Source organism: Palleronia abyssalis, from assembly GCF_900302445.1.
Lineage (GTDB): Bacteria > Pseudomonadota > Alphaproteobacteria > Rhodobacterales > Rhodobacteraceae > Palleronia > Palleronia abyssalis.
In genome coordinates, this window is sequence record NZ_ONZF01000011.1 from 1 (window position 1) to 55,441 (window position 55,441).

Annotated in this window: 53 protein-coding genes and 3 pseudogenes (1 of these 56 cut by a window edge); 17 read left to right on the forward strand and 39 right to left on the reverse strand. The window is 64.8% G+C overall.

Annotation, left to right across the window (positions count from 1 at the left end; all coding sequences use genetic code 11):
- Positions 1-462 precede the first annotated feature (462 nt).
- From PAA8504_RS21880 to PAA8504_RS17570, 12 genes and pseudogenes are all read right to left on the reverse strand, one after another.
- Positions 463-747, reverse strand: a complete 285-nt coding sequence (locus PAA8504_RS21880) for a hypothetical protein (protein WP_146190523.1) — start codon at positions 745-747, stop codon at positions 463-465.
- A 9-nt stretch (positions 748-756) separates the two neighbouring features.
- Entirely contained in the window at positions 757-3,048 is a 2,292-nt protein-coding gene (locus PAA8504_RS17520) for an AAA family ATPase (protein WP_181375854.1), read from the reverse strand.
- Between the two features lie 17 nt (positions 3,049-3,065).
- Positions 3,066-3,452, reverse strand: a complete 387-nt coding sequence (locus PAA8504_RS17525; RefSeq protein WP_108895448.1) for a hypothetical protein — start codon at positions 3,450-3,452, stop codon at positions 3,066-3,068.
- Positions 3,453-3,487: 35 nt separating this feature from the next.
- Positions 3,488-4,360, reverse strand: a complete 873-nt coding sequence (locus PAA8504_RS17530; RefSeq protein ID WP_108895449.1) for a metallophosphoesterase — start codon at positions 4,358-4,360, stop codon at positions 3,488-3,490.
- Positions 4,361-4,409: 49 nt separating this feature from the next.
- On the reverse strand, positions 4,410-5,312 hold the full coding sequence (locus tag PAA8504_RS17535; protein ID WP_108895450.1) for a metallophosphoesterase: 903 nt from the start codon (positions 5,310-5,312) through the stop codon (positions 4,410-4,412).
- A complete protein-coding gene (locus PAA8504_RS17540; RefSeq protein ID WP_108895451.1) occupies positions 5,309-5,557 on the reverse strand; it encodes a hypothetical protein in 249 nt (82 codons plus the stop codon). The genes PAA8504_RS17535 and PAA8504_RS17540 overlap by 4 nt, the downstream gene beginning before the upstream one ends.
- On the reverse strand, positions 5,554-6,462 hold the full coding sequence (locus PAA8504_RS17545) for a hypothetical protein (RefSeq protein ID WP_108895452.1): 909 nt from the start codon (positions 6,460-6,462) through the stop codon (positions 5,554-5,556). The genes PAA8504_RS17540 and PAA8504_RS17545 overlap by 4 nt, the downstream gene beginning before the upstream one ends.
- Before the next feature lie 443 nt (positions 6,463-6,905).
- Positions 6,906-7,508 (reverse strand): HAD family hydrolase, encoded by a 603-nt coding sequence (locus PAA8504_RS17550; RefSeq protein WP_181375855.1) that lies wholly within the window; start codon positions 7,506-7,508, stop codon positions 6,906-6,908.
- Between the two features lie 601 nt (positions 7,509-8,109).
- Positions 8,110-8,535, reverse strand: a complete 426-nt coding sequence (locus tag PAA8504_RS17555) for a type II toxin-antitoxin system VapC family toxin (protein ID WP_108895454.1) — start codon at positions 8,533-8,535, stop codon at positions 8,110-8,112.
- Positions 8,536-9,615 (reverse strand): hypothetical protein, encoded by a 1,080-nt coding sequence (locus PAA8504_RS17560; RefSeq protein WP_108895455.1) that lies wholly within the window; start codon positions 9,613-9,615, stop codon positions 8,536-8,538.
- A 379-nt stretch (positions 9,616-9,994) separates the two neighbouring features.
- Positions 9,995-10,976: pseudogene (locus PAA8504_RS17565) on the reverse strand (MFS transporter).
- 7 nt (positions 10,977-10,983) lie between these two features.
- Complete coding sequence (locus PAA8504_RS17570) at positions 10,984-11,244, reverse strand: metal-sensing transcriptional repressor (protein ID WP_108895456.1); 261 nt, start codon at positions 11,242-11,244, stop codon at positions 10,984-10,986.
- An 81-nt stretch (positions 11,245-11,325) separates the two neighbouring features.
- On the opposite strand from PAA8504_RS17570, the gene PAA8504_RS17575 reads away from it, so the two are divergent.
- The 3 genes from PAA8504_RS17575 (at position 11,326) to PAA8504_RS17585 (ending at position 13,109) form a co-directional block, all read left to right on the forward strand.
- Entirely contained in the window at positions 11,326-11,679 is a 354-nt protein-coding gene (locus tag PAA8504_RS17575; RefSeq protein ID WP_108895457.1) for a hypothetical protein, read from the forward strand.
- A gap of 61 nt (positions 11,680-11,740) precedes the next feature.
- Positions 11,741-12,469: a HupE/UreJ family protein gene (locus PAA8504_RS17580; RefSeq protein ID WP_108895458.1), complete on the forward strand. Its 729-nt coding sequence runs from the start codon at positions 11,741-11,743 to the stop codon at positions 12,467-12,469.
- Positions 12,470-12,485: 16 nt separating this feature from the next.
- Positions 12,486-13,109: a transmembrane anchor protein gene (locus PAA8504_RS17585; RefSeq protein ID WP_108895459.1), complete on the forward strand. Its 624-nt coding sequence runs from the start codon at positions 12,486-12,488 to the stop codon at positions 13,107-13,109.
- A 121-nt stretch (positions 13,110-13,230) separates the two neighbouring features.
- On the opposite strand, the pseudogene PAA8504_RS22305 reads toward PAA8504_RS17585, so the two are convergent.
- Together PAA8504_RS22305 and PAA8504_RS17595 are read right to left on the reverse strand one after the other, a co-directional pair.
- Positions 13,231-13,451: pseudogene (locus tag PAA8504_RS22305) on the reverse strand (IS5/IS1182 family transposase); the annotation flags it as partial.
- Positions 13,452-13,825: 374 nt separating this feature from the next.
- Positions 13,826-14,137 carry an ETC complex I subunit gene (locus tag PAA8504_RS17595; RefSeq protein WP_108895460.1) on the reverse strand — a complete coding sequence of 104 codons (312 nt, stop codon included), beginning with the start codon at positions 14,135-14,137 and terminating at the stop codon, positions 13,826-13,828.
- 270 nt (positions 14,138-14,407) lie between these two features.
- On the opposite strand from PAA8504_RS17595, the gene uvrB reads away from it, so the two are divergent.
- Both uvrB and PAA8504_RS17605 read left to right on the forward strand, forming a co-directional pair.
- Positions 14,408-16,612 carry an excinuclease ABC subunit UvrB gene (gene uvrB, locus PAA8504_RS17600; RefSeq protein WP_108895461.1) on the forward strand — a complete coding sequence of 735 codons (2,205 nt, stop codon included), beginning with the start codon at positions 14,408-14,410 and terminating at the stop codon, positions 16,610-16,612.
- Positions 16,613-16,657: 45 nt separating this feature from the next.
- The gene (locus PAA8504_RS17605) at positions 16,658-17,344 is read left to right on the forward strand and encodes a hypothetical protein (RefSeq protein WP_108895462.1); all 687 of its coding nucleotides are present in this window, start codon (positions 16,658-16,660) and stop codon (positions 17,342-17,344) included.
- A gap of 9 nt (positions 17,345-17,353) precedes the next feature.
- Here PAA8504_RS17605 and PAA8504_RS17610 read toward each other — a convergent pair whose 3' ends face one another.
- Both PAA8504_RS17610 and PAA8504_RS17615 read right to left on the reverse strand, forming a co-directional pair.
- A complete protein-coding gene (locus PAA8504_RS17610) occupies positions 17,354-17,752 on the reverse strand; it encodes a DUF4864 domain-containing protein (protein ID WP_108895463.1) in 399 nt (132 codons plus the stop codon).
- A 74-nt stretch (positions 17,753-17,826) separates the two neighbouring features.
- A complete protein-coding gene (locus PAA8504_RS17615; protein ID WP_108895464.1) occupies positions 17,827-19,410 on the reverse strand; it encodes a lysine--tRNA ligase in 1,584 nt (527 codons plus the stop codon).
- Between the two features lie 105 nt (positions 19,411-19,515).
- Here PAA8504_RS17615 and PAA8504_RS17620 point away from each other — a divergent pair, with 105 nt between their 5' ends.
- A complete protein-coding gene (locus PAA8504_RS17620) occupies positions 19,516-19,938 on the forward strand; it encodes a tellurite resistance TerB family protein (protein WP_108895465.1) in 423 nt (140 codons plus the stop codon).
- A gap of 3 nt (positions 19,939-19,941) precedes the next feature.
- Here the strand turns inward: PAA8504_RS17620 and dacB are convergent, their stop codons facing one another.
- Complete coding sequence (dacB, locus tag PAA8504_RS17625; RefSeq protein WP_108895466.1) at positions 19,942-21,399, reverse strand: D-alanyl-D-alanine carboxypeptidase/D-alanyl-D-alanine endopeptidase; 1,458 nt, start codon at positions 21,397-21,399, stop codon at positions 19,942-19,944.
- Between the two features lie 78 nt (positions 21,400-21,477).
- Positions 21,478-22,074 (reverse strand): nicotinate-nucleotide adenylyltransferase, encoded by a 597-nt coding sequence (locus PAA8504_RS17630; RefSeq protein WP_108895467.1) that lies wholly within the window; start codon positions 22,072-22,074, stop codon positions 21,478-21,480.
- A 245-nt stretch (positions 22,075-22,319) separates the two neighbouring features.
- Between PAA8504_RS17630 and ctaD the strand changes: the two genes are divergently transcribed.
- Together ctaD and PAA8504_RS17640 are read left to right on the forward strand one after the other, a co-directional pair.
- A complete protein-coding gene (gene ctaD / locus PAA8504_RS17635) occupies positions 22,320-23,999 on the forward strand; it encodes a cytochrome c oxidase subunit I (RefSeq protein ID WP_108895468.1) in 1,680 nt (559 codons plus the stop codon).
- Between the two features lie 11 nt (positions 24,000-24,010).
- Positions 24,011-24,544, forward strand: coding sequence for a DUF2244 domain-containing protein (locus PAA8504_RS17640; protein ID WP_108895469.1), 534 nt, complete (start codon positions 24,011-24,013; stop codon positions 24,542-24,544).
- A 15-nt stretch (positions 24,545-24,559) separates the two neighbouring features.
- Here the strand turns inward: PAA8504_RS17640 and PAA8504_RS17645 are convergent, their stop codons facing one another.
- On the reverse strand, positions 24,560-25,021 hold the full coding sequence (locus PAA8504_RS17645) for a GatB/YqeY domain-containing protein (RefSeq protein ID WP_108895470.1): 462 nt from the start codon (positions 25,019-25,021) through the stop codon (positions 24,560-24,562).
- Positions 25,022-25,152: 131 nt separating this feature from the next.
- Between PAA8504_RS17645 and carA the strand changes: the two genes are divergently transcribed.
- The 3 genes and pseudogenes from carA (at position 25,153) to PAA8504_RS17655 (ending at position 28,049) form a co-directional block, all read left to right on the forward strand.
- The gene (gene carA / locus PAA8504_RS17650; protein ID WP_108895471.1) at positions 25,153-26,301 is read left to right on the forward strand and encodes a glutamine-hydrolyzing carbamoyl-phosphate synthase small subunit; all 1,149 of its coding nucleotides are present in this window, start codon (positions 25,153-25,155) and stop codon (positions 26,299-26,301) included.
- Positions 26,302-26,366: 65 nt separating this feature from the next.
- A pseudogene (locus PAA8504_RS22825) lies at positions 26,367-26,636 on the forward strand (GspE/PulE/PilB domain-containing protein); the annotation flags it as partial.
- Between the two features lie 12 nt (positions 26,637-26,648).
- Positions 26,649-28,049, forward strand: a complete 1,401-nt coding sequence (locus PAA8504_RS17655; protein ID WP_245897682.1) for a glycosyltransferase — start codon at positions 26,649-26,651, stop codon at positions 28,047-28,049.
- Here PAA8504_RS17655 and PAA8504_RS17660 read toward each other — a convergent pair.
- Positions 28,015-28,665 (reverse strand): GntR family transcriptional regulator, encoded by a 651-nt coding sequence (locus tag PAA8504_RS17660; RefSeq protein WP_108895473.1) that lies wholly within the window; start codon positions 28,663-28,665, stop codon positions 28,015-28,017. The genes PAA8504_RS17655 and PAA8504_RS17660 overlap by 35 nt on opposite strands.
- 145 nt (positions 28,666-28,810) lie before the next feature.
- Here PAA8504_RS17660 and PAA8504_RS17665 point away from each other — a divergent pair, with 145 nt between their 5' ends.
- The gene (locus PAA8504_RS17665) at positions 28,811-29,995 is read left to right on the forward strand and encodes an FAD-dependent monooxygenase (protein WP_108895562.1); all 1,185 of its coding nucleotides are present in this window, start codon (positions 28,811-28,813) and stop codon (positions 29,993-29,995) included.
- A 3-nt stretch (positions 29,996-29,998) separates the two neighbouring features.
- Here PAA8504_RS17665 and PAA8504_RS17670 read toward each other — a convergent pair whose 3' ends face one another.
- Together PAA8504_RS17670 and PAA8504_RS17675 are read right to left on the reverse strand one after the other, a co-directional pair.
- The gene (locus PAA8504_RS17670; protein WP_108895474.1) at positions 29,999-30,451 is read right to left on the reverse strand and encodes an Lrp/AsnC family transcriptional regulator; all 453 of its coding nucleotides are present in this window, start codon (positions 30,449-30,451) and stop codon (positions 29,999-30,001) included.
- Positions 30,448-30,903, reverse strand: coding sequence for an Lrp/AsnC family transcriptional regulator (locus tag PAA8504_RS17675; RefSeq protein ID WP_108895475.1), 456 nt, complete (start codon positions 30,901-30,903; stop codon positions 30,448-30,450). The genes PAA8504_RS17670 and PAA8504_RS17675 overlap by 4 nt, the downstream gene beginning before the upstream one ends.
- 132 nt (positions 30,904-31,035) lie before the next feature.
- On the opposite strand from PAA8504_RS17675, the gene ilvC reads away from it, so the two are divergent.
- Positions 31,036-32,058 (forward strand): ketol-acid reductoisomerase, encoded by a 1,023-nt coding sequence (gene ilvC / locus PAA8504_RS17680; RefSeq protein WP_108895476.1) that lies wholly within the window; start codon positions 31,036-31,038, stop codon positions 32,056-32,058.
- 123 nt (positions 32,059-32,181) lie between these two features.
- The gene (locus tag PAA8504_RS17685; protein WP_108895477.1) at positions 32,182-33,090 is read left to right on the forward strand and encodes a DMT family transporter; all 909 of its coding nucleotides are present in this window, start codon (positions 32,182-32,184) and stop codon (positions 33,088-33,090) included.
- Here the strand turns inward: PAA8504_RS17685 and PAA8504_RS17690 are convergent.
- From PAA8504_RS17690 to PAA8504_RS17730, 9 genes are all read right to left on the reverse strand, one after another.
- Positions 33,041-33,466 (reverse strand): GtrA family protein, encoded by a 426-nt coding sequence (locus PAA8504_RS17690; RefSeq protein ID WP_108895478.1) that lies wholly within the window; start codon positions 33,464-33,466, stop codon positions 33,041-33,043. The two genes, PAA8504_RS17685 and PAA8504_RS17690, sit on opposite strands and share 50 nt — an antisense overlap.
- Positions 33,466-34,812: a phosphoglucosamine mutase gene (gene glmM / locus PAA8504_RS17695; protein WP_108895479.1), complete on the reverse strand. Its 1,347-nt coding sequence runs from the start codon at positions 34,810-34,812 to the stop codon at positions 33,466-33,468. The genes PAA8504_RS17690 and glmM overlap by 1 nt, the downstream gene beginning before the upstream one ends.
- Entirely contained in the window at positions 34,809-35,828 is a 1,020-nt protein-coding gene (gene folP, locus PAA8504_RS17700) for a dihydropteroate synthase (RefSeq protein WP_108895480.1), read from the reverse strand. The genes glmM and folP overlap by 4 nt, the downstream gene beginning before the upstream one ends.
- Entirely contained in the window at positions 35,816-36,715 is a 900-nt protein-coding gene (locus PAA8504_RS17705) for a dihydroneopterin aldolase (RefSeq protein ID WP_108895481.1), read from the reverse strand. Before PAA8504_RS17705 ends, folP begins: the two co-directional genes overlap by 13 nt.
- 58 nt (positions 36,716-36,773) lie before the next feature.
- Positions 36,774-37,496 (reverse strand): cell wall hydrolase, encoded by a 723-nt coding sequence (locus tag PAA8504_RS17710; RefSeq protein ID WP_245897683.1) that lies wholly within the window; start codon positions 37,494-37,496, stop codon positions 36,774-36,776.
- 171 nt (positions 37,497-37,667) lie between these two features.
- A complete protein-coding gene (locus PAA8504_RS17715; RefSeq protein ID WP_370739705.1) occupies positions 37,668-40,220 on the reverse strand; it encodes a putative PEP-binding protein in 2,553 nt (850 codons plus the stop codon).
- Between the two features lie 63 nt (positions 40,221-40,283).
- Positions 40,284-42,488, reverse strand: coding sequence for a glycine--tRNA ligase subunit beta (glyS, locus tag PAA8504_RS17720; protein WP_108895483.1), 2,205 nt, complete (start codon positions 42,486-42,488; stop codon positions 40,284-40,286).
- Complete coding sequence (locus tag PAA8504_RS17725; RefSeq protein WP_108895564.1) at positions 42,488-42,988, reverse strand: DUF6446 family protein; 501 nt, start codon at positions 42,986-42,988, stop codon at positions 42,488-42,490. Before PAA8504_RS17725 ends, glyS begins: the two co-directional genes overlap by 1 nt.
- On the reverse strand, positions 42,985-43,908 hold the full coding sequence (locus PAA8504_RS17730; protein ID WP_108895484.1) for a glycine--tRNA ligase subunit alpha: 924 nt from the start codon (positions 43,906-43,908) through the stop codon (positions 42,985-42,987). The genes PAA8504_RS17725 and PAA8504_RS17730 overlap by 4 nt, the downstream gene beginning before the upstream one ends.
- A 167-nt stretch (positions 43,909-44,075) precedes the next feature.
- Between PAA8504_RS17730 and PAA8504_RS17735 the strand changes: the two genes are divergently transcribed.
- Positions 44,076-45,821 (forward strand): serine protease, encoded by a 1,746-nt coding sequence (locus tag PAA8504_RS17735; RefSeq protein ID WP_146190525.1) that lies wholly within the window; start codon positions 44,076-44,078, stop codon positions 45,819-45,821.
- A gap of 16 nt (positions 45,822-45,837) precedes the next feature.
- Here PAA8504_RS17735 and PAA8504_RS17740 read toward each other — a convergent pair whose 3' ends face one another.
- The gene (locus tag PAA8504_RS17740) at positions 45,838-46,644 is read right to left on the reverse strand and encodes a hormone-sensitive lipase (RefSeq protein ID WP_108895486.1); all 807 of its coding nucleotides are present in this window, start codon (positions 46,642-46,644) and stop codon (positions 45,838-45,840) included.
- A gap of 135 nt (positions 46,645-46,779) precedes the next feature.
- Between PAA8504_RS17740 and PAA8504_RS17745 the strand changes: the two genes are divergently transcribed.
- The gene (locus PAA8504_RS17745) at positions 46,780-48,252 is read left to right on the forward strand and encodes an NAD-dependent succinate-semialdehyde dehydrogenase (RefSeq protein ID WP_108895487.1); all 1,473 of its coding nucleotides are present in this window, start codon (positions 46,780-46,782) and stop codon (positions 48,250-48,252) included.
- Positions 48,253-48,435: 183 nt separating this feature from the next.
- On the opposite strand, the gene PAA8504_RS17750 is transcribed toward PAA8504_RS17745, so the two are convergent.
- The 5 genes from PAA8504_RS17750 to PAA8504_RS17770 all read right to left on the reverse strand — a co-directional run bounded on the left by PAA8504_RS17750 (position 48,436) and on the right by PAA8504_RS17770 (position 53,974).
- Positions 48,436-48,894, reverse strand: a complete 459-nt coding sequence (locus PAA8504_RS17750; protein ID WP_108895488.1) for an Hsp20 family protein — start codon at positions 48,892-48,894, stop codon at positions 48,436-48,438.
- Positions 48,895-49,050: 156 nt separating this feature from the next.
- On the reverse strand, positions 49,051-49,863 hold the full coding sequence (locus tag PAA8504_RS17755; protein WP_108895489.1) for a trypsin-like serine peptidase: 813 nt from the start codon (positions 49,861-49,863) through the stop codon (positions 49,051-49,053).
- A 71-nt stretch (positions 49,864-49,934) separates the two neighbouring features.
- Positions 49,935-51,305: a glycolate oxidase subunit GlcF gene (gene glcF, locus PAA8504_RS17760; protein ID WP_108895490.1), complete on the reverse strand. Its 1,371-nt coding sequence runs from the start codon at positions 51,303-51,305 to the stop codon at positions 49,935-49,937.
- Positions 51,306-51,408: 103 nt separating this feature from the next.
- Positions 51,409-52,494 carry an FAD-binding protein gene (locus PAA8504_RS17765; RefSeq protein WP_108895491.1) on the reverse strand — a complete coding sequence of 362 codons (1,086 nt, stop codon included), beginning with the start codon at positions 52,492-52,494 and terminating at the stop codon, positions 51,409-51,411.
- Between the two features lie 37 nt (positions 52,495-52,531).
- The gene (locus tag PAA8504_RS17770) at positions 52,532-53,974 is read right to left on the reverse strand and encodes an FAD-linked oxidase C-terminal domain-containing protein (RefSeq protein WP_108895492.1); all 1,443 of its coding nucleotides are present in this window, start codon (positions 53,972-53,974) and stop codon (positions 52,532-52,534) included.
- 107 nt (positions 53,975-54,081) lie between these two features.
- Here PAA8504_RS17770 and PAA8504_RS17775 point away from each other — a divergent pair, with 107 nt between their 5' ends.
- Positions 54,082-54,429 (forward strand): hypothetical protein, encoded by a 348-nt coding sequence (locus tag PAA8504_RS17775; protein WP_108895493.1) that lies wholly within the window; start codon positions 54,082-54,084, stop codon positions 54,427-54,429.
- Here PAA8504_RS17775 and PAA8504_RS17780 read toward each other — a convergent pair.
- Together PAA8504_RS17780 and proC are read right to left on the reverse strand one after the other, a co-directional pair.
- Complete coding sequence (locus PAA8504_RS17780) at positions 54,426-54,761, reverse strand: tRNA-binding protein (protein ID WP_108895494.1); 336 nt, start codon at positions 54,759-54,761, stop codon at positions 54,426-54,428. The two genes, PAA8504_RS17775 and PAA8504_RS17780, sit on opposite strands and share 4 nt — an antisense overlap.
- Positions 54,758-55,441, reverse strand: the 3' portion of a protein-coding gene (gene proC / locus PAA8504_RS17785) for a pyrroline-5-carboxylate reductase (protein WP_108895495.1). 117 nt of this gene lie beyond the right edge of the window; only the last 684 of its 801 coding nucleotides appear in the window; its start codon lies beyond the right edge, outside the window; it ends in the stop codon at positions 54,758-54,760. Before proC ends, PAA8504_RS17780 begins: the two co-directional genes overlap by 4 nt.

The window sequence follows — 55,441 nt, forward strand, 5'->3', positions numbered from 1 at the left end:
CGACATTGGAGACGATCCGCCACCGAACGCCATCGTGAGGCGCGACACCCGCGACCTCGGAGAGAACCATGACCCCTGACGGACACACCGCTCACCCGCTTGACATGGCCGCAATCAGAGAACCGTTTTTGACACCGGCGGAATCCACCGGTTCCGAGCAAACCTCCATTGACTAGCAGCGTGGAACACCAAGTCCGAAGCACGATGCACGCCAAGGGAAGCGGCCCGCCATGGAAGACAGGACATCGGCGAGGACATCCCGCTCGCGTTGTATCGCGGCCGCTTTGGCAGGCCGCGCGGCGCTGCTATCGACCCATGCCTCGAACGGGGCAAAGATGAGCAGCTTCGATCCGTCGACCTTGAATATGGCGCAATGAACCAGGAGGGCCGGGACTGAGTGGAGCCGGACCGGCTGTCTTCCCCCTTGGCTATCCGTTGTCGCTCCTCGTCGTTTTCATCTGATCACGGCGCCGGCCACGGCCAAACCGCCTGTGGCATACCCGGTCGAGGATTCGTGACATGCGCCCGGCTGGGAACAACGGATGATCGGGATTTCTGCGATCCGCGGCACGGCGACGATTTGCTCTCCCGATCAAGGCGCAGACTCCGCAGGGTTTCGCCAAGTCCGGCAAAGCTGTTGCGGGCGGCCTCCGCCTCTATGCTATGGAAACTCCGGCGCCCGATCACGCTCAAGACGATCGCCGCTACAGCAACCATGCCGCAATAGACGTAGAGAAATTCCAACATCCCGACCTCCTACGGATCCGGTCCTGTCGCATCTCCAATGAGCGGCATAACGGGTGGCGAGGCATGAGCATCTATCCGGGGATGACATCCATCGCGTGTCTTTTCCTCGATCGTCCTGTCATCCTCTTCCGCTTCCAGGTCGATCTCCCGCTCATCGACCAGTCGGTCAGCCAGGGCTTCGACTTCTCTCCGGCGGTCTTTCAGGATCCTGTTGGCCTGCGCCGCGGCGCCCTGGAGGAGGTCATCGATCTCGCATCGGTCCTGGGCGGGGAGCCGCAGGATGTCCTCAACAGCGCTGTCCGGGATGCGAATGAGGCTCTTCGAGAACCCCCACTGGTAGTGCATTTGCGCCGCGAGAGTCGTCGCGTTCGCGAGATCGCTGCCGGAACTCGTTCCGCTGCCCGAGCTCACATCGCCAAGGATCAGTTCCTCGGCGGCCCGTCCCGACATGATCACCGTGAGCCGATCCCTGGCGCTGTCCGGGGTCATGTAGGGCAAGCCCCGGGTCGGCGTCTCGCCGCCCGACATCCCGATGGTCACGCGCTCGACCGCCATGCCGAGTGCCCGGGCGACGACCGCGTGGCCCGCTTCGTGGACGGCGATGCGTCGGAGCCGGGCTGCGTCCTCGGGCTGCGCCACCTGGTCGGCAGCGGCACGAAGATGGGTTTCGGACAGGCTGGTTTCAGACATGCGCGCCAGGGATCGGGCGCGCTTCACCACGGTCTCGGCATCGGCGCCCGTCAGACCCAACAGTTGGGCTGCGATGCTCTCGATGACCGTTTTCGGAATTTCGGCCCCCCGAAGGTAGAAGGTCAGGATGTCCGCAAGCCCCGCCCGATCCGGCGGCGCCACACAGATCGTGGTGTCGAGCCGCCCGGATCGCAGGATCGCAGGATCGACGGCGGCCGGTTCGTTGGTGGCGCCGATGAAGATCACGCCTTCCATTCCCGGCAAGCGGTTCATTTCGGCCAGCAAGCCGTTGACGATCTTCGTGTCGTACCGGTCGTTGTGATGGTCCGACCGGCGCACGGGAAAGCTGTCCAGCTCGTCGATAAACAGGATACACGGCGCTGAATTCCGCGCCGCATCGAAGCTGGCGCGCATCGCCGCGAGCATTGTCCCGAGGTGTCCGGCCCCTTCGGATTGCCAACCGGCATAGGATGTCGCGATCACGGGACAGCCGAGCTCCCCGGCCACCGCGTGGGCGAGGCGGGTTTTGCCGGTGCCGGGGCGTCCGTGGAGCAGGACACTCGGCGGCACGTCACGCCAGGCGACCTCGCCTCGCAGCCAGGCGCGCCCGTCGGCAACGAGGCGATCGAGCGGCGCGCGCGTTTCGGCCGGCAGACCCACCACGTCATCGAGGGTGATCCGCGTGGCGGAACCCGGAGAGGCAGGGAGGCGGGCGGCGAACCTGGCAAGGCTGTCGGCTACCGAGAGTGTCGTCGGCGCCCGGAAGGCTGCGATGATCGCGAGATGGGGCAATCGGGCGAGGTCGGCATCCGGAGGGAGGCGGTCGCGGATCGCATCGTCTGCCACCAGCCCGGTCAGGGAGTGGCTTGCCCTCAGCATCGCGAGGACGATCTCGGCATCGATCGGGGGCAAGCGAGTCCGCGCAGCGACGAACATCTCGGCCTCGGGAGGCAGATGATCCAGCGATCCCAGAACGATGCAGGTCTCGAGCCTGCCAAGTGCGGCGAAGGTTGCTTCGGGATACAGACGCTTCCGGGAGCGGTTTTCCGGCGCGCGTGCGTGGTCAATGGCGGGGATGCGATCAGCGAGCCGCGGGTCAGCATCTCTCAAGGCGGGGAGGACGTAGTCCCAGACGATTTTCCTCGTTGTTGCGAACAAGGCTTCGTCGATCCCCTCGATCAGGATGATCCCGCCCTGATCGGCAAGAGCATCTCGAATGGCGGGGGCAGCGAGACCGGCTGCGGCGCGGGTCAGCCGCGGAAAGCGCTGGTCGAGCGGAGCCGGACCCGGACCGGCGGCCTCGTCATGCGCATCAGCCCATGGATCTTCGCCCCGCTCAATGCAGCCCATGATCTCGGCCGCAGTCAGTTGATTGGCGCGCGGAGCTCTGAGCTCGGTCCGCGCAGATCCCGGAGACGAACCGCTGCGATCCGTGTCTGCCACGGCATCGTCCTGTCGTTCAGCCTCCGCAAGCGCAGCGACGATCTCGTCAGGCGTGGCGCTCCGCGTCGGCAGAACCGGCTCGTCATCGCCGATGTCCGGAAGATCGCCATGGAGATAGGCACGCACGGCCGCCGTGATGATCGTCTGGAGACTGATCTCGTTGGACATGATCATCTCCACACCACTCACTCAGGTCCGGGCGTCTCAGCCAGGTCGTTCCCGAGATCGGCGAGGCGGGCGCGTATCCCGGCAAGCCCGACCCCGATCTCGGCCGCAAGGATCGCCAGGCGGTCCGCTGGCATCGCGGTGAAGGCCAGCTCAAGCTGAGCCAGATCATCGCCGTCCGGGTCGAGATGCCCCGTGAGGATGTCCCTCAGCCGACCGGGGGTCAGGTCTCTGTCTTTGGCGACGGCATCGAGCAGATGCCACGTGGCAGCTGTACCGCCCCCTTGGCGCTCGACGGAGCGCAGCCGGGCGAGTTCGATGGATGCCCACCTCAGACGACCATCCCGCTCGTCCAACGCATCGCGAAGCTGCGCGACCTCCGCCTGCAGATGTTCCAGATCTTTCATGCCGTTCCCTTCCTCCGCTCGGTGTCCGGTTCGCCTCATGTTTCCGCTTCGGGGTCCACGCTCCGACCGTCTGTGGATGTCAGGGCAAACCGCCCATTCTCGACCTCCGCCAGACCCTGCAGCAGCTGTGTCGCAATCTCCGCATCGGGGACCTGGTAGGGATATCCGAGGGAGACGTTCCTGAGCCGGGTCTGCCCGACCGAGAACGCCCTCGGCGTGTGCGTATGCCCGTAGATCCAGGCTGCGGGTGCATGGGCCATGATCAGGTCAGAGAGATCGGAGGCGTAGGCTGCGTCGACGCGGGACAGCGGTGGCACCAGGCAATCCGCATGGGGCGCATGATGCGTAGCGACGATCGTCGGGCCGTCGAACGGCTGCGCCAGCCTGTCCTCGAGCCACGCCCGATGATCGGCATGGACGCGCGCGGTGTCGGCTGGCGTGGCGCGCCGGAAGTCCTCGTTGCCGATGCGGATGTAGCGGTAGTCGTTCATCTGCGCCCCCGCCTCGGACATGGCCATGCCCCTGGCGGTCTCGCGCTCGCCGGTCAGGGCGAAGTCGGTCCAAAGGGTGCAGCACAAGATCCGACATCCCCCGAGCAGGATCTCGGCCTTCTGGGCGAAGGTCACTCCCGCTTCGGTCGCGATAGCGGCGAGCCGGTCGTCACCGTCGAGGCAAAACTTGTAATAATCGTGGTTGCCCGGGGTGACGGTGACGCGGTCGAGTGGGACATACCGGCCGACATGATTGAAAACTCGCGGCCAGCCCACCTCCGGGGCGTTGGTGAGATCACCGACGATGAAGAGAGCCTCGACCTGATCCCAGGTCGATTGCGGTACGGCCGCCAGGGGATCGAGTCCGGCGTCGGCCCAGTGATCCAGGTGCAGGTCGCTGACGAACAGGATCTTCATGCTCTGGCCTCCAGCAGCCCCGAAGAATGCGCGTTGAACGGAGGGATGGTCATTCGGAAGCCCCTCCGTCGCCAGCTGCAGCCGGGGCCGCTACGGCCGGTGCTCCATTGCGGCCCAAGGTGACCAATCCCCTGGTCATGAAGGCGGCCGCGCCCTCGACGGGGACCTCGCTTGGATAGCCGACCGAAAAGTTGATCACCTCCGTCCGTCCGACGCGGCCACGGAACGGCCAGTGGGTATGGCCGAAGTACCAGGCACGCGGCTGGTGCGCTTCGATCAGCTCGCGGAGGTCAGAGCCGAAGGCAGGCCCCAGTTCGTCGACAGGCTGCCTGACCCCATCCGGCACAGGCGCGTGATGCGTCACGACGATCGTCTCGCCGTCGAAAGCTTCGGCCAGGGAACTCTCCAGCCAGGCGCGGTGATCGCGATGCACGGCCAGCGTGTGGTCCGGGCGCAGGACGCGGAAGTCGCCCATCGTCATGAAGATGCTTCGGTAGTCGGTCATGCCCCTGTACGCGGCCGCTTTGGCCGCAACCGGATCGCCGAGGAGCTCAAAATCCGTCCAGAGCGTACAACACAGAAAGCGCGTGCGCCCGACCACGATCTGCGCCTTCTGGGCGAAGTTGGCCCCCACCCGCACGGCGGCACGCCCCATGATCGCTTCGTCGTCGAGTGCGTGTGAAAAATAATCGTGGTTGCCCGGGAACAGGTGGACCCGATCGAGCGGCATATGCGCGCCGATCTTCCGCAGGTCGACCGGCCATGACCCGAGGGGATTGTTCGACAGGTCGCCGGCAATGATCAGGGCGTCGAGGGACGACCAGGTCTCTGCAGGAATGAGGGCAAGCGGATCAAGCCCGGAGCGAACCCAGATGTCGAGATGCAGATCGGCGAGCACAAGAACGCGCCCCTGCTCGATATCCGTCTCGGTGCGATCGCGCTGATCGGTCATCCGGGGGAGGCCTCCTGCTTCGTCCTGCTTATGGAGCCCAGGACGAGCCTGTCGGTTACGGCGACTGCCGCCCCGTCATGCGTTTCGACCCGGATGGGCACGCCCATTCCGCCTTTGGCCGCGGCGAGGCCTTGGAGATCGAGCAGCGCGCCTGGCAGCGCAGGCGTGCGCAGAAGCATCTTTGGCTGGCAAACGCTGGCCGCCGCCGGGTCAGCGGGCGGGGTATCTGGAATGCAACCGGTCATCGGGGCTTCCTGCGCCTGAAACCCGACCGCTGGTCTTTCCACGATGTGAAGATCGCGCGGGCGCGGGCGAGACGGTCCAGGCATTCCGCTGGGTCGGTCACGAGGCTCCACTCGAATGCCTCTTGGCCATAACGCCAGATGCCGCTTCCCACGCGGTTCTTGGGCTCAAGGTACCTCTTCGCCAGGGCCGGGAGCTCGTCGCCGGCACGGAGCGACAGGTTGCGGGTCGCGTCATACCTTCGGCCCTCCGGAGCCTTCAGTTCGATCTGGAACCCGGCTCCAACGCACTCGGCGCAGTAGTTCCCGTCCTCATTGGTCATGCCGTTACCCTCGGCTAACGCGATCACCTCCTGCGTCCCGATGCGGAAGACGACATCGCCCTGTCGCCAGGCATGGCCGAAGGAGAACCGCAGATCGGTAGGAGCGTAGCAGCGTAGGCAGGAGGTCTCGAAGCCGGACCGGGGCACGCCCGGTATGGATCTCGGATCGTCAGGAAGAAGCTCTGCCCTGAGCCTGATATCGTCGAGCGGCAGGAGGTCCTTGTCCCAGAACCTCGGCGAGACATTCACGCTGTGATAGCTTCCCGGCCAGTCGGGATGGAGGAACACCTGGAGGGCGCCTGCCTCCGATCCGGGCCAGGTGAGGCCGATCTGATCGCTGACGACCACCACCGTGGTGCCGTCCTCGGACGTGAAGCTCGGGAGGTCAGACGCGGAGTGCCGCGTCTCTCGGCCCACACGCTCACCTGTCCACACGCCCTCGACCGCAATGTCGAAGACCCGCCTGTCGCTCGGGCCGGAGCCCGGGAAATCATCAGCCTCGATGAGGCGAATGACCCGGTCTCCGACATGGACCTCGCTCGCATCTACATCGTCGATACGGGGCGTCGTGAAGTAGGTGGCCATCGTTATCCCTCGCTCCACCCGAGGGACGCTGCCCCGGGCCTCGAGAGCCACCCGAGACGGATCGCCCGAGGTCCGTCAAGCCTTTCTATCCTGGATCACGCCTCCTAATGCCTTGTTATTATTGTTTTTCGCAAGCGGCTCGGCGGGCTTCGAGGCCCGGCCGAAAATCCCTGCTGGCACGCGTTTTCCTGGGTGCTTCTGCCAGCAAACATTGGGAGATTGGGGGTGGAAGAGAACGTTTTTCGCACGCCGCGGCATTTCGCGTGCGACGCCGCACCCTCCGAACGCACCGACGTTTCGCAACCCAAAAGATCGCTGAAGAATATTGCCGCGAGGGGATGCCAGACGCCCAAGCGGCCTGTGAAGGGCCGTCAGGCGATCAGATTACTGAGACCGATTCGACCTGGCTCATCATTCCAGTCCGTCGGCGATGCGGCTGTCAGTCACCAGGACGTATCCCGGGACCGGTATTCCGGGAGCAGCTCTTCGCCAGCGCTCATCGCTCTCTCGAAGTCCGTGACATGCATGGCTTGCATGCCGGCGCGGCGAGGGCCGTCGATATCCGCCGCACGGCTGTCGCCGACGAAGACGATCCGATCGGGCGGGAGGGCAAGCATCCGAGCAACAGCGGCGTAGAGGGCAAGCTCGGGCTTGATAGTTCCGAGTTCGTACGAAAGCGCGACGGCGTCGGGCGCATCCGGGAGAGCTGCGCGGAGAGGCGGTCCGTACGGAGCGGCCAGGTTGGAGCACACCGCGAGCTTCAGGTTCTTGGCCCGTAGTGCAGCCCAGGCAGCTCTGAAGCCCGGGCGCATGCGGATGGAGTTGGCTTCATCGCGTATGGCGGCTTCAACCCGCGCAAGCACGTCCGCTGGGATCTCGCACCCGAGCAGGACCGGCCAGTCCGGCGTCGCACGGTCTTCGCGCATCAGGCGCCGCGCGCACTCTCGCCGCGCCATCGGCGGGAGCGCCCGCAGGAGCGTCCGATACGGATCGCGGCGGTCGGCGATCTCGACCAGCGCGCCGAACGCATCGAAGCAGACGGCCATCGGAGGCGGGTTCCCCCTTCTCATTGCGCGGTCATGCAAAGTCCGATCGCTGCACTCTGGATACCATTCCGTTCGCTACGCATGAAATTACGGGTACTCGGGATACAAAGCGGCAAGCACCGCGCAGCGCAATTGGATTGCTGGGGCATCGTGTAAAATTCATAGGGTGTTCTCGGCTTGGTACTCCGTGAGCCAGCCGTCCGATAGGCGTCAGCGCTGAACGCATATCCAGTCCAGTTCATTTCGATCCACGTGTAGAGAGAGTTGCCGCCCTTTGGCGGCTTGGGCCTTCCCATGCCTTGCTTCCGCACCCGGCGCCCTCAAATCCTCATCGGTGACCGACTCCACACAAGCTATGTGATCCTGAGTATCGCCGGGGATAGTATGGGAGGCAGTGAACGGCCCTTACCTGCCATTCACCGTCGTTCTCAATGCCGCAGCGCAGTCCGCCGAACCGGCCGTTCGCTGCGATCGCAAGATCAAGGCGGCCTCGAACTCACACTTTGCGGGATAGAGTGGCCTTTCGCCGCGCCATGCACGAACGCCCGCTCGCACCGTTTGGTGGTACTCAGTGAGCAGCCTCAAGGCTAATGCCCGCTACTCATAGGGCGGGCACGACGACTTCGAGGTCGGGGAACCGATTGACGAAGTCCCTATCGTTGAAGGTGACGAGCGCGAGACCGTGGGCCTGCGCAAGCGCGCCGATCATGAAGTCAGGCAGCACGCCGTCCTTCTTTCCCTCGCCCTTCGCGCGTTTGTAGCCTAGATACGTCTGCCCAGCATGGTAGAGCGCCTCATCGTCATCCGAGGAAAGTCGGTCGATGCCTAGCTCGTCCAGGGCCGTCCGCAGCGCCACAGCGGAGGTCATGCCGATGGAGGCCTCCGCAAAAATCACGTCGGTGACAAAGACCATCCCGGTAGTCTTGTAGCGCTGGAATGCGGCAAGTGCGGCGGCATGACGCGGCGTTTCCTGACCAAGCAGATCAATAAGCGCCGAGGTGTCGAAGCAGGCGGAAAGTGCTGGCAATCAGTCCCTCGTCAACGCCGTTATTTCGTCCGACGTCATCGTCGGTGCGATCTGAAGGTCCCGTAGACGGCTCAGCGCCCGAAGTGATGCGTCCCGTACAAATGCATCCGGCTCGAAGCACTGCATGGCGTCGTAGTCGAGATGACTGAACGATGCGTCCAGGACGTCGAAGCTTGCATCAACGCCGGGCGGGAGCGCCTTAGGCGCACGGGGCAGCTTCTTGTCGACGATGCCGAAGGGTCGCGGATCGTTCGTTCTTCCCGTGGACAGCGCGTTCTCGGACGCAGCGAACCGGCCCGCTCCATGGACCGAAACGAACACCTCGAGCGCACGTTCAAGGGCGTAGCGCTTTTCGACCGACGGGCCGCCTGTTAGGTCGAGGAAGCCGAACTCGGCAAAGGCCTCGTGCAGCGACGGCAACGTCACGCGCCGTGCGATACCGGCCCGGCTGAATCGATCGGCTGCGAGGAAGGTTGCGTTCATCCACCAGCGCTCGATGCGGCTCGACACTACATCGTGGAGCCCGCCAAGGCGGTAGAGATACGCGAGATTGGTCGAGTGCTTGCGCGTCGTGCGCCCGCGGTAGCGGGCGTCGCCCTCCAAGAACGCCTGAATGTCGTCGGCGTCGACTTTCGAGACGTCCCACCGATGTGCGTGCCGAAGGCGCTCGACGATGTATCGGTTCGACCAGAGCGCAGGCCTACGCTGCCAACTCTTTGACCCATGCCATGATCCAACGAGCGAGAGGTTGAACGCAAGCAGGGCGAGCCGGTCGAAATCAAGTGAATGCTCGAAGGCCGTCGCTTGGAACACTAGTTCGTCGAACGCGATGCGATCCTCGGCTTTGCCACTGCCGTTCGCATTGACGTTGTAGAGGAAAAAGTTCGCCGGGATGAAGAAGTTAATCCCTGCCCGCTCGAGACGCTCGCGAAACACGTTGCGGGGCACATCGTGGCGGTCCGAACCGAAGCCAACGCAGATCGCACGGTGTAGAGCCGAGAGACCGTTGCGCTCCGATCCCCAGCCGAAATTCTTGGTGAAGCTGCCCGGGTGCCAAGTTTCCTGCGCATCGTCGAGCATCTCTGCCTCCCTGTCAAAAGACAGTAGCACGCTTCACAGCTAGAGACTATAACCATCGTGGACCATCCTTTGGGGCGCGCGCATACGGAACGGTTCAGCCGTTGCAGTTGCGGTCTCACTGGATTTGAGAACCCTCCGTCGACCCGGTGTAGATCGAGACGGAACATCATGCCGCGCCCGCGGCGCGATCAACCGACGCCGACATTCGTACGCTCCGCAGCATCCGACAAAAAAGGGCTCAACGCGGACTTGCGACGGCGCAGCGGAGAAAATCGCCTGGGCCGTCGCCGGTCGTCGCTTTCGGCCCTAAGCCGCCGCTCGTTTGGAAAAAGGTCCATGTCCGGTTCGCCAAAGCGCATGCGGCCTGGTCGTCGCAGTGCTATCCGCCTGGCCATTCCGGATGCAGCCGGTCGATCACCAGCGCGTGGGCGTGCCGATGTGTCCCCCCGTGTTCGGAGAGGTGCGGGTGGTCGCGCGGCAGGTCGTCGTGCCGGTGCGACAGCGTTTCCGGGTCCCCCGCGAGCCAGAGGCGCAGGGCCGCGCCGATGCCGAGCACGGCCAGCAGTCCCAAGCATAGACCCCGCGCCGAAGATCCCCATCGTCCAGGCCAGCGCGCTTTCGCCCAACCCCAGCTCGCCGCGCACCGGCACCACGGTATTGACCAGCACCATCGCCCCGCCCGCCGCGGCGGCAAGGTTCAGCGCCAGCAGCCCGCGCAGGCGCGGCGTAGCAAGGTAGATGCGGATGCCGTGGCTGGAGCGGTCGTAGATGCCGCGCGGTTCGGACGGCTGCGGGCTTGGCAGCAGGACCGAGACGACCAGAACGCCGGAAGCGACTAAGCCCGCGACGGTGCCAAGGAACAGCGCCTTGTAGGACATCACCGCCAGCAGCAGCCCCGCGAGCGTCGGGCTGACGATGTTCTCGAGGCCGTATGCCAGCCGGGAGAGCGTCAGCGCGCGAGTATAGCGATTTTCCTCGGGCAGCACGTCCGGGATCGTCGCCTGGAAGGTCGGGGTGAAGGCGGCCGAGGCCGATTGCAGCAGGAAGATCAGGACGTAGACCTGCCAGAACTCGCTCACGAAGGGCAGGCACAGCGCCGCACCAGCGCGGACCACGTCCAGCGTCACCAGCAGCACGCGGCGGTTCACCCGGTCGGCGAACGCCCCGGCGATCGGCGCGATGCCCACATAGGCCACCATCTTGATCGTGAAGACGGCGCCGAGAACGAGCCCGGCGCGGTCCCCCGCAAGATCGTAGGCCAGAAGCCCGAGCGCGACTGTCGCGAGACCGGTCCCGAGCAGTGCGACGACCTGCGCGAGAAACAGGTGCCGGTAGGTGCGGCCGCCGAGAATGGCCAGCATGATGCCCTCAGAGGTAACGCGAGATCGCCTTGAGTTCGGCGCGATCGGTTTCCGAGCCTTCAGTGTCGAGGCAGTGATCGACGTGGTCGTGGATCAGCGCTCGCTTGGCGTTCGTCACGGCCTTTTCAACCGCCTGAAGCTGTTGCGCGATGTCCAGGCACGGCTTGCCGGTCTCGATCATTTCGATGACCGCCCGCAGGTGCCCGTCGGCACGTTTCAGCCGGGCGATCAGGGCCGGGTGGCTTGCGTGGATATGCGGTTCTGACATAGGCATTGCGTATCCTCCAAGGGGGGATAGAGCAAGACAGCGGGCAACACGCTGCATGCGAGGCGACGGAGCAGGCAACCGATGACCACGATCTGTACAGTTGGGCAGCGCGCTCTCGCCGCGCTTCTATGCCTCGCAATCCTCGTCTGGTCTGTCATGCCCGCGACGTCCCATGCCCCCGTGATCTTCGAGACGCTCCAGGAGCACATGGAGATGATCGCCGAACACGGTCATTCCCACGGGCTCGAGGAGGATCTCGCATGGGCGATGCACGGGCATAGCCACGACAGCGCCGATCACGACCACAGCCAGGCCGTCCTGACGCGTGGTTTCCTTTCACAGCCATTCGAGGGCTACAGGACTGCATGGCGGCTCAGGCCGGCACTGGCCGGCCCTTCGACCAAGTTCCGCATCGAGCGACCTCCGCGCGCCTGATCGAGGGCGCTCCCTCCTGGAGCAAACTTATCGATCAAGCAAGTCCATGCGGAGACCATCCATGACCACATTCCATCGGGGATGGGGCGATCCCGGCGCACGCCGGCTTGCCGTCCTGTCCCTGTTCACGTTGTCCGCGCTCCTGCTGAGCGCCGGGCACGCCTTGGCCCACAACGTCACCGAGGGTGACGCGGGCTATATCCAGGAGATCTGGGGGGTGAACATCATCCCCTTCCTGTATCTCGGTGCCAAGCATATGGTGACCGGATACGACCACATCCTGTTCCTGCTCGGCGTTGTGTTCTTCCTCTACCGGATGAAGGATGTCGGCATCTACGTGAGCCTCTTCGCCATCGGCCACTCGACCACGATGCTGCTCGGCGTCTGGTTCGGCTGGGGCATCAACGCCTACGTCATCGACGCGATCATCGGCCTGTCGGTCGTCTACAAGGCCCTCGACAATCTCGGCGCCTACCAGCGCTGGTTCGGGGTCCAGCCGAACACCAAGGCCGCGACGCTGATCTTCGGCTTCTTCCACGGCACGGGTCTCGCAACCAAGATCCTCGACTACGACATCGCCTCGGACGGGCTCCTGCCCAACCTGCTGGCGTTCAACGTCGGCGTCGAACTCGGCCAACTCGTAGCGCTTGCCGTGATCCTTATCGTCATGGGCTTCTGGCGGAAGTCCCCGAACTTCTTCCGCCAAGCCTACACCGCCAACGTCATCATGATGTCCATGGGCTTCATTCTCATGGGCTACCAGATCACCGGCCTCTTCGTGGCCGCGTAAAGGGAGATATCCAACCATGTTCAACGCACAGAAGCCCAGCCTCGACGAATTGCCGAGCTCGGCCCAACTTACTCGCTCCACAATCATTGCCGGGGTCTCCGCCGTGGCGATCCTCGTGACGGTGGTCCTGCCCGCGGAATACGGCATCGATCCGACCCGGATCGGCGGGGTGCTCGGCCTGACCGAGATGGGCGAGCTCAAGGCCCAGCTCGCCGAAGAAGCCGAGGCCGACCGGCAGATGGACCAGGCGGCCGGCGAGCAATCGAGCCTCCTGAACGACGTCTTCGGCCTCTTCGTGGGTTCCGCGCACGCGCAGGACGCCGATGCCTGGCGCGACGAGACCACGTTCACGCTCGAGCCGGGCGACACGGCGGAATGGAAGCTCGTGATGGAGGAGGGCCAGACCGCCCAATACCGCATGCTGGTCGAGGGCGGCCGGGTGAACTTTGATCTCCACGGCCATGGCGGCGGCCAGTCGGTGACCTACGAGAAGGGCCGTGGCTCAACCGGCGAAGAAGGCGAAATCGTCGCTGAATTCGACGGTGAGCACGGCTGGTTCTGGCGCAACCGCGACGACGCGACGTCCACAGTGACCGTTCAGGTCCGCGGCGAATACGCCGAGTTCAAGGACGCAAGCTAACCTTGGAAGCTGCCATTCGCGCAATGCGCGGCGAATGGCAGCTTTCCGCCCATCCTGTGGAAAAGCGCCCTTTGGCGAACCCAAAAATCGGCGGCTGGCAAATGCACGCGCACCTTCCGTGTTAGGCTTTGTGCGGTGCGGGAATGATCTTCGCCAGTTTCGTGAGGTTCTGGCCGTTGCCGCGAGGAGGAATTCATCTTTCGCGCCGCATGGTCCCCTTAGTCGCAGCCTTCCGAGACCGGGGATGCGCTTGCGATGCGCGAACAGCATCTCGACCTTCTTCTCAAGCTTCACGGAGACGTCGTATTACTCGGTCTTGGCGATGTCGCGGGCGTCTTCGTGTTCCTCGCTGGTGATGGCCAGGGCCTATTGCTTGCCGCGGTGGAGGAAGTTCCGCGCGGGTAGATCGCCGCGAAACGCTTGCGCTCGTCGACGGCCACGGTATCCGCCCCCTTCCCCGCCGCGAGGGCTATGCAGAAGCGGCGCTGCCGCGCCGCCTTTCATGGCCTTCAGCGGCCGATCGGATAGCGCATCAGCGTCCAACGCCGTCAGGTTCGCCTCGTTCTGCGCCGTCCCGGCAATGGGCTACCCTTCATTACGACGGATTCTATATCTTGAACCGGACACCGAGCGCAACGCAAGATACAGATTCAAGGCGTCCACCGCGCGGTCTCAGCCCGGATTCCGAAGGAACTTTAGCGGAATCTACAAAACCTTCAATGAGTCCATGCCCCGCGGCGGCTCGTTGCGAAGTTCTCTCCATAGCCGCCGGGCCGGACATTCGCACTGCGCTTCTTGGGAAGGGTCACGACGGCGTCAATGCCGTTCGCCTCGGCATAATCAATCGCTTCTTCCTTGGTGGCAAAGCGAAGTTGCACCTGAGCCTGCGTATCCTTCGATGACGTCCATCCCATCAGCGGATCGATACGCCTGGGTTCGTCGGCGGTGAATTCCAGGACCCATGCCTTGGTCTTCGCCATCCCCGAAGACATGGCAGTTTTTGACGGTTGATAGATCCGTGCGGTCATAGGTGCAGCTCCCTGAACTCACGAAGAACTATACATGAAATATCGGGCAAAACACAAGGATGGGTCGGACCGGCATGAAACAACATGGGGGAACCGGTCCGACCGCAGGGTCTGCTTGCTAGCATGTGCATGCTACGATCATACGACGGGACAAGGCAACTCGTTTTTCTACTTGAGGTTGCATTTCCTGCGATGAGCGATGTCCGCGCGTCGCAGCCTTGAAGTCTTGGCCCCGGTGAACATCTTGGTTTCGACGTCACCGAGGTTCCGATGCACAATAACCGCCCCGATCAAATGCCCGAACTTCTTCACGCCCCGGCTCCGGACGTCAAGGCGCGCGAGAAGCTGGAGGGCGGCATCGCGTTCCGTATGAACAGCGAATTCCAGCCCGCCGGGGATCAGCCCACGGCGATCGCGGAGCTATCGCAAGGCGTGCGGAATGGCGAACGGGATCAGGTGCTTCTGGGCGCTACCGGCACCGGCAAGACATTCACAATGGCCAAGATTATCGAGGAGACGCAGCGTCCAGCGATCATCCTTGCGCCAAACAAGACCCTTGCGGCGCAGCTTTATGGAGAGTTCAAGGGGTTCTTCCCCGACAACGCGGTCGAATATTTCGTCAGCTACTACGACTATTACCAGCCCGAGGCCTACGTGCCGCGGTCGGATACCTTCATCGAGAAGGAATCGCAGATCAACGAGCAGATCGACCGGATGCGCCACTCGGCCACGCGGGCACTGCTGGAGCGGGACGACGTCATCATCGTCGCCTCGGTCTCGTGCATCTATGGCATTGGGTCTGTCGAGACCTACGGCGCGATGACGGTCGACCTGCACACGGGCCGCGAATACGATCAGCGCAAGGTCATGGCGGACCTTGTCGCGCAGCAGTATCGGCGCAATGACCAGGCGTTCCAGCGCGGCAGCTTCCGGGTGCGCGGCGACGTGGTCGAAGTCTGGCCGGCCCACCTCGAAGACCGGGCCTGGAGACTGTCCTTCTTCGGCGAAGAGCTGGAAGCGATCATCGAGTTCGACCCACTTACGGGTGAGAAGGTGGACAGCTTCGAGCGCGTCCGCATCTACGCCAACTCGCACTACGTCACGCCGCGCCCGACGATGAAGCAGGCCGTCAACAGCATCAAAAAAGAGCTGCGGACCCGGCTGGACCAGCTCGTCGGCGACGGTAAGCTCCTGGAAGCCCAGCGTCTGGAGCAACGCACAAATTTCGACATCGAGATGCTGGAGGCCACCGGCGTCTGCAACGGGATCGAGAACTACTCGCGCTATCTGACGGGACGTGCCCCGGGCGAGCCGCCCCCGACCCTGTTCGAGTTCATCCCCGACAACGCCATCGTCTTCGCCGACGAAAGCCACGTTTCGGTCCCTCAAATCGGCGGGATGTACAAGGGCGACTTCCGACGCAAGATGACGCTGGCCGAACACGGGTTCCGCCTGCCCTCTTGCATGGACAACCGGCCGCTGAAGTTCGAGGAATGGGACGCGATGCGGCCCCAGTCGGTCTTCGTCAGCGCCACCCCCGCCGCGTGGGAGCTGGAGCAATCGGGCGGCGTCTTTACCGAACAGGTCATCCGCCCCACCGGGTTGATTGATCCACAGGTCGAGATCCGCCCGGTGGAAATGCAGGTCGACGACCTGCTGGACGAGATCCGGCGCGTCAGTCAGGCAGGCTATCGCACGCTTGCCACCGTTCTGACCAAGCGCATGGCCGAGGACCTGACGGAGTACCTGCACGAGCAGGGCATCAAGGTCCGCTACATGCACAGCGACATCGACACGATCGAGCGGATCGAGATCCTGCGCGACCTGCGCTTGGGTGCCTTCGACGTGCTGGTGGGCATCAACCTGCTGCGCGAGGGGCTGGATATTCCCGAATGCGGGCTGGTGGCGATTCTCGATGCCGACAAGGAAGGGTTCCTTCGGTCAGAGACGTCGCTGATCCAGACCATCGGCCGGGCCGCTCGAAACTCGGAAGGGCGCGTCATCATGTACGCCGACCGGATCACCGGCTCTATGGAGCGGGCGATGCGTGAAACCGATCGCCGGCGCGAAAAGCAGATCGCCTATAACGAGGCGAACGGCATCACCCCCGCGACGATCAAGAAGAACGTCGATGACATCCTGTCAGGCCTCTACAAAGGCGATGTGGACATGAACCGCGTCACGGCAAAGATCGACGACAAACGGGGCGGGTCGAACCTGCAGGCGGTGCTGGAAGGGTTGAAGACCGATATGCGCAAGGCGGCCGAAAACCTCGAATTCGAGGAAGCCGCCCGGTTGCGAGACGAAGTCAAGCGCCTGGAAGCGGTGGATTTGGCCGTGTCCGACGACCCGCTGGCCCGTCAATCCGCGGTCGATGCAGCCGTCGGTGCGTCGAGCAAGGGAAGTGGGCGGTCCACCGCCGGACGGCCCGGACAGCGCGGCGGCAACGTCAAGCGGCGCAAGAAAGGCGGGTGATTAGGCTTAACTGGCCTTTAACCGTGTCATGCCAGAGTTCCGGGCATGACACGGTCCCTCGCATATGCGCTTGTCGCCCTTTTATTGCCGACGCACCTGGTCGCCGGCGCATGGCCCCGCGAACAAGGCGAGGCGTTTCTGTCCTTGAAGGTCGGAAGCTCTGACGGGGCAGAAACGTCTTATGCGATCTATTCGGAATACGGGGCGACGCCGCGACTGACCTTGGGCCTGTCTGCCGACCGCTACGCCCTGCGGACAGGCGCGGTCGAGCTGTTCTCGCGTTTCGCCCTTCGTCCCGAGAGCGCGACACAGATATCGACCGAATTCAATGTGGGATACGAGTTCGATACGCGCCCCGTGACATGGCCGGTCATGGGCGACAGGCTCAGCTTCGGGGCCGCAGTCATGGTGGGCCGCGGGTTTTCGACGCCCGTGGGCGCCGCATGGGCGGACCTTCGGGTCGGACGCCGCACCACCCTGGATCAACTCCGCACCGAGACCGAGGCGAAGCTGACCACGGGTGTCTCTCCGACCGAAAGGGTAAAGCTCTTCGTTGATATCGAGCATGACATCGTCGATCGCATCGAGGCGGAGCCAGAAAGTTTCACCACAGTTGCGCCGACGGTCGCAGTCGAACTTGCGAAGGGCACCCATGCCACCGTGGGATACACAGTCGACCCCGGAGGTGATCTTCCCTCAAGGATCGACGTCGGGGTTTGGCTGGCCTTCTAAGCCTTTGGCCTAGGCGCCGACCTGGGGGGCAGTGACCAGACGCACACCGTTGATCTTCCATCCGGCCTCGCCCTGGATCATGTCGTATTCCAGCGTGTGAAACGCGCCACCGGCATCGCGGATCAAGACCCGTTGACGCAGGATGCCGCCCATGTCCTCGACGCCCAGATACTCGACTTCGTCCGGGCGGTAGACCATGGGGTAACCGTTGCGAACCATCCGCCCGAAATTCTCGGGTGTCTGGAACATCCCCTGGATCGATGGCGAGGCATAGCTGAACGCGCGACCGAAATCGTCGGCCATGAATGCATCCAGCTGGTCCGAGATCACGCCCTCAATCTGGGCCTGCTGCGCGTGGGACGGAACCGCAGCCAGGGTCAGCGCGGCGGCGAAGGTAATATGTCTCATGGGCAACCCTCCTGTCAGATCACCCTAAGACACGCCTCACCCCGTGCGAAGTTTCCTTTGCGTGACCTTTGGCCTCAGGCCGCGAGCTCACCCGCAAGCGCACGGTCTATCAGGGCGACAGTCTCCTCCACCCCGTAAAGCGCGATGAAACCGCCGAAGCGCGGACCCTGGCTTTGGCCCAGAAGCACCTCGTAAAGTGCCTTGAACCAATCGCGCAACGGCTCGAACGCGTGGGCCTTGCCGACCGCGAAAACTTCGGATTGCAGCGCCTCGGCATCCAGTCCGCCCTCCCACGCGACAAGCCTTTCGCGCAGATCGGCAATCGCGGCACGCTCGGCTTCAGTCGGAAGACGGTAGGTCTTCTGCGGCTTCACGAAGTCATTGTAATACCGCACCGCATACCCCGCCGCCTGATCGAGCTGCGGGTTATCCTCGGGGGAGGCGTCGGGCGCATAGCGCTGAATGAAGCCCCACAAGGCCCCTTTCTCTTCCGCGCCGGACACGCTGGCCAGGTTCAGAAGCATCGCGAAGGGTACGACCATGTCCGACCGCGTCACCGGGTTCGGGGCATGGATATGATAGACCGGGTTTGACAGCTGCTGGTCCGGGGTTTGGTCGGGATAGGCGCGCAACTGCTGGTGATACTCGTCCACCGCCTTGGGGATCACGTCGAAATGCATCCGCTTGGCGGTGCGGGGTTTCTGGTACATGAAATAAGAAAGCGACTCGGTCGAGGCATAGGTCAGCCATTCGTCGATCGAGATCCCGTTGCCGGAGGTCTTGGAGATCTTCTGCCCGTTCGCATCCAGGAACAGCTCGTAGACATAATGCTCGGGCGCCCGGGTCCCGAGGATCTCGCAAATCGAGTCGTAGATCGGCGTGTTGGCGGCGTGGTCCTTGCCGTAGATCTCGAAATCCACACCCAGGGCGGCCCAGCGCGCGGCGAAGTCGGGCTTCCACTGCAGCTTCACGTTGCCCCCGGTCACCGGCAGGGTCCATTCGCGCCCGTCCTCGTCGTCGAAGGTCACGGTGCCCTCGGCCGCATCGACATGTTTCATCGGCACATAAAGGACCCGACCCGTCTCCGGGTGGATCGGCAGGAAGATCGAATAAGTCTGCTGGCGTTCCTCGCGCAGGCTTTTCAGCATGACGGCCATGATATCGTCATACCGTTCGGCCGCACGGAGCAACGTCTCGTCGAACCGGCCCGAGCGATAGAATTCCGTGGCCGAGATGAACTCGTACTCGAACCCGAACGTGTCGAGGAAACGGCGCAGCATCGCGTTGTTGTGGTGACCGAAGCTGTCATGGGTGCCGAACGGATCGGGCACCTCGGTCAGCGGCTTTTGCAGATGCTCGCGCAGCGTGTCTGCGTTGGGCAGCGTGCCGGGAATCTTGCGCATCCCGTCCAGATCGTCCGAAAAGCAGATCAGCCTTGTGGGGATGTCCGAGATCACCTCGAACGCGCGGCGGACCATCGTGGTGCGCGCTACCTCGCCGAATGTTCCGATATGCGGCAGGCCACTGGGGCCATAGCCGGTCTCGAACAGGACATGACCCTTTGCGGGGGGCTGTTTCTCGAACCGTTTGACCAGCTTGCGCGCTTCCTCGAACGGCCACGCCTTCGAAGTCATCGCAATGTCACGCAGGTCGGTCATCGGTTTCTCCTTGGTCGAACGCGGGTCTCCCTATTGCCGGGGCCGCCCTGCGTCAATTATCGTCGCACCTGCGCACGTGCGGATGCGCCTGATGGAATGCCATAAATGAACGATTTCTCCCACTCGCTCAGCCCGCAGGATTGTCTCGTGGCCGTCATGGTCGCGGTGTCCGCCTCGGACGAGAACCTGCGCACCACCGAACTGGTGACGATCGAGCGGATCGTGAACCACCTGCCGGTCTTCGCGAATTTCGACCAGGACCGCATACGGACCGTGTCGCAGATCGTGTTCGACCTGTTCTTCGAAGAGGACGGGCTGGACGCGCTGTTCGGTCTGATCCGCGACAACTTGCCCGAACGCCTGTTCGAAACGGCCTATGCCTTGGCCTGCGACGTCGCGGCCGCAGACGGAAGCCTGGGCGAGTCGGAGATCCGCTTGCTGGACGAAATCCGGTGGGAACTGGATATCCCCCGCCTCAACGCCGCCGCGATCGAACGGGCCGCGCGGGCGCGGCACATGACGATCTGACGCCTAAAGCAGGTACTTCTTGCCCCAAAGCTCCAGCAGATTGCGCTGAAGGCCTTTGGCCACCGCGATCCAGCCACGCCCGCCTTCGGGGCGCTCGCGCTGGGCCATGGTCAGCGCATCGCGGCGCGGGATATCCCCGCAGAAGATCGCGAAGGCAAGCGGATCGCCCGAAGGGCCGCTGACGTACCCGGTCAGCGCGCTCACGAAGTTCAACGTCCCGGTCTTGGCGTCGACCTGAAACCGCCTGTCGTCCAGCGCGAACTCCTTCATCAGCGGCCGCAGCGCCCCGCCCGGACCGCTGCCCACCATGGCCCGCACCATGTCGGTGGCGGTGATGCGGCTGTCGTCGCCCAGCCCGGAATGATCCTCCAGCGAGACGGTTCGCAGGCCATATGTCTTCTTCAGCCACGCGTTCATCCGGTCGGCCGAGCCCTGCAAGGTTCTGACCGGCCCCAGCGTTTGAGAGGCGGTCAGGCCCATGATCTCGGCCGTGATATTCGTCGAATAGCGCAGCATATCCTCAAGCAATGGCGGAAGGACGTCGCTGCGGTGGGTATGCAGAACGACCCCCTCCACCGCGTCGGCCCGTTCGACGGGTCCTGCGGTCATGATCCCCTCGGCCCGGGCGACGGTCTGGAACACCTCGCCCGCGTAAAGGCCGGGATAGCGCACCGGAAGCCACCGCGACCCGCCGCTGCCCAGGGCCGCGCGCGCCACGGTCCAGCTATCGGTCCGGTCGCTTTGCTCGTACGTGTAGACGGGGCCGGACCGGTCGATTACCTCCATGCGGGCCATCTCGACGGCGGGGATATAGTTGCCCGACCGGCCGTCCATAGTCACGGAATAGCTGTTTCCCGACCGCTCCCACCCGAAGTGAACGCGATTGAAGTTCAGGTTCAGTCCGCAGATCGCCGGGTTATAGCCCACATGATCGGGCTGTTCGACGTCGATCTCGTGCAGGAATGGCAGGGCACCGGTATAGACCTTCACCTTGCCGCCGATCTCGCGGATGCCCTGTGCCTTCAGCGCCATGACGACAGAGGCAAGGTCGTCCGTGTCCAGAACCGGATCGCCACCACCGGCAAGGATCAGATCGCCTTCGATCCGCCCATTCGTGACGGGGCCAGTGGCGACCGCAGTCGTCTCGTACCGATAGTCCGCCCCAAGCCGGTCCAGAGCCCAAAGGGTGGTCAGGGCCTTCGCGGTCGAGGCCGGCGGCATCGGCAAATCGGGTTCATGGCTGTCCAGGATTTCTCCGGTTCGGGCATTCGCGACCGCAAAGCCCACCTGCCCGGGAAGCCGCGTCTTGCGCACCAGATCCGCGCCACCAGGCAATCGTGCCAGGTATTCCTCGGGGTTGCGGGGCCGCGGGCGGATCGATCCGCTGGGTGCCTCGGCCCATGCGGACGTCGCGGTGGCCGAAGCAAGCCCGGCTAGCATGTGACGGCGTGTCAGGCGCATCCTATCCTCCAGTAATTCTGGGCACATAGGTCGCGGCACCACCGGGGATCAAGCGAATCGGCCTGACATACGTTCAATTCACCGTTTCCAGACCCCGGCGCGCCGCAACGCTGTCGACGAGTCCGAGCGCATCGGGATATTGGCAAAGGACCAAGCTGGCGGATCGCATTGTGCCAGCAGCCCCGCAGGGACCCGGCTGTGGCGCAGCATGCGTGCGGCCGTTCCGTTCAGCGCCGACAGGCGATGCCCCGGTCGGGCCAGGACGCCTATGGGAACGGCGCCCGCAATCGATTTCCAGCGATCCCACTTGTGAAACTGCGCCAAGTTGTCGGACCCCATCAGCCAGACGAAGCGCACACCGGGATAGCGGGCCTTCAAAGCGGCGATCGTGTCGGCCGTGAACCGCGCCTTGATCTGAACCTCGAGCGCGGTGACGTCGATCCGTGGATGGTGCGCCACGTCCGCTGCATGGGCCACCCGACGTTCGAGGGATGCGGGCGTGTCGCGCTTCAGCGGATTGCCGGGCGAGACAAGCCACCACACCCGGTCCAGGGCAAACCGTTTCATCGCCTCGGTCGTGATGGCCAAATGCCCCTGATGGGCGGGGTCGAACGATCCCCCCAGCAGCCCGACAGCCTGGCCGGGGGTGGCGATGGGCCAGTCCGGCCCCCTCATGCGGTTCCCTTCTCCATGCGCCTTGAATGGCTCCCATGTTCGATATGTGCAAGATTGGGTTTCCCGACGATTGCATCCACCGATCCGACGCGAAGGCTTCGGCGCAGCCGGGGGGCTGTCCCGGAAAACGCCGCCGCGCCAAAACGTATCATTGCGGGCTGGGGCACTTCGGCATAAAAGCCACGCGACGTGCGCGGACGAGGGACGCTGCGCGGCAGTAGTCAATGGGAACCAGGAGGCACGACATGGCTGACGCAGCCGTTCACGGCCATGACGGACACGACGACGACCGGGGATTTTTCACCCGGTGGTTCATGTCCACGAACCACAAGGATATCGGTATCCTTTACCTCTTCACCGCTGGTGTGGTGGGCTTCATTTCAGTAGCCTTCACCGTCTACATGCGGATGGAGCTGATGGAGCCGGGCGTCCAGTACATGTGCATGGAGGGGGCGCGCCTGTTCCCCACCGCAACCGAGAACTGCACGCCAAACGGTCACCTCTGGAACGTGATGATCACGGCCCACGGCATCCTGATGATGTTCTTCGTGGTGATTCCGGCGCTGTTCGGGGGCTTTGGCAACTATCTTATGCCGCTTCAGATCGGCGCGCCGGACATGGCGTTCCCGCGTCTGAATAACCTCAGCTACTGGCTGTTCGTGGCAGGGTCGACCCTCGCGGTCGTCTCGGTCTTCTCGCCGGGTGGCAACGGCCAGCTCGGCTCGGGGATTGGCTGGGTGCTGTACCCGCCGCTGTCCACGACCGAAGGCGGCTATTCCACCGACCTCGCGATCTTCGCCGTCCACGTTTCGGGTGCGTCGTCGATCCTGGGTGCGATCAACATGATCACCACGTTCCTCAACATGCGCGCGCCGGGCATGAGCCTGTTCAAGGTGCCGTTGTTCTCGTGGTCGATCTTCGTCACCGCGTGGCTGATCCTCCTGGCCCTGCCGGTCCTTGCCGGCGCGATCACCATGCTGCTGACGGACCGCAACTTCGGGACCACCTTCTTCGACCCTTCGGGCGGCGGTGACCCGGTCCTGTACCAGCACATTCTGTGGTTCTTCGGACACCCGGAAGTGTATATCGTCATCCTGCCCGGCTTCGGCATCATCAGCCACGTGATCGCGACCTTCTCGAAGAAGCCGATCTTCGGCTATCTGCCGATGGTCTGGGCGCTGATCGCCATTGGTGTCCTCGGGTTCGTCGTCTGGGCCCACCACATGTACACGGTGGGCATGTCGCTGACCCAGCAGAGCTATTTCATGCTGGCCACGATGGTCATCGCGGTTCCCACGGGCATCAAGATCTTCTCATGGATCGCGACGATGTGGGGCGGCTCGGTCGAGATGAAGACCCCGATGCTCTGGGCGTTCGGCTTCCTGATCCTGTTCACCGCCGGTGGCGTGACGGGCATCGTGCTGTCCCAGGCGGCCATCGACCGGGCCTATCACGACACCTACTATGTCGTGGCGCACTTCCACTACGTGATGAGCCTTGGCGCCGTCTTCGCGATCTTCGCGGGCATCTACTTCTACTTCCCGAAATTCACCGGGAAGATGATCCCCGAATGGATCGGCAAGACCCACTTCTGGGCGATGTTCATCGGGTCGAACCTGACGTTCTTCCCCCAGCACTTCCTGGGCCGTCAGGGCATGCCCCGCCGCTACATCGACTACCCCGAGGCGTTCTCGCTCTGGCACCACGTGTCGTCCTGGGGCGCATTCCTGAGCTTCGCGTCGTTCCTGTTCTTCATCGGCGCCATCTTCTGGGTGCTGCTGCGGGTGCCGAAAACCGCGCCGGCGAACCCCTGGAACGAATGGGCGGATACGCTGGAATGGACCCTGCCCTCGCCCCCGCCGGAGCACACGTTCGAAACGCTTCCCAAGCGCGAGGACTGGGACAAGGCACCGGCCCATCACTGAGGCGACACGACATGCCCATCGAATGGCATAAGGTCACGGAAGGGGCCCCGGCAGCGGCCGGGGCCTTTTCGCATCAGGGGGGGCGACCTTTCGCCACCTTGCGTCTATGGCCGCATAGATCTCTGCCGCTGGCCGGGTTCGTCGGGGTCATGGCCTTCACCGGTCTCATGTTCTTGGTTCCGCTGGCACCGATGATCGGCACACCCGTATTCTGGGGGCTTCTCCCGTTCATCTGCCTGGCGATGGCCGCTCTGTATCTGTTCTTTCTCAGGAACTACCGAGACGGGGAACTGACCGAGGAACTGACGGTCTGGTCAGACCACATCGCCCTGATCCGCCACAATCCGCGCACGCCGAATCAGACCTGGGAGGCCAATCCCTACTGGATCACTCTGTCGCTGCATGCAGACCGGGGCCCTGTGAGGAATTACCTCACCCTTGCAGGTGGTGGACGCGAGGTCGAGCTTGGCGCGTTCCTCAGCCCTGAGGAACGCGAAGCTGTGTTCGACGATCTGGATCGTCTGTTAAAGCGCCTTCCTTACTAAGGACGGTGGTCCGGGTCAGCTCAGCCGGGCCTTCACCTTCGGACCCACGAGCCCGAAATCCAACTGGCCGGTATAGCGCTCCTTCAGAACACCCATGACCTTTCCCATATCCCGGATCGAGCTTGCGCCAGTCTCGCTGATCGCGCGGTCGATCGCGGTCTCGGTTTCCTCTTCCGACAATTGACGCGGCAGGAATTCCTCGATGGTGCCGATCTCCGCGCGCTCGGCCTCAGCCAGTTCCAGGCGTCCGCCCTCCTCGTAGGCGCGGGCGCTCTCCTGACGCTGCTTGATCATGCGGCCCAAAATCTGGCGCACTTCGGCCTCGGTCACGCCGTCGGGGCCGTCGTCGCTGGTGCGGGCGGCGATATCGCGATCCTTGATCGCGGCATTGATCAGGCGCAGCGTCGACAACCGCGCCTGCTGCTTTTCCTTCATGGCCGTCTTCAAGGCGGCGTTGATCCGGTCGCGCAGTTCCATTGGCTGTCCTCGCGTGAATGACGCACGCTACCTATGCCCCCCCGCCCGGGACGGCAAGCATGGCTTGACCGCTTCCCCTCTACTCCATACATCGCGATAGATTTGCGCACACCCGCCCGGAGACACCGCCGATGCCCCGTCAGACACCGACCGCCTGCCTTGCCCTCGCCGACGGGACGATCTTCTACGGCCGCGGTTTCGGCGCAACCGGCCAGACCACGGCCGAGTTGTGCTTCAATACCGCCATGACCGGGTACCAGGAGATCATGACCGATCCGTCGTATGCCGGGCAGATCGTGACCTTCACCTTCCCCCACATCGGCAACACCGGCGTCACGCCGGAGGATGACGAAACCGCAATTCCCTTCGCGGAAGGGATGGTCGTGAAATGGGACCCCACGGCGTCCTCCAACTGGCGCTCGGCCGAGGAGCTGGGCGACTGGCTGCGCCGGCATGGCAAGATCGGCATCGGCGGCATCGACACCCGGCGGCTGACTCGCGCCATCCGGCAGCAGGGCGCCCCCCACGTCGCGCTGGCCCACGACCCCGAGGGGCGTTTCGATATCCAGGCGCTGGTCGCCGCGGCCCGTGGCTTCCCGGGCCTTGTGGGTCGCGATCTGGCCAAGGATGTCAGCTGCCTGCAATCCTATCGCTGGGACGAAATGCGGTGGAGCTGGCCGGCAGGGTACCTCAAGCGCGAAGAGCCCGGCCACAAGGTCGTGGCGATCGACTACGGCGCCAAGCGCAACATCCTGCGCTGCCTCGCCTCGGCCGGGTGCGACGTGACGGTCCTGCCTGCCACCGCCACCGCCGAGGAAGTGCTGTCGCACAACCCCGCGGGACTGTTTCTGTCCAACGGTCCCGGCGATCCGGCCGCGACCGGCAAATACGCGGTGCCGATGCTGCAAGAGATCATGAAAACGTCGGACATGCCGATCCTCGGGATCTGCCTTGGCCACCAGCTTCTTGGGCTGGCCCTGGGGGCGCAGACGCAGAAGATGAACCACGGCCATCACGGCGCCAACCATCCGGTCAAGGAACTGGCGACGGGCAAGGTCGAGATCACGTCGATGAACCATGGCTTCACCGTCGACGCGCAGAGCCTGCCCAAGGGCGTGGACGAGACGCACGTTTCGCTCTTCGACGGGTCCAATTGCGGCATCCGGGTCACGGACCGTCCGATCTGGTCTGTCCAGCACCACCCCGAGGCATCGCCCGGCCCGCAAGACAGCTTCTACCTGTTCGAGCGTTTCGCGAAGGTGATGGACGACGTCGCCTGACGTTAGGCTTAATGCTCCGTTAGGGTTTACGGGTCAGGGTCTGCGGAACCAACCGCGACTCCGCCATGCCCCTTGACTCGACCGCAAACAGCGCATCCGGCGCACAGCTTACCCCGCACGGGTTTCCCGATCCGGACGCGATCCGACGTCTGGGTGCGCCGTTTTGCGCCCGCCACGGAATTCTGCCCTTGCGCCCGGCCGGCGCATTACGACCTGTCTTGTGCGAAGACCCCGGCAGCTTCGCGGCAATCTCTGACCGAGTTTCGGAGGTTTTAGGGCCCGTTCGCCCCTTCCCCGCCCTCCGGGAGGATATCGCCACGCAATTGATCCGCTTCGCGGGTGACCCTTTGGCCAAAAGCGCCGAACAGCGCAGCCCGCCGGATCGCAGTTGCCGCGACCTCTCTCCTCGCGTGGCGCGCATCGTCATCGTCCTGTCGCTTGCCGCACTGGCGGCCGTCGCCGCACCAAAGGCCGTATTTCTCGTGGGGAACCTCCTTGCGATGCTCTGCTTGATGATCCACACCGCGATGCATGTGGTCGCGTTGATCCCGAGCCGGGTACCGACGTCCGATCCACCGCCTCTGCCCGACGCGGAATTGCCGGTCATCTCGATCCTGGTGCCGCTATTTCAGGAACAGGACATCGCCACCATCCTGATGGGTCGTCTGGCTGCATTGGACTATCCACGGGATCGGCTGGATCTATGCTTGATTGTCGAACACACCGACCGGATCACTGCGGCGACCCTTGCTCAGACCAGTCTGCCCGGCTGGGTGCGGGTCCTCTCGGTCGCGCCCGGAACAGTGCAAACCAAGCCGCGCGCGATGAACATGGCCCTCGACTTCTGCCGGGGCAGCATCGTCGGGATCTACGACGCCGAGGACGCGCCAGATCCCCGGCAACTGCGCAAGGTCGCCGATTATTTCGCCCAAGCGGACCCGCAGGTCGTGGCGCTGCAGGGGCGTCTGAATTTCTATAACACGCGGGCAACCTGGCTGACGCGGTGTTTTTCCATCGACTACGCGGCGTGGTTCTGGGTCACGCTACCGGTGGTACAGAAGCTGGGCTGGCCGGTTCTTCTGGGGGGCACGACCGTGTTCCTACGCCGCGAGGCCCTTGAGGCCGTCGGGGGATGGGATGCCCATAACGTCACCGAAGATGCCGACCTGGGCATCCGTCTGGCACGGGCTGGATACCGGACCGACCTGATCGACACCGTTACGTTCGAGGAGGCCACGGCCAATCCGAAAGCATGGATACGACAGCGTTCGCGGTGGCAGAAAGGCTATGCGGTGACGTGGGTCGCGCATATGCGGCATCCCATCTCATTGCTGTGCGATCTTGGTCCATGGCGCTTCTTCGGCGTGCAGGTCCTGCTTCTGGCGTCCCTGGTCAGCACGGCGCTTGCGCCGTTCCTGTGGCCGATCTGGCTGCTACTGGTGAACGTGCACCACCCGGTTGCCGGATTGGTCCACCCCTGGGCCTTCCTGGCCATCAGCCTCTTTTTGGGGTCAACCCTGATCATTCACCTTATCGTCCTCGTGGTCGGAGTTGTCCGGCAAGACCGACCCGCCTTGCTGCCTTGGATCCCGGTGATGCAGCTTTATTACCCCCTGGCAACGATTTCGCTGGTCAAAGCCGTGGTCGAGTTCGTGATTTGCCCGTTCTTCTGGGACAAGACGAGCCACGGCGTGACCAAGCCCGATCTAGAAGTCAGTAAGACACGTCGCGCCCCGAATCAGACCTGAGCCTGGTTTCGTAAGCGGTCGAGATATGGGCCGTCAGAGCGGCCCGCGCCGCCGCGCTGTTCCGCCCCTCCAGCGCCGTTACGATGCAGTCATGCTCGGTCAGGGCATCGGACCCGCGCCCTTCGATGGCCAGCGATGTCGTCGCCAGCAACGCCATGGAACGGTGAACGAGATCCAGCTGCTGAACCAGGAACATGTTGTGGGATGCCAGGTGAAGCTGCTTGTGGAACCGCCTGTTCGACCGGCTGAGTGCTGCGGGGTCAGACAGCCTCTCCCGGTCATCCTCGACCATGCGGCGTAGGACCCTCAGTTCCTCGTCCGTGGCATGACGCGCGGCCAACTCGGCCGCCAGCCCCTCCAGTTCGGTCCGCACGACATAAAGCTCGGCCATCTGGTTATGGTCCAGCGACGCGACGATCAGGCTGCGTCCGTCCCGGGTCAGCAGCGACTGCGTTTCCAGCCGTTGAAGGGCCTCGCGGATCGGGGTGCGCGATACGCCGAACCGTTCCGCCAGTTCGTTTTCGACCAGCCGGTCGCCTGGCTTGTAGATACCTTCGTCGATCGCCTCGAGGATCAACCGATACGCATCTTTCTGTGGAAGTCTGGGGTCGCCCATGCCACCTCCCTTGGAGCCAGGGCGAACCATAGATCGGCCCTGCCCGGATCGCTAGAGGCGCGGGGATCCGCCAACCATGGCCTTTGTGTCGCAGAAGCGAAATGTCGGCTTTCATGTCCCGGTGGCCCGGCTACTTTGTCTGGTCATGACCGATACAGATATTTTCATTTCCGGGGCCGGGATCGCCGGTATGATCGGGGCCGCCCTTCTGGCCCGGCGCGGGTATCGCGTGACGGTGTGCGATCCGGCCACCCCGCCGGAAGAGATGACGTCGGAGGGGTCAGACCTACGATCCACCGCATATCTCGCGCCCTCGATCGCTGTTCTGGAAGAAGCGGGCCTGTGGGAAAAGCTGGTGCCGGACGCGACGCCTCTCGAAGCGCTCCGGGTTATGGATTCCGCCGGTTGGCCGCCGCGGCAGACCGCGACCCGCACGTTTCGCCCGGCCGATCTGGTGCTGGATGCGTTCGGGCGCAACGTGATGAACTGGCGCGCCCATCGCACACTGCTGGGCGCGCTGCGCGATGCCCCGAACGTGACGCTGATGCTGGGCGTCGGGTTCGCCGACCTTCTGGCGCGCGACGACCGGGCTTTCGTCACCCTGACGGACGGGACCCGCCTGACCGCCAAGCTGGTCATCGGCGCGGATGGGCGGACCTCCCCCGTGCGTGAGGCCTGCGGGATCGAGACGCGCATTCGGCGCTATGGCCAGAAGGCCGTCGCGTTCGCCTGCACCCATGACCTGCCGCACCAGGGAATCTCGACCGAGATCTACAATGCCGGCGGGGCGATGGTGACCGTTCCGCTGGCTGATCAGAACGGGAGCCCCGCCTCCTGCATAGTGTGGATGGACAACGGGGACGCCATCACCGCTTTGACCCGGATGGAGCCGGACGCCTTCAACGCCCGCCTGGCCGATCGCGCGATGCATGTACTGGGGCCGATGCGGAAGGCGACCCCGCTTCGGGTCTGGCCGATTGTGACCCAGACCGTCAATCAACTGATCGCCCGCCGCACCGCGCTGGTGGCCGAGGCGGCACATGTCATGCCGCCCATCGGGGCACAGGGATTGAACACGTCGATCGCGGACATGAAGACGCTTGCGGATCTTCTGGGCGAGGATCCCGGCGACCCCGACGGTTTGGCGCGCTATGCCAGCCTGCGCCATAGGGACTTGGCGATACGAACCGCGGCCATCGACGCCTATAACCGCCTGTGCCGATCTGGTTCAGGGCCGATCCAGGCCATCCGTGCCGCGGGTCTGCGTGGCGTCGCGGATATCGCCCCGCTGCGCCAGCGGATCATGAAGGCCGGGATGGGCGGCGCCTGACGATCAGATCGGACCGGGGCGACGCTCTTCGCTTAGCAGGACGTTCGCCTCGACATTGCCGACGCCCGGCAGGGTCATGATCCGGCGCCGCAGCACGCGTTCGAAATCCGCGATGTCACGGGCGACGACCCTCAGCCGATAATCGTAAAGGCCTAGCACATGCTCGACCGTCTGGACCTCGGGGATGGCGGTGATGGCGCGTTCGAAATCGCCCAGAGCCAGTCGCCCCTTCGCCGCAAGTTTGACGCCGAGGAACACGGTCACGCCGAAGCCCAGCGCATTTAAGTCGAACTCCAGACGTTGCCCGGCCAAGACGCCGGCCGCCTCCAACCTCTGCACGCGCCGCCATGCGACGGGCTGCGACAGACCCACGGCTTGGCCCAAGGCGGCGGAACTGAGCGTCGCATCCTGCTGCAACGCGCGCAGGATGGCGCGGTCGGCCTCATCCAGGGTCACAGGGGCAACCTTTCGTCGGTTTTCAACGTGGCCACCTGCATCAGCGCCTCGATATCGGCGATATGGGGCAAGGTCAGGATACGCTCACGATAGATGCGGTGATAGTCTGCCAGATCCCGCGCGATCACGGACAGGCGGATGTCGACCCGGCCGAGGAAGGTCTGTATTTCCACCACTTCCGGCACGGCACGCGCCTTTTCCATGAAGCTGTCGAAGGATCGCGGGTCTGTCTTGTCCAGCGTGAACCGAAGCGAGACGGCGATCTCGAACCCCAACGCGCGCCAGTCGATGCGCGCGTGTCGCCCTTTCAGCACACCGGACTGGCGCAGTTTCTCGAACCGCCGGGCGGCTAGCTGGGGCGACACCTGCGCCCGACCGGCCAAGGCCGACAGCGTCGCGGACGGATTTTTCTGAAGCTGGCGCAAAAGACGGCGGTCCGTATCGTCGAGCATGGAAATCACGTTATCCCCATATTTGCCGAATTGCTTACAGCACCCAATGCGATCAAACCAGTCGAAGTATGGGTTTCACCCGGCCAACGCCCCCCTATGCTGCGCCCATCGAACATTACGGAGGGGACGGATATGCGCGTCTACTACGATCAGGACTGCGACATTAACCTTATCAAGGACATGAAGGTGGCGATCCTTGGCTATGGCAGCCAAGGCCACGCCCACGCGCTGAACCTGCGCGACTCGGGCGCCAAGAACGTGGCCGTCGCGCTGCGCGAAGGGTCGCCCAGCCGCAAGAAGGCCGAAAGCGAAGGGCTTCAAGTCATGGGGATCGAGGAAGCCGCCGCGTGGTGCGACCTGATCATGTTCACCATGCCCGATGAGCTTCAGGCCGAGACATACAAGAAATACGTCCACGACAACCTGAAGGAAGGCGCGGCCATCGCGTTCGCCCACGGTCTGAACGTGCATTTCGGCCTGATCGAACCCAAGCCCGGCGTCGACGTCATCATGATGGCACCCAAGGGCCCCGGCCACACGGTCCGCGGCGAATACACCAAGGGCGGCGGCGTGCCCTGCCTCGTCGCGGTGGATCAGGACGCCAGCGGCAAGGCGATGGAAATCGGCCTGAGCTACTGCTCGGCCATCGGTGGCGGCCGGTCCGGCATCATCGAGACCAACTTCCGTCAGGAATGCGAAACCGACCTGTTCGGTGAACAGGCCGTGCTGTGCGGCGGCCTGGTCGAGCTGATCCGCATGGGCTTCGAGACGTTGGTCGAGGCCGGCTACGAGCCCGAGATGGCCTATTTCGAATGCTTGCACGAGGTGAAGCTGATCGTGGACCTGATCTACGAAGGCGGCATCGCGAACATGAACTACTCGATCTCGAACACGGCCGAGTATGGCGAATACGTCTCGGGGCCGCGCATCCTGCCCTATGACGAGACCAAGAAGCGCATGAAAGAGGTTCTGTCGGATATCCAGACCGGCAAGTTCGTCCGCGACTTCATGCAGGAAAACGCAGTCGGCCAGCCGATGTTCAAGGCGACCCGCCGCCTCAACGACGAACACCAGATCGAACAGGTCGGCGAGAAGCTGCGCGGCATGATGCCCTGGATCAGCGCCGGCCGCATGGTCGACAAGGACAAGAACTGAGGCAACCTGCCTGAGGGCGGAGCCACACCACCAGCGCGCGGGCAGGGACACCTTTCCCGCGCGTCTTTCATGTCGCGGCATCACGGGGTTTCCCCCGCCCCGCGCCGGGCATAGGAAAGCGCCATGACCGCGCGCCCCACCCTCGAAAACTGGCTGTCCATCCTGTTTCTCGGCCTGATCTGGGGCGGGACGTTCATGGTCGTCGCGGTCGCGCTTCGCGGCTATGGGCCGGTCACCGTGGCCTGCGCGCGCACGACGCTGGGGGCGGTGGCCCTTCTGACCCTGATGCGCGCCCTTGGGCGGTCCTTCCCCAAGGATGTGGCGACCTGGGCCTACGCGGTGCCCATTGGACTGTTGACCACTGCCCTGCCCTTCTTCCTGCTCAGTTGGGGCCAGCAGCACGTGCCCTCGGCCTTCGCGGGCCTGTCGATGGCGGCGCTGCCCCTGTTCGTGCTGCCACTGGCCCATTTCTTCTCGGACGAGCCGATGTCGCTCAGGCGGGCGGCGGGCGTGACGCTCGGGTTTTCCGGCGCCGCCCTTCTTCTGGGGCCGGGCGTGACCGCATTGGGAACCGACACGGCCAGCGCACTGGGACAGATCGCATGCCTTTCGGCCGCGGTCTCCTACGCGGTGGGGTCCATCCTGACACGGCGCTGCCCCCCGCTTGATGCAATCACGCTTACGGCCGTCACCTTGACCGTGGGCGCGGCCGTCCTGATCCCTGCCATGCTGCTTTTCGAGGGGGTGCCGCGCTTGTCGTCCAGCCTGTCGGATCCCGCGATCATCCTGTTGGGGCTGATCCCCACGGCGCTGGCGGCGCTGATCCGCGTGCGGGTCGTGCAGACGGCCGGGTCGGTCTTCATGACGCTGGTCAACTACCAGGTGCCGGTCTGGTCGATGGTTCTGGGCGCCGCCATTCTGGGCGAAGTGCTACCGATCCGGTTCTTCGCCGCCCTGGCCCTGATCCTGACGGGGCTGGCGGTCAGCCAGTGGGGCGCGCTGGGACGGCTGGTCCGGGGGCGGGCCGCGTGAAGACGAAGCGGCGGTCCAGCCGGTACTTGATCCAGTAGCCCAGGGCGAGGCCCAGAACGGCGCCAAGCTCTCTCATCGGGTCGGTCCGAAAGGTCAGCCAGAACGCCGTTTCGAATCCCCAGAAGATCAGCGTCGTCACGACGCCCATCAGTGAATAAAGGCCGAACCGCCGGGAATGGGCTGACAGCCCCGTGCTGCGGTCCCCGAAAATCCACCTCTTGTCCAGAACGTACTTCAGCACAAGGCCCGCGGCGGTCCCGGCGATCATCGCGGGCAGGAACGACTCCGCACCGCCCAGAAGCACGGCGCGTTGCACGCCCAGATTGGCCAACGTCGCCAGCGCCGCGAACAGCGCATAGCGCACGGCAAGCCGCATCAGGCGGCGACGCGGGCGATCCGGTCGGCGATGCCGTCCACCACTTCGGTCAGAAGCGCCTCGTCCTCGCATTCGGCCATGACGCGGATCAGGGGTTCGGTCCCGGACTTGCGGATAAGCACCCGGCCCGTTCCGCCCAGACGCTTCTCGGCCGCCTCGATCTCGGCCTTGACGGTCTCGTCCTCCAGCGGGGCCTTGCCCTTCGCATAGGTGACGTTCTTCAAAAGCTGCGGCACCGGGGCGAACTGCGCGGCAAGCTCGGACGCGGTCCGGCCGGTCTCCACCATGGCGGTCAGGAACTGCAAGCCCGCCAGAAGGCCGTCGCCGGTGGTCGCATGGTCGGTCATGACAATATGGCCCGATTGTTCGCCGCCAAGGTTGAAGCCCCCGGCGCGCATCGCCTCGACCACGTAGCGGTCGCCGACCTGCGTGCGGTGCAGGGACATGCCCCGGCTGCCCAGATAGCGTTCCAGCCCGAGGTTCGACATCACGGTCGCGACCAGCGTGCGCTGCGACAGCCGGTTCATCGCGCACCAGCGATCCGCGAATAGCGCCATCAGCTGATCGCCGTCCGCCCGCTCGCCGTTCTCGTCGATGATGAGGACGCGGTCGGCATCCCCGTCGAGGCAGATCCCCAGATCGGCGCGACGCTCGCGCACCATGCGCTGCGCCGCCTCGGGACGGGTCGAACCGCAGTTGAGGTTGATGTTCAGTCCGTCGGGCGCGGTTCCCATCTCGATCACTTCGGCGCCAAGCTCCCACAGGACCTCAGGCGCAACGCGGTAGGCCGCGCCGTTGGCGCAATCGACCACGACACGCACCCCTTCGAGGTTCTGCCCCGGCGGCAGTGTGGCCTTCAGCCGTTCGGCATAGCGCGAGCGGCCGTCATCGATCCGGCGCGCCCGGCCGATATTGGCGGGACGGGCCGCATCGACGCCGTTCTCCACCAGCTTCTCGATCTCGATCTCGGCAGCGTCGGACAGCTTGAAGCCGTCGGGGCCAAAGAACTTGATCCCGTTATCCTCGTGCGCGTTGTGACTGGCCGAGATCATCACGCCCGCATCCGCCCGCATGGACGGCGTCAGACACCCAACCGCAGGCGTGGGCACCGGCCCCAAAAGCAGGACGTTCATTCCGACGCTGGTGAACCCGGCGGTCAGCGCGTTCTCGAACATATACCCCGAAAGGCGTGTGTCTTTGCCAATGACGATCCGGTGCGCCCCTGCCCCTTCGCGACGGAAATACCGCCCGGCGGCAGCGCCCAGTTTCATCGCCATCTCGGCGGTCATCGGGTGGGTATTGGCCGTGCCGCGCACGCCGTCGGTACCGAAAAGCTTGCGGGTCATGGGACCTCTCCTATCGTGGCGGCACGCCAAAGGTCGACGGCCTGCCGGGTCTGCGCCATGTCGTGAACTCGCACGATCTGTGCGCCCTGCGCAATCGCGGCAAGCGCGACCGCCAGGGAACCGGGCAGTCTTTCGCTTGTCCGGGGCGCACGGCCGAGGGTTCCGATGAACTTCTTGCGCGAGGCCCCTACCAGCACAGGACAACCCAGCGCGTGGAAGACCGAAAGATTGGCCAGAAGCGCCAGATTGTGCTGCAGCGTCTTGCCGAACCCGATGCCCGGATCGACCACGATGCGAGCACGGGGTATGCCCCTGGCCTCGGCCACGTCGATGCGCGCGGCAAGGTGGTCGTATACATCGGCGACCACGTCGTCATAGTGCGGCGCGTCCTGCATCGTCTGCGGATCGCCCTGCGCATGCATCAGGCAGACGGGCAGACCGCTGGCCGCGGCGGTGTCGGCCATGTCGGGATCGAAGGTCAAGGCCGACACGTCGTTCAGCATGTCCGCCCCGGCATAGATCGCGGCCTCGGCCACCTTCGCCTTGCGGGTGTCGATCGAGATCGCGCCGTCGAAATCGACGCGCAGCGCACGGATCAGGGGCGCCGTACGAGCAATCTCGTCGGAAAGAGGCACTTCCGTGGCCCCGGGTCGGGTGCTTTCGCCGCCGATATCGACGATGTCCGCCCCGTCCGCGGCCAGTTTGCGCGCCGCCACGATGGCCTGGTTCCGGGTCTCGAACTGCCCCCCGTCCGAGAAGCTGTCCGGCGTGGCATTCAGGATCGCCATGATCCGCGGGCGGTCGAAGCTAAGATGTCCCAGGGCCGGGCGGTTGGCCGTCAGGCGGAGGCGCACGTCTTCGGGCAGCGCATTGGCCGGGACAACCTGCCCTTCAGCACCGGCCTCGCGTCGCTCGACATGGGTGAACCACGTCCAGCCACCGCCCAGGGTCAGCGCATCGTTGGGCCGGGACGGGCCAGTCTGAAGAAGCGGGCGCCAATACGTCAAAGCGCCCATCTCTCTGTCGGGATCGAAGCGTCCGGCGTGTCGGCATCGACGACCACCATACGGGCGGCGCGCATCTGCTCGGCGAACCATGCCGCCAGCCGGACCGTATCGCGCGGCTGGGCAGAAGGCGGCTCGACTGCGTCCAGCACCAGTTTCGAAGGAGCCCAGACCGTCGTGCGGCCGTTCTTCATGGCCCAATCCAGTTCGGTCCGGGTTTCGACCACGACGCAGCGGGCATCGCGTGCCGCCAGACGCCAGCAATTCTGTTCGATCGCCAAAAGGTCGATCCGGCGCTGGACCATGGCATGCCCCGTTTGCGGCGCGGCATTCGGCGCAGGACCGACGCAAAGGATCACGCGGCCAAGCGCCTCGATCCGGTCCAGAATGCCCGGAAGGTCCAGCGCGTCGATTGCGGCGTTCGACAGGAAAGCGATGACCGGATGCGGCGCGGTGTCGTCGCCGACCTCCCGCACGGGGCCTGTGGCCGACCGAACGATCTCCACGCCCAATGCGCCGGGTCCGAGGTCAAGCTTTTCGATCCGGACGAAGCAGCGCAGGGCCAGGGGCCGGGCCAGCAGCCGCTGGGCCACACGCTCGGCCAGGGTTTCCAGAAGGTTCAGCCGCTCCTCGGCGAGGCTTGCGGCGATCGACTCGGTGATCGTGTCGTAGGAGAGGACGGCGTCCACGTCGTCGGTCTGGCCCGCATTCGAGGGGCGCACCTCGACCACGACGTTGAACAGAACCCGCTGCGTGCGGCCCCGCTCCTGCTGGAAGGCACCGATCTCGACTTCGACCACGTGGTCGCGCAGACTGATCCGGTCCGGAAACCCCGCGGGCGGGTAGGCCGCCGCGCGGGCTTCGGGATGCTCGAAAGCCAGTTTCGTCTCGTCACCCATGGCGCCCCTGCCGTGCTACGGTTTCGGTGTTACGACACGGGGGCCGATGACGAAAGGGTCAGCCGTAATTGTAGAAGTGATGGGCGCCGATGGTGGTCGTGCGGGCGAAGACCCGGCTCCACGACGGATTGACGGCCTTGGTGTGATAGAACAGGGCGCCTTCGGTCAGGTCACGCGGCCCCTCGTCGATCATCAGGCGGGCGATCTTCTTCATGCGTTCATGCGCGCCCGTCTCGCGGATCCGGTCGGGGATGCCGTCGCAGGTATAGCTGAACTGGCAAGCGTATTTCTTTCCGGTCCCCTGGTTCACGACCTTGCATATGCTCGACGGGAACCGATCCGAATCCACCCGGTTCAGGATGACCTCGGCCACCGCGAACACGCCTTCGGCCGACTCGCCGCGGGCTTCGAAGTAAAGTGCCTCGACCAGGCACTCGAACTGCGCGTCGCCCGAAGCGGCTGGCAGGGTGTCCACGAAGTCGTAGGTATGGTCGATCTTGAAAACCGCCGCGCGGGTCTTCGAACCGAACACGCGGTTCAGGCCGGCCCCACGCTGGGGGCGGACCTCAGGGGCCGACGTACCCAGAAGGCCCTGCAACCGCGTGCCCAAGGTCGGTTCGACGGCCAAGCCACCGGACAAATCCATGGTCGGCGACGATTTCGTGCTGAACCGAATCTCGGCTTGGGCGTTGCCTGTCGAGATCACAGAAAGCGCCATGAGCAGGCCAAGTATCATCGTAGCGCGCCGAAAGACGCGCAGTGCGAAGGTATCGCTCTGCATCGGTATCCCCGTATCCCAGAATGTTCGTTGCGGGGGCGTCAACTCAGCCGCATGTCCCAGCGACCCGCCCCCCGAAGCAAGCGGGGCCCGTTTACGAAACGATACGCGGGTCGCCAACCATGACGCTAAAACTTGCGCAACTTCCCGCCGACTTATGTAAAGTCGCGGAACCTACCGGTCCGGCGGGGCAGTCATTGTGCGTCCCCGTTCACGGATCGCAATATGTGCTGCGGCCATCCTCGCGACAGGAACACGGAACGGCGAGCAACTGACATAATCGAATCCCGCCGCGCGGACGAACGCGATCGAGTCGGGATCGCCGCCGTGTTCCCCGCAAATCGACAGAATCACATCCGGTCGCCCGCGGCGTCCGCGCTCGGCCCCGATGGTCAGAAGTTCGCCCACGCCATCCTGATCGAGTTGCAGGAAAGGATCGTCGGGGAAGACTTTTTCGCGGACATAGGCCGACATGAACCGGCTGGCGTCGTCGCGCGACAGGCCATAGGTCATCTGCGTCAGATCGTTCGTCCCGAAACTCAGGAACGTTGCGTATTCTGCGATCTCGTCCGCCCTCAGCGCAGCGCGCGGCGTTTCGACCATGACGCCCAGGTTATAGTCGAACTCGACCCCGCTTTCGGTACGGACCTGTGCCGCGACGGCATCGATGCGCGACTTGACCAGTTCCACCTCGCGCCGGGCCGAGACGAGTGGGATCATCACCTCGGGCGTGACGCGCGGCGTTGTCGCGACAGCGGCCTCGAAAATCGCGCGCGCCTGCATTTCGTAGATCTCGGGGAAGGCGATCCCCAGACGGACGCCCCGCATTCCGAGCATCGGGTTGAATTCCGCCAATGCCCGGATCCGCGTCTGCACAGCCTCGAGCGGCAGGTCGAGGCTGGCGGCAAGGTCGAGCATCCCGCGTCGGTCCGAGGGAAGGAATTCGTGCAACGGCGGGTCCAGAAGCCGGATCGTGACGGGTCGCCCCGCCATGATGTGGAACAGTTCGGTGAAATCAGCGCGCTGGACGGGCAGAAGCTGATCCAGCGCCGCGGCGCGGTCGGTCCGGGATTCGGCAAAGATCATTTCGCGCATGACCGTCAAACGACCGTCGTCGAAGAACATGTGCTCGGTTCGGCACAGGCCGATGCCTTCCGCATCGAACCGCGCGGCCACGCGGGCTTCGGCAGGGGTGTCACAATTCGCGCGCACGCCGATGTCGCGGCGTTCGTCCGCCCATTGAAGAATGATGCGGAATGCATCGTCGAGCGCAGGCTCCAACAAGGGCGCAGCGCCCTGGATGATCTGCCCCGCCGCCCCGTCCAACGTGATGACATCCCCCTCGCGGTAGGTGCTGCCATCGGGGGCACGGAAACGCCGGTTGCGTTCGTCGATGGCAATGTCGGAGGCCCCGACGACGCAGGGCAGTCCAAGTCCACGCGCGATGACCGCGGCGTGGCTGGTCGGCCCGCCGCGCTCGCACAGGATGCCGCGCGCGGCATGCATCCCTAGGACGTCATCGGGCGTCGTCTCGCGCCGGACGAGGATCACGTCCTCCTCCCGGGCCAGCGCCGCCTGCGCGGCTTCCGCGGTAAAGACCAGCCGACCAGTCGCCGCACCGGGCGCCGCAGGGATGCCGGTGGCGATCAGCGACAGCGTCGCCTCGGGGTCGACTTGGTGGTGCAGCACGTCCAAAAGCGCACGGGGCGCAATTCGCAGCACAGCCTCGCCCTCGGGGATGATGCCGTCGGTGGCCAGATCCACCGCGATCCGCAACGCCGCACGCGAACTGCGCTTGACTCGGATAGCATCCAGGATGTGTAGCGCACCGTGGTGGATCGTGAACTCGATCTGCATCTCTTCGCGCAGCCGCGTCCGGCACAGGCCACCATAGGTTTGAAGATGCTCGTAAATCTCGGGCGCATGATCCTGTAGCGACGTCCCCCTGGGATCGGAGGTGAGGTAAAGCGCCCCTGCCCCCTTCACCAGTGCCTCGCGTCCTTGGCTTTGCCGCATGTATCGCCCGGTGATCTGTGGCCCGCCGGTCTTCGAAGACACGAACTGGATCACGCCCGATCCGCTTTCGCCCTGCGCCGGATTGCCCACGCCCAGAACCATGCGCTGCACGACCAGCCCCAGCCCCGCATCCGCGGGCGCCCCGCGCGCCTGGCGCAGAATCCGGGCCGTCGTGCCGTCCCAGGCGCGGGCCATGGCCGAAAGGACGGCATGAAGCTGCGCGGCGGGGTCCTGCGGGAAGGGCTCGTCCATCTCCTCTTCATAGGCGGCGAGCATGGCGTCGATGTCCTGCCCGTCGAAGAGGTCGGGGTTCAGCCGTGCGATCTGCGTCGCGAAGGACTGTATGAACCTGGAATACAGCGCGTCGGCCGCCTGCGGACCCAGCCGATGAGACAGCGCAGAATGCTGCGCGCGGGTCATGCCGATGTTCAGGACCGAGGGCGGGCCGCCCCAGTCTGCCGTGGTCGAGGAAGGACGAACCGAAACCAGCGCCCCGCCGCCGAACATGTCGATCAGGGCGGCCGTGTCGATCCGTGTCCCTTGCGCGATTCCGGCCACCGTTGCGAAATCGATGGCGAAGGTATCGGGGACGGGAAGGCCCAGCCGGATCAACCGTTGCAGGCACTTGGCCCGCCCCCCGTTGGCGGCGGATCTGATGTTCGCGGTGGGCGTGATATAGGTCACGCCGGGGATGTCCGGCTGTTGCTGCACTGCGGCGCTCCTTGTCCGCGCGAGCATAGGCAGTGGGTCGCGCGGGGCAAGTGTGCCGTTATGTCAGCCCTCGATCCGCGTCAGGTCCGCGACCCCGAGGCAGAGATCGCGGATCCGGCTGAGCAAGTTCAGCCGATTGCGCCGCAGGATCTGGTTGTCGGCGTTGATCTGCACGGACTCGAAGAACGCGTCGATGGGCGTACGCAGAAGGGCCAGCGTGGTCATGGCGGTGGTAAAGTCCTCTTCGGCCATGGCTTTCTGGATCACCGGCTCCTGCGCGTCGAGCGCGGCGAACAGCGCGCGTTCCTCGTCCGTATGGGCGTGCTTGGCGTCGGCCCCGAACGAGTATTCGACGCCGTCCTTCTGCTCGGCCTGCGCCAGGATGTTATTGGCGCGCTTGAACCCCTGCACGAGATTGGTGCCATCGTCGGTCTTCAGGAACGCCGCCAGCGCCCGGGTGCGCTTGACCAGCAGCGTCAGGTCGTCGGCGTTCGGCATGGCGAGACAGGCGTCGATGACGTCATGCGGGATGCCCTCGTCGCGAAGATGGACCTTCAGGCGGTCGTGGAAGAAGGCGAGGAGGTCTGGATAAAGTTGAACTGCCTCGTCAACCCAATCCGCGGACGCCAAATCCCCATGGAGATGGCCAGAAAATTGCGTACCGTATTCCTTTGCCGCCGCAATAGCGTCACTTATCGCGCCAAGTACATTCTCGCGCTCTCTTACGACGAGATCTGTCCTCATTTCGACAAGGGACGGGTTGGTCGCATTGAAAAGCCTTAACCGCAGCTCATTCACCAACAACAACCGGATCACCCCCAAAGCCGCCCGGCGCAGCGCAAAGGGGTCTTTCGACCCTGTGGGCTTCTCGTCAATCGCCCAGAAGCCAATCAGCTTGTCCAGTTTCTCAGCCAGCGACACCGTTACGGAAACCGGCGCGGTCGGCACCATGTCGGATGGCCCCAACGGCGCGTAATGCTCGGCCACGGCATCAGCCACGGTATCCGGGAAACCAGCACTTTTCGCGTAATAGCGGCCCATGATCCCCTGCAATTCGGGGAATTCGTAGACCATTTCGGATGTCAGGTCGGCTTTGGCCAGCCGCGCGGCCTGCTCGGCCTGATCGGCATCCGCGCCGACCACGGGGGCCAGTTCGCGGGCCAGCGCCGCGATGCGTTCGACCCGGTCGGCCTCGGACCCCAGCTTGGCGTGGAAGGTCACCGACTTCAGGTTCTCGATCCAAGCACCCATGCCGTCCTTCGCCACGGCCAGGTCGTTCTGCCAGAAGAACGCCGCGTCGGCCAAACGAGCGGCCAACACGCGCTGGTTGCCGTTCAGGATCGTCGCCCCGTCATCCGCCGTCTCGCGATTGGCCACGGTGACGAAGCGCACGATCCGCCCCGTCTCGGGATCGCGGACCGAGAAAAACTTTTGGTGCTCGCGCATAGAGGTCTGAAGCACCTCGGGCGGCAGGTCGAGGAATTGCGCGTCGATCCGGCCCATCAGCGTCACGGGCCATTCGACCAACCCTGCAACCTCCGACAACAGCCCCGCATCCTCGACGATCTCCAACCCCGCGGCGAAACACAAGTTGGCGGCATCGGCGCGGATCGTCTCGGCCCGCTCGACGGGATCAAGCATCACGAAGGCGCGTTTCAGCTTGTGCTGGTAATCCTCGAACCCGGTCACGCGGATCTCGCCCGGGGCCATGAACCGGTGGCCTTCGGTCACGTCGCCCGCGCGCAGTCCGTCAACCTCGAACGGTACGACCTCGTGCCCCTCGGGGCCGGTCAGGATACAGACGATCCGGTGCAACGGCCGCACCCAGCGCAAGGACCCTTCGCCCCAGCGCATGGACTTGGGCCAGGGGAAATTGCGGATCGTCCGCTCCAGCACCTCGGCCACGATATCGGGCGCGGCGCGGCCCTTCCGCTGGATGCGGGCGTAGTAGACCTGCCCCTTCTTCTCGTCGCGGACATCCAGGTCCCCGCGCGCGACCCCGGCCCCGCGCAGGAACCCCTCGATCGCCTTGTCGGGCGCGCCGACCTTGGGACCCTTGCGCTCTTCCACGGTGTCGGGAGAGCGGTCGGTCAGCCCCTCAAGCGCCAGTGTCATGCGGCGCGGCGTGACCATGGTACCGGCATGGGCATAGGTCAGCCCGGCCTCGACAAGGCCGTCGGTCATCAGGCGCTTCAGATCCTCGGCCGCGCGGGCCTGCATCCGGGCGGGGATTTCTTCCGAGAAGAGTTCGATCAGAAGGTCGGACATCATTGATCCTCGCGCGGCGGGCAATCCTCGCCGATCTGGGTGCCGTCATAGGCGACTTCGCCGCAATTGTTCAGCTGGTGCCAGACATAGCCGCGGCCATCGTCGGTGATCGCGACGATCCGGTCGGCGCCATAGGCGATGTTCTCGGTCCCCAGGAAAGCGCGGGCCGTCCCGGCCTCCAGCGCCTCGCCGATGGCGTCGGCGTCAAAGCAGTCGAACCAGAACGGTGCGGTCAGGGGGGTCGCGTCTTCGTAGGGGACCGCGTCGATATCCGGCGTCAGGTCGGTGTTGAAACAGGCCCGGAATCGGATCGGGGACGAGTTGGCGTCGATCGCCTCGATATTCGTGGCAGATGCACGAATTGTGCTATTTTCAGCCTGAATCTCGAAGCCTTCGGGGCTGACGCGGTCATAATAGTGAAAGACCTGCAGATACCAGACTCCGACCGCCGTCAGCAGACCGACGAGCGCGATGACGATGACGAGGATGCGGCCCATCATGCCGGTTCGGCCCACCCGCCCGCTTCAGTCATCAGGAACGCATCGGCACATTGCTTTGCCAGCGCCCGCACACGGCCGATATAGGCCTGCCGTTCGGTGACCGAGATCACGCCCCGCGCATCCAGCAGGTTGAACACGTGGCTGGCCTTGATGCACTGGTCATAGGCGGGCAGCGCCATGACGATGCGCCGTCCCGTGCGCGGATCGAGGGCCGGCTGATCCAGAAGCGCGGCGCATTCGGCCTCGGCCTCCTCGAAATGACGCAGAAGGACGTTGGTGTCCGCAGTGTCGAAGTTGAAGCGGGCGTATTGTGCCTCGGCCTCGCGGAAGATGTCGCCATAGGTCAGCGATTGCGGATGGCCCGGCTTGTTGAAGGGCATGTCCATCACGTGGTCGACCCCGAGGACATACATGGCCAGCCGTTCCAGCCCGTAAGTCAGCTCGCCCGAGACGGGGTGGCAGTCGTGGCCGCCGACCTGCTGGAAATAGGTGAACTGGCTGACCTCCATGCCGTCGCACCAGACCTCCCACCCCAAGCCCCAGGCGCCCAGGGTCGGGCTTTCCCAGTCATCCTCGACGAAGCGGATGTCGTGCAGGTCGGTGTCGATCCCGATGGCCCGAAGACTGCCCAGATACAGGGCCTGAAGGTCCGGCGGGCTGGGTTTGATGATGACCTGGTACTGGTAGTAATGCTGCAGCCGGTTCGGGCTGTCGCCATAGCGCCCGTCCGTCGGCCGACGCGAGGGCTGCACATAGGCCGCCGCCCATGCCTTGGGGCCGAGCGAACGCATCGTGGTCGCAGGATGGAAGGTGCCCGCGCCAACCTCCATGTCGTAGGGTTGCAGCACGGCGCAGCCGGTCGCACCCCAGTAGTCCTGAAGTGCAAGGATGACGTCCTGAAAGCAGGTCGGCTTGGCCATGAGGATCCCCCGGGAAAGGCGCGGCCTGAATAGGCAGAAGGGCAACAAGGGTCAATCACGCCTCATTGTGATCGCCCGCTTTCTTGACGGGGTCGCCCTGTTCGGCCCTTCTGGCGCGCGATGGGTCGCCCGAGGCGGCCGGCAAGGTTGGATTTTACGGGTTCAGAATGATTTTCAAGTCAAGAAAGGCGCTGGCGCTTCTGCTGGCAACGACGGCGACCCCCGCGGTTGCGCAGCAGGTCTGGCTCCAGGTCGAGGCGCAGGGAACCCGCGAGAGGGCGATCGACACGGCACAGGATTATGCGGCCCAGATCGAGGACGTCCACACGCTGGAAATCGTCGGGTCGAGCTATTATGCCATCGCCCTTGGCCCCTTCACCGAGAATGAAGCCGCCGCGCGCCGGCGCGAACTTAGGGCGCGCGGCCTGATCCCCGGGGACAGCTACACCGCCGAGTCCGAAGCTTATGGCGCGGTCGTGTGGCCGGTCGAAGCCGACGCCGCGACGATCCTCGCGCAGAACGAGAGTGAGACCCAGACCGACGCGCAGGCCGTATCCGAGTCCGAACCCGCGCCCGAGCCGGACGAAACCCCCGCCGAGGCACGCCGCAGCGAGCAGGCGCTGACCCGCGAAGACCGGGAAGAGATCCAGATCGCCCTGCGCTGGAAGGGCTATTACGACGCTGCCATCGACGCTGCCTTTGGGCGCGGCACCCGGGCCTCGATGGCCGCATGGCAGGCCGAAAAGGGGTATGACGAGACCGGCGTCCTGACCACGCGGCAGCGCGCCGAGCTTCTGCGCGAATACAACGCCGTGCTCGAAGGGCTGGGGTTGGAGCCTGTAACCGACACCCGCGCCGGGATCACGGTAGTCGTGCCGAGCGACTTGGTGGCATTCGATCGCTATGATCCGCCCTTCGCCCATTACGAAGGCGTCGACGGGGCCGAGGTCGAGGCGAAGGTCCTGCTGATCTCGCAAGAGGGGGAAAGGGCCGACCTCTACGGTCTTTACGACATAATGCAGACGCTCGAAATCGTGCCCCGTGAGGGGGAGCGTGAGCGGCGCGAAAGTGGCTTTACCCTGATCGGGCGCGGCGACGGCATCGTCAGTCAGACCGAAGCACGGCTGGAAGACGGGCAGATCAAGGGCTTCACGTTGATCTGGCCCGCGAATGACGAAGACCGCCGCACGCGCGTCATCGACGAGATGATCGACAGTTTCGAGACCACCACGAGCGCCGTTCTGCCCGACGTGATCGGCGAGCCGACCGAGGATCAAAGCGTCGATCTTCTGGCAGGTCTGCGCATCCGCACCCCCGCGGTCGTCCGATCGGGCTTCTACGTGTCGCGGCGGGGCGAGGTCCTGACCACCGCCGACGCCGTGGACCAGTGCGAGCGGATCACACTGGACGACGATATCGAGGCGACAGTGGATTCCGTGGACGCGGATGCCGGCCTTGCCCTTCTTACCCCGGCACAGGCTCTGGCCCCGCGCCAGCACGCGACGTTCCTTGATGGTGTGCCCCGCCTCAACACCGAGGTGATCCTGTCGGGCTATTCTTTCGATGGCCAGCTCGGTGCGCCGTCGCTGACCTACGGGACGCTGGTGGCGATGACGGGCCTCGACGGGGACGAGGATTTGCGCCGCTATGACCTGTCGTCGAGGTCGGGCGACGCCGGAGGACCTGTCTTCGACCGAGGCGGAAGCGTTCTGGGCATGCTGCGCTCTGCGCCGGAGACCGGGCGCAACCTCCCGGACGGGGTCTCTTTCGCCACCGACGTGGACGCGATCCGGGACTTCCTGACCGGTGCTGGCGTGATGGCCGAAACCGGGTCCGCCGGCGCGGACCTGCCGCGCGGTCAGATGGAACGCCGCGCCACGGACATGACGGTTCTGGTCGGCTGCTGGAAATGAACGAAGGTGGCCTGCGTCAGCGCCCGCCATCGCCCTCGAACAGGGACGTCATCATCGGACTGTCGGGATCCTTGAGCCCTTCGATCACGTCGAAATGGTGCCGCCCTGCATCCACCACCAGCGGTGCGTCCCATTCCTCGGACAGCCAGCGCGCCTGATCGAGGAAGGCGGGAAGCTCGGCCCCGCCGACCCAGACGGTGACGGGCACGTCATGCACCCGCTTGCACAGGATCGGGCTTTCCAACGATGCTTCTTCGGGCGTAAGTTGCAAATCCTCGTTCATCGACAGGTCAAGCAACGGCCGCAGGTCGGACACGGGCGAGATCGACAGGACATGCGCCAGCCGTTCTGTCACGGACTCGGTCAGCATCGGGTCGGCGCAGAGCATGCGCGCCACCAGGTGTCCGCCCGCGGAATGACCCGCCAGCCGGATCGGCCCCTCGGGCACCTGTTCGGCCAGCATCGTCACCGCCTGCGCAATCTGTAACGTGATGCGCGAAATGCGGGCCTCGGGCGCCAGGGTATAGGACGGCATGGCAACGGCATCCCCCCGTGCCAGCGCGCCGGCGGCGAAATGGGACCAGTCATGGCGATGACGCGACCGCCAATAGCCGCCGTGGACGAACACCGTCAGCCCCTTGGGCGGCGCCTCGGGCAAGAACAGGTCCAGCTTCTCGCGCGCGGTGGCCCCATAGGGCAGGCCAAGCTGAGCACGTGCTCCCATGCCGTCGCGGAACGCCTTGGCGTCGGCGGTCCAGCCCGCGCTCAGGTCAGTGACGCCCGGGACGGCAGCGCTGTTGTCGTAATCGGCATCCGTGACCATTCCGCCATTCCCCTTCGGTGCATTCACCATTCTGTGTAGGCCGCTATGGCCGGTCCCACAATCTGCGATCTGCCGCCTATCGAAGCGGATGGCCCCCGCACTAGGTCTGTGACCAGACCAAGATCAGAGGCGAAGATGACCCAGACGAACCTGAAAACCCTTCTCTCGGACCCCGAGCTGCTGAACCCGCGTGCCTATATCGGCGGGGACTGGGCCGATGCGTCGGGCGGCGGAACGTTCGAGGTGAAAAACCCCGCCCGTGGTGACGTGATCGCGACGGTGGCCGATCTGGGGCGGGATGACGTGGCCCGGGGGATCGACGCTGCGTATGAGGCGCAGAAGAGCTGGGCGAAGCGCACGGCGGAGGATCGGGGCGCCGTACTTATGAAATGGCACGACCTGATGGTCGAGCATGCCGACGACCTTGCTACCATCCTGACCGCCGAACAGGGTAAGCCAAAGGCCGAAGCCAAGGGCGAAATCATGTATGGCGCCGGGTTCATAAAGTGGTTCGCGGAAGAAGCGCGACGCGTCTATGGCGAGATCATCCCCGGCCATGCCCCCGACAAGCGGATCCACGTCATCCGTCAGCCCGTGGGCGTCGCGGCGGCAATCACGCCCTGGAACTTCCCCAACGCGATGATAACCCGCAAGGCCGGACCCGCCTTGGCAGCAGGCTGCGCTTTCGTCGTGCGCCCGCCTTCGCTAACACCGCTGTCGGCACTGGCGTTGGGCGTGCTGGCCGATCGGGCGGGGATGCCGAAGGGCATTCTGTCGATCCTGCCCTCGACCGACTCGAGCGGCATCGGCAAGGAGTTCTGCGAGAACGAGAAGGTGCGCAAGCTGACCTTCACAGGCTCGACCGAGGTGGGGCGCATTCTGCTGCGCCAGTCTGCGGACCAAGTCATGAAGACGTCGATGGAGCTGGGCGGCAATGCCCCTTTCCTGGTCTTCGACGACGCCGATCTGGACAAGGCGGTCGAGGGTGCCATCGCCTGCAAATTCCGCAACGCCGGTCAGACCTGCGTCTGCGCGAACCGTATCTATGTCCAGTCAGGCGTCTACGACGAATTCGCGCGGAAACTGAAGGATCGCGTCGCGCAGATGAGCGTCGGCGACGCGCTGGAGGGTGACGTCGATCTCGGCCCGCTGATCGACCAGGACGCGGTCGAGAAGGTCGAGGCGCATATCGCCGACGCGACCGCGAAGGGGGCCGACATCATCTATGGCGGGAGCCGGCACGAGAAGGGCGGAACGTTCTTCCAGCCGACGGTCCTGACCGGCGCCACGCAGGACATGGCCTTCGCGACCGAGGAAACCTTCGGCCCCCTTGCCCCCCTGTTCCGGTTCGAGACCGAGGACGAGGGAATACAACTCGCGAACGATACCATCTTCGGGCTGGCCTCGTACTTTTACGCAAAAGACTACAGCCGGATCACGCGGGTTTCTGAAGCGCTGGAATACGGGATAGTCGGGGTGAATACCGGACTGATCTCGACCCCGGTGGCGCCTTTCGGCGGCGTAAAGCAATCGGGACTGGGTCGCGAGGGCTCGTCGCATGGCATAGACGAGTATCTGGAGATGAAATACATCTGCCTAAACGTCTGAGGGGGCGTCGCCCCCGCCTGGCGATGCCAGCCCCCCGTGGGTATTTCGACAAGGGCGAAGGGATGGCCGCTTCGGGCAGACCCTTCATCTGCGTGGCGGACGGATGTCGCGGCTCATCCGGTCGTCGGGACATGAAAAAAGGCCGCGCATCGTGGCGCGGCCTTCGTCGGTTCAGATCTGCGATTATTCGGCAGCGATCTGATGATCGACCGTGCCCGCGTCCTTCTGGATCGCGATGCGACGCGGCTTCAGCGCCTCGGGCACTTCGCGCTTCAGCTCAATGACCAGCATGCCGTTGGCGTGGCGCGCGCCTTCGACACGGACATGGTCGGCAAGGTGGAAGCGACGCTCGAAAGCGCGGGTGGCGATCCCGCGGTGCAGATAGGTGCGGTTCTGGTCGTCATCCGATTTACGGGCCGAGACGATCAATGCATTCTCGCGCTGTTCGACGGTCAGGTCCTCCTCGGAGAAGCCCGCGACCGCAATCTCGATGGCCCAGGCGTCGTCGCCGGTCTTTTCGATATTGTAGGGCGGGTAGGTCTGCGCGCCAGCATTGTCGCGAACGACGCGTTCCATCAGGTCGGCCATCTGATCGAAGCCGACAGTGGCACGGTAGAGGGGGGCGAGATCAAAGGTTCTCATATCGGTTCATCCTTGAGTTTAAGCGATCACCAATTTGCCACCTTTCCACTCGGGAACAGGTGGCCGCCGGACCCTTCGTAGGCATCCGACAAGAGGAATCTGGGAGGGCGCACGGGCATCTTCAAGTCCCGCGGAGACCGAAAAAATTGCCCCGGATCAGGGCCTCAGGAACTTTCCCGGACCGTGCGCGCGCGCCGTGTCGGGGGTCAGCCGCCGCACTTGGGGTGCGGCACGAAAGAACACCCCGTCCGAGCCGGAAAGCTCGGCCCGAAGCGTGGGCAAAGTCGCAGCGAGATCCGTCCCAATAGAGACTTTCTGCGCCCCGGCATTGGCCATGGCCGAGACGACCGAGACGATCCGGACGCCACCATGAGCAAACGACAACACCGGTGCCCCTGACGTTCCGTAGTCCGCTTCGCACGACATGATAAGCGCCCCCCTATCACGCCCAAGGACGCTGCATTCCTCCTGCAGGGAGGGTCGATCTGCGCGATCATGCGCGTAAGAGACGACGCCCACCGCCGCGCCGGTTCCGTTTTGCGCCATCGGGATCGGCGCGACCTGGACGGTGTCGACGGGACGGTCGAGCTCGATCAATGCAACGTCATGGGCAAGGGTGCCCGCATCGTTCATATCCGGCCGGTACCCCTTTGCGACGACCAGCCGCCGCCCGGTCCGGTAGGCGTCGGCCCTGCCATCCCTGAACCCCGCCAGAAAACGGATATCGCCCGGCATGGCGGTGGTTCCGTCCGTCCGCACGACGCAATGGGCGGCAGTCAGAACCACCCTTTCCTCGATCAAGGTCGCCGTGCAGAAGTTGTTGCCCCCGACCTCCAGCCGTCCGACGGCCCGGAAGGGCCGACTGTCGTCCCCGTTGGACAGATCCCGAAGCGCGCTGTCGCCCGCGACGGCTGGACCACCGAGTAAAAAGGTCAGGACAAGACCCCGCAAGACCGTGAAAATGCGCATGAACAGCCTGCTTTCCGATTGGTGTGCCTTATCCTGACTGGCCCGAATGTCCGGGATCGGGCGCGTTTCGGTCAGGGGTTGGACAAATCGGGCGGGATCTTGTCCGGTCGCGGCCCGCCGGTGGCCCAGTCCAGAAGCTCGACCGTGTGCACCACCGGGATCCCGGTTCCGCTGGCGATCTGGGTCATGCAGCCGATATTCCCGGCCGCAATCACTTGCGGCGCCTTCGCCTCGAGCGTTTTGACTTTGCGCGCCTTTAGCTGCGCGCTGATCTCGGGCTGCATCAGGTTGTAGGTCCCGGCCGAACCACAGCACAGATGGCTGTCTTTCGGCTCGACCACCTCGAACCCGGCGCGGGCCAGCAAGGTCTTCGGCGCCCCCTTCACTTTCTGCCCATGCTGTAGCGAACAGGCTGCGTGATATGCCACCCGCAGCGCGCCCTGCCCCGCCGCCGTGGGGTGCAGCGCATCCGTTCCGGCGATGTCGCCGGCCGCCTCATTGGGGGTGTGCAGCGCTTCTCTCCCGGGCAGCAGGCGTTCGAGAAGCTCGGACACGTCACAGGCCAGATCGCTGATCTCCGCCGCCTCGTGCGCCATGTCGGTCATGCGCAACATATGCCCGTAATCCTTCACGGTCGTTCCGCAGCCCGACGTGTTCACCACCACCGCATCGAGGCCGCCGGCCCGCTTGACCGCCTGCCACGCGCGGACGTTCGCCTTGACCTGCGCATGGGCCTCATGCGCCTTGCCCATGTGATGGACCAGAGCGCCGCAGCAGCCCATCCCGTCGGCGACGACGACCTCGCAACCCAATCGCGTCAGAAGGCGCACGGTGGCCTCATTGATGGCCGGGTCCAGCGTGGACTGCGCGCAGCCCGTCAAGAGTGCGACCCGCATCCGCGACTGGCCTTCGGCCTTATGGGTCTGCGGGCGGTCGACGTCGGACCGCCGGGCGATCCGCGTTGGCGCCATATCCAGCATCGCCCGAAGCCGCTTGTCCGGCATCCAGCTGCGGAAAGGACGCCCCAGCTTCGCCGCCTGCAACGCCAGCCGGAAGCGGCCCGGGTAGGGCAGGATGCGCGCCAGCGTCCACCTGAGCGCACGGTCGGGCCAGGGGCGGGTATAGGTCCGCTCGATATGGACGCGGGCGTGATCGACAAGGTGCATGTAGTGAACGCCCGAGGGACAGGTCGTCATGCAGGCAAGGCACGACAGGCACCGGTCGATATGCTTGACCGTGGTCGCATCGGCCGGGCGGTCATTTTCCAGCATATCCTTGATCAGGTAGATCCGCCCGCGGGGACTGTCGTTCTCCTCGCCCAGCACCTGGTAGGTCGGGCAGGTCGCGGTGCAGAAGCCGCAATGGACGCAGGCGCGCAGGACCTCGTTCGACCGGGCGGTGTCGGGATCAGCAAGTTGGTCGAAGGTGAAATTCGTCTGCATCAGGTCCTGTCCCGGCTTGCGGCTTCGTAGACGGCGCGGATCATCCCGAACCCGCCGGCGGGCGACCGAACTGGAAGGGCGGTCGGTGCCCGCATCGCTAAGGTCATGCCGGAACCGCGCCGGCGAAAATACCCCGAGGGTCGAAGCGGGCGGCGATATCGCGGGTCAGGCGTTCGACGGCATCGGATCCCGGGTGTATCGTACCCAAGGCGGCGTGGGTTTCCGGGTCCGCACGGATCAGCGTTGCATGCCCGGGCAAACCCATCAGGGCGCGCAGATCGGTGCCGGCGGGCGCTTCGGCCCAGATCAGACCGCCGCCCCAGTCCATCATCCAGCGCCCCGGCAGCCCGGCCACCAATTGCGCCGCGTGCGACGGTCGGACCGAGATGCGCCACAGATCATCGGAAGGCGCGGCGAACCCGGTCGCATCCCGCAGATCGGTCCACGATACGTCACCTTCCAGCTGCCACTCGCCGTACGCGGCCAAGGCATGTCGCAGGCGTTCCGCGCGATAGGCGACCGAAGTCTCACTGCCTTCGATCCGCAGCATCGTGCCAAGCTGAGGCTCGTGGACCGCACCGGTCACTTCGAACGGCGTACCCAACGCTGCGGACATGGCGGCAACGGCGCCCGCCGGGTCCAGACCATGCGCCCGAAGCGTCGCCGTCGCTGCCACGCCGGGCAGAAGCTTCAACCCGATCTCGGTCAGAATACCCAGCCGCCCGCGCGACCCGCACATGAGCTTGGTCAGATCGATGCCGGTGACGTTCTTCATCACCCGCCCGCCATTCTTGATCACAGCCCCGTCGCCGTCGACGAAACGCACGCCGATGACACTGTCGCGCGCCGCCCCCGCCACCATGCGGCGGGGCCCGCTGGCATTGGTGGCCACGCATCCGCCCAGGGTCGGCGTGCCGTCGCGGCCCAGCACGCGGCGGCTGTCCCAGGGCTCGAAGGCCAGACGCTGGCCCTCGCGCGTCAGGGCATCCTCGATCTCGACCATGGGGGTGCCGGCACGCGCCACCATCGTCAGCGCGCCCGGCTCGTAGAGGACGATCCCCGACATGCGCCGCGTGGTCAGGTCGCCCCCGGCCAAGGGCGCGCGGGTGCCGCCACCACGAACCTCCAACGGCCCGGTCGCATCCCGCACCATCCGCGCCAGATCGGCTTCGCTTTCAGGCTCCAACATCTTCACCCTTGTCCAAATACCCCCGCCGGAGGCGCCCTCATTCCGCGGCCACGGCCCGACGCGGCGCGCTGATTGACAGGGGGAACACTTTCGCGGGGTTCAGCAACCACGCGGGGTCGAACACGTCCTTTACCCGCATCTGCGCTTCAAGGTCGACCGGGTCGAACTGAACCTGCATCAGGTCCCGCTTCTCGACACCGACGCCATGCTCGCCGGTCAGGCAACCGCCCGCCTCGACGCAAAGGCACAGGATATCGGTCCCAAGCGCCTCGGCCTTCTCCAGCCCGTCTTCGGAATTGGCGTCGAACAGGATTAGGGGATGCATGTTGCCGTCGCCCGCGTGGAAGACATTGGCAACCTCCAGCCCGTAGCCCTTCGCCAGATCGGCGATCCCGCCCAGAACGCGCGGCAGCTCGCCCACGGGGATCGTGCCGTCGAGGCAGATGTAATCCCCCAACTGCCCCATGGCCCCAAAGGCCGACTTGCGGCCCAGCCAGATCGCCGCGCTCTCTTCCTCGGACGCGCTGACACGCAGTTCCACCGGGTCCAGTCGGCGGGCGATCTGGGTGATGACGCCAAGTTGCTCGTCGATCTCGGCGTCCGACCCCTCAACCTCGACGATCAGCATCGCCTCGCAATCGGGATATCCCGCGCCCGAGAACGCATCGGTCGCCCGGATGCAGGGGCGGTCCATGAACTCGATCGCGACAGGCAGGATACCGGCCTTGATGATGTCGCCGACGCATTCGCCCGCCGTCTCGGACCTGTCAAAGCCGATCAGGACGGGGCGCGCGCCCTCGGGCTTGGGCAGGATGCGCAACGTCGCCTCGGTCACGACGCCCAGCTGCCCTTCCGAGCCGCAGATCAACCCCAGAAGGTCCAGGCCCGGCGTGTCCATATGCCCGCCGCCCAGCTCGACCACGGTGCCGTCGATCAGCACGGCCGTGGCGCCCAGAAGGTTGTTCGTCGTCACGCCGTATTTCAGGCAATGCGCCCCACCCGAGTTCATCGCAATATTGCCCGCGATGGCGCAGGCCAGTTGCGACGAGGGGTCGGGCGCATAAAAGAACCCGTCCTCCTCGACCGCGCCGGTCACCTTGAGGTTGGTGATCCCGGTCTGCACGCGAATGATCCGGTCGGCGTAATTCGTCTCGAGCACCTCGGTCATCCGGCTGACGCCCAGGATCACCGCATCCGCCGTGGGAAGCGCCCCGCCTGCCAGCGACGTGCCAGACCCGCGCGGGACCACGGGCACGCCTTCTTCGTGGCAAATCCGCAAACAAGCCGCGACGTCCTCGGTCGTTTCCGGCAGGACCACGGCCAGGGGCGGGCACTTATAGGCCGTCAGGGCGTCGCATTCGTAGGGGCGCAGCTCCTGCGGCTCGTGGATCAGCGCGTCGGCAGACACCACGGTGGCCAGCCTGCGCACCAGCGCCGCCTTCTTCGACAGGATCGCGGGATTCGGGTCCGGCATCTGCATCGGGGCTCCTCCTGCGGTCAGGGTAGGCCCGCCGCGCCGCACTGGCAAGACGACCCGGGGCGGCCTAAGGTCCCGGTCGTGCAAGTCCGCATCGGGGACCTTAGGCCATGATCCGCGCCTTCATAATTTGCGCCGCCACGGCGGTCCCGGCCTGCGCCGACCCTGCCCAAATCGTCGAGGCAGAGGCTACGCGCGCCGGGGCGGACTGGCGCGTATTTGTCACCCTGCGTCACGACGATACGGGATGGGATGACTACGCCGACGGTTGGCGGGTGGAGGATGCCGAGGGCACGGTCCTCGCCCTTCGCGAACTTCTGCACCCCCATGTCGATAAGCAACCCTTCACCCGATCGACCCTCACCTCCATCCCGGCGGACGCGAGACGGGTCTTTATCCGCGCCCGCACCTCGACCGATGGCTGGGGCGCGGATCGCACCCCGCTGGGCCTGCCCTAGTACAGCCGGCCGCCCAAAGGTACCTCGTGGCCGGGTCCAATCAGAACGACTTCGCCGTCGTCATCCGGCACGCCCAGCACCAGCACCTCGGACAGGACCTTGCCAATCTGGCGCGGTGGGAAGTTGACCACCGCCAGCACCTGCCGTCCGATCAGCCCCTCGGGCGTGTAATGTGCCGTGATCTGGGCCGAGGATCGCTTGACCCCGATCCCTTCTCCGAAATCGACGCGCAGCTTGAAGGCGGGTTTGCGGGCCTCGGGGAACGGCTCGGCCTCGACGATGCGGCCGACCCGAATATCCAGCTTCTGGAAGTCCTCGAAGGTCGCACTCATGCCCCAAGCTCGCGCGAACGGGCGGCTGCGGCGGCGACGGTGCGTTTCATCAGGTCCGGCAGTTCGGCCATCAGCACGTCCAGCCCGGCCTGCGTGGTGCCGTTGGGGCTGGTGACATCCTCGCGCAGGGTCGACGGCGCCTTCGGGCTGTCCTCGGCCAGCTGCCCCGCACCGCCCACGGTCGCCTTGGCCAGCGCCATCGCCAGATCGGGCGACAGCCCTTCGGCCTCGGCAGCCTTCGCCAGGCATTCGATCATGTGGAACACATAGGCCGGTCCGGATCCCGAAACGCCCGTGACGGCGTCCATCTGATCTTCGCTTTCCAACCGCACAGTCTGGCCCACGGCATTCAGAAGGTGCTCGGCCAGGTCGAGCGACGGCGCACCCTCGTCATTCGCGACGATGGCCGTCACCCCCCGCCCCACCGCGGCCGGCGTGTTGGGAATGGCCCGGATCACCGGCGTGCCGCCGCCGAACGTCTTCTCATACCGGGCAATGGTCACCCCGGCGGCGACCGACAGGACCAGGGTTCCGCCACCACCGAACTGGCCCACCTGCGGCAGGGCGTCGTCCATCATCTGCGGCTTCACCGCGACGATCAGCAGGCCCGGCTGCTCGGGAAGGCCGCCGTTGATCGTAACGCCCGTGCCCTGCAGCCATTCGGACGGGTTCGGGTCGAT

Excerpts from the sequence above, each read along its gene's own strand:
- PAA8504_RS17540 (WP_108895451.1), bottom strand. The coding sequence starts at position 5,557 with ATGACCGGTTGCATTCCAGATACCCCGCCCGCTGACCCGGCGGCGGCC.
- PAA8504_RS17660 (WP_108895473.1), bottom strand. The coding sequence starts at position 28,665 with ATGGGCGACCCCAGACTTCCACAGAAAGATGCGTATCGGTTGATCCTC.
- PAA8504_RS17575 (WP_108895457.1), top strand. The coding sequence starts at position 11,326 with ATGACCACGATCTGTACAGTTGGGCAGCGCGCTCTCGCCGCGCTTCTA.
- PAA8504_RS17645 (WP_108895470.1), bottom strand. The coding sequence starts at position 25,021 with ATGGAACTGCGCGACCGGATCAACGCCGCCTTGAAGACGGCCATGAAG.
- PAA8504_RS17610 (WP_108895463.1), bottom strand. The coding sequence starts at position 17,752 with ATGAGACATATTACCTTCGCCGCCGCGCTGACCCTGGCTGCGGTTCCG.
- ilvC (WP_108895476.1), top strand. The coding sequence starts at position 31,036 with ATGCGCGTCTACTACGATCAGGACTGCGACATTAACCTTATCAAGGAC.
- uvrB (WP_108895461.1), top strand. The coding sequence starts at position 14,408 with ATGCACAATAACCGCCCCGATCAAATGCCCGAACTTCTTCACGCCCCG.
- PAA8504_RS17765 (WP_108895491.1), bottom strand. The coding sequence starts at position 52,494 with ATGTTGGAGCCTGAAAGCGAAGCCGATCTGGCGCGGATGGTGCGGGAT.
- PAA8504_RS17755 (WP_108895489.1), bottom strand. The coding sequence starts at position 49,863 with ATGCGCATTTTCACGGTCTTGCGGGGTCTTGTCCTGACCTTTTTACTC.
- folP (WP_108895480.1), bottom strand. The coding sequence starts at position 35,828 with ATGGGCGCTTTGACGTATTGGCGCCCGCTTCTTCAGACTGGCCCGTCC.
- PAA8504_RS17605 (WP_108895462.1), top strand. The coding sequence starts at position 16,658 with ATGACACGGTCCCTCGCATATGCGCTTGTCGCCCTTTTATTGCCGACG.
- PAA8504_RS17705 (WP_108895481.1), bottom strand. The coding sequence starts at position 36,715 with ATGGGTGACGAGACGAAACTGGCTTTCGAGCATCCCGAAGCCCGCGCG.
- PAA8504_RS17710 (WP_245897683.1), bottom strand. The coding sequence starts at position 37,496 with ATGCAGAGCGATACCTTCGCACTGCGCGTCTTTCGGCGCGCTACGATG.
- PAA8504_RS17665 (WP_108895562.1), top strand. The coding sequence starts at position 28,811 with ATGACCGATACAGATATTTTCATTTCCGGGGCCGGGATCGCCGGTATG.
- PAA8504_RS17530 (WP_108895449.1), bottom strand. The coding sequence starts at position 4,360 with ATGAAGATCCTGTTCGTCAGCGACCTGCACCTGGATCACTGGGCCGAC.
- PAA8504_RS17690 (WP_108895478.1), bottom strand. The coding sequence starts at position 33,466 with ATGCGGCTTGCCGTGCGCTATGCGCTGTTCGCGGCGCTGGCGACGTTG.
- ctaD (WP_108895468.1), top strand. The coding sequence starts at position 22,320 with ATGGCTGACGCAGCCGTTCACGGCCATGACGGACACGACGACGACCGG.
- PAA8504_RS17545 (WP_108895452.1), bottom strand. The coding sequence starts at position 6,462 with ATGGCCACCTACTTCACGACGCCCCGTATCGACGATGTAGATGCGAGC.
- PAA8504_RS17595 (WP_108895460.1), bottom strand. The coding sequence starts at position 14,137 with ATGACCGCACGGATCTATCAACCGTCAAAAACTGCCATGTCTTCGGGG.
- PAA8504_RS17570 (WP_108895456.1), bottom strand. The coding sequence starts at position 11,244 with ATGTCAGAACCGCATATCCACGCAAGCCACCCGGCCCTGATCGCCCGG.
- glmM (WP_108895479.1), bottom strand. The coding sequence starts at position 34,812 with ATGACCCGCAAGCTTTTCGGTACCGACGGCGTGCGCGGCACGGCCAAT.
- PAA8504_RS17730 (WP_108895484.1), bottom strand. The coding sequence starts at position 43,908 with ATGGCCAAGCCGACCTGCTTTCAGGACGTCATCCTTGCACTTCAGGAC.
- glcF (WP_108895490.1), bottom strand. The coding sequence starts at position 51,305 with ATGCAGACGAATTTCACCTTCGACCAACTTGCTGATCCCGACACCGCC.
- PAA8504_RS17535 (WP_108895450.1), bottom strand. The coding sequence starts at position 5,312 with ATGACCGATCAGCGCGATCGCACCGAGACGGATATCGAGCAGGGGCGC.
- PAA8504_RS17560 (WP_108895455.1), bottom strand. The coding sequence starts at position 9,615 with ATGCTCGACGATGCGCAGGAAACTTGGCACCCGGGCAGCTTCACCAAG.
- PAA8504_RS17585 (WP_108895459.1), top strand. The coding sequence starts at position 12,486 with ATGTTCAACGCACAGAAGCCCAGCCTCGACGAATTGCCGAGCTCGGCC.
- PAA8504_RS17740 (WP_108895486.1), bottom strand. The coding sequence starts at position 46,644 with ATGGTCACGGATGCCGATTACGACAACAGCGCTGCCGTCCCGGGCGTC.
- PAA8504_RS17550 (WP_181375855.1), bottom strand. The coding sequence starts at position 7,508 with ATGGCCGTCTGCTTCGATGCGTTCGGCGCGCTGGTCGAGATCGCCGAC.
- PAA8504_RS17750 (WP_108895488.1), bottom strand. The coding sequence starts at position 48,894 with ATGAGAACCTTTGATCTCGCCCCCCTCTACCGTGCCACTGTCGGCTTC.
- dacB (WP_108895466.1), bottom strand. The coding sequence starts at position 21,399 with ATGCGCCTGACACGCCGTCACATGCTAGCCGGGCTTGCTTCGGCCACC.
- PAA8504_RS17780 (WP_108895494.1), bottom strand. The coding sequence starts at position 54,761 with ATGAGTGCGACCTTCGAGGACTTCCAGAAGCTGGATATTCGGGTCGGC.
- PAA8504_RS17620 (WP_108895465.1), top strand. The coding sequence starts at position 19,516 with ATGAACGATTTCTCCCACTCGCTCAGCCCGCAGGATTGTCTCGTGGCC.
- PAA8504_RS17775 (WP_108895493.1), top strand. The coding sequence starts at position 54,082 with ATGATCCGCGCCTTCATAATTTGCGCCGCCACGGCGGTCCCGGCCTGC.
- PAA8504_RS21880 (WP_146190523.1), bottom strand. The coding sequence starts at position 747 with ATGTTGGAATTTCTCTACGTCTATTGCGGCATGGTTGCTGTAGCGGCG.
- PAA8504_RS17725 (WP_108895564.1), bottom strand. The coding sequence starts at position 42,988 with ATGATGGGCCGCATCCTCGTCATCGTCATCGCGCTCGTCGGTCTGCTG.
- PAA8504_RS17685 (WP_108895477.1), top strand. The coding sequence starts at position 32,182 with ATGACCGCGCGCCCCACCCTCGAAAACTGGCTGTCCATCCTGTTTCTC.
- PAA8504_RS17735 (WP_146190525.1), top strand. The coding sequence starts at position 44,076 with ATGATTTTCAAGTCAAGAAAGGCGCTGGCGCTTCTGCTGGCAACGACG.
- PAA8504_RS17675 (WP_108895475.1), bottom strand. The coding sequence starts at position 30,903 with ATGCTCGACGATACGGACCGCCGTCTTTTGCGCCAGCTTCAGAAAAAT.
- PAA8504_RS17745 (WP_108895487.1), top strand. The coding sequence starts at position 46,780 with ATGACCCAGACGAACCTGAAAACCCTTCTCTCGGACCCCGAGCTGCTG.
- PAA8504_RS17770 (WP_108895492.1), bottom strand. The coding sequence starts at position 53,974 with ATGCAGATGCCGGACCCGAATCCCGCGATCCTGTCGAAGAAGGCGGCG.
- carA (WP_108895471.1), top strand. The coding sequence starts at position 25,153 with ATGCCCCGTCAGACACCGACCGCCTGCCTTGCCCTCGCCGACGGGACG.
- PAA8504_RS17580 (WP_108895458.1), top strand. The coding sequence starts at position 11,741 with ATGACCACATTCCATCGGGGATGGGGCGATCCCGGCGCACGCCGGCTT.
- PAA8504_RS17640 (WP_108895469.1), top strand. The coding sequence starts at position 24,011 with ATGCCCATCGAATGGCATAAGGTCACGGAAGGGGCCCCGGCAGCGGCC.
- PAA8504_RS17615 (WP_108895464.1), bottom strand. The coding sequence starts at position 19,410 with ATGACCGACCTGCGTGACATTGCGATGACTTCGAAGGCGTGGCCGTTC.
- glyS (WP_108895483.1), bottom strand. The coding sequence starts at position 42,488 with ATGTCCGACCTTCTGATCGAACTCTTCTCGGAAGAAATCCCCGCCCGG.
- PAA8504_RS17525 (WP_108895448.1), bottom strand. The coding sequence starts at position 3,452 with ATGAAAGATCTGGAACATCTGCAGGCGGAGGTCGCGCAGCTTCGCGAT.
- PAA8504_RS17520 (WP_181375854.1), bottom strand. The coding sequence starts at position 3,048 with ATGTCCAACGAGATCAGTCTCCAGACGATCATCACGGCGGCCGTGCGT.
- PAA8504_RS17630 (WP_108895467.1), bottom strand. The coding sequence starts at position 22,074 with ATGAGGGGGCCGGACTGGCCCATCGCCACCCCCGGCCAGGCTGTCGGG.